At 72.3% G+C, this 55032-nt stretch carries 53 protein-coding genes and 1 pseudogene (1 of these 54 only partly in view); 17 read left to right on the forward strand and 37 right to left on the reverse strand.

The window, feature by feature from the left end; translation table 11 throughout:
• Positions 1-95: 95 nt before the first annotated feature.
• On the reverse strand, positions 96-1394 hold the full coding sequence (locus ACWIF2_RS10530) for a streptophobe family protein (protein WP_454359759.1): 1299 nt from the start codon (positions 1392-1394) through the stop codon (positions 96-98).
• A 179-nt stretch (positions 1395-1573) separates the two neighbouring features.
• Here ACWIF2_RS10530 and ACWIF2_RS10535 point away from each other — a divergent pair, with 179 nt between their 5' ends.
• The gene (locus tag ACWIF2_RS10535; protein ID WP_454359760.1) at positions 1574-2701 is read left to right on the forward strand and encodes a DUF6777 domain-containing protein; all 1128 of its coding nucleotides are present in this window, start codon (positions 1574-1576) and stop codon (positions 2699-2701) included.
• Position 2702: 1 nt separating this feature from the next.
• Here the strand turns inward: ACWIF2_RS10535 and ACWIF2_RS10540 are convergent, their stop codons facing one another.
• Genes ACWIF2_RS10540 through ACWIF2_RS10550 form a run of 3 tightly spaced genes read right to left on the reverse strand, consistent with a single transcriptional unit; the run spans position 2703 to position 3837 of the window.
• A complete protein-coding gene (locus tag ACWIF2_RS10540) occupies positions 2703-3119 on the reverse strand; it encodes a PRC-barrel domain-containing protein (RefSeq protein ID WP_454359761.1) in 417 nt (138 codons plus the stop codon).
• Entirely contained in the window at positions 3116-3700 is a 585-nt protein-coding gene (locus ACWIF2_RS10545; protein ID WP_454359762.1) for a PRC-barrel domain-containing protein, read from the reverse strand. Before ACWIF2_RS10545 ends, ACWIF2_RS10540 begins: the two co-directional genes overlap by 4 nt.
• The gene (locus ACWIF2_RS10550) at positions 3697-3837 is read right to left on the reverse strand and encodes a hypothetical protein (protein ID WP_454359763.1); all 141 of its coding nucleotides are present in this window, start codon (positions 3835-3837) and stop codon (positions 3697-3699) included. Before ACWIF2_RS10550 ends, ACWIF2_RS10545 begins: the two co-directional genes overlap by 4 nt.
• Before the next feature lie 190 nt (positions 3838-4027).
• On the opposite strand from ACWIF2_RS10550, the gene ACWIF2_RS10555 reads away from it, so the two are divergent.
• The gene (locus ACWIF2_RS10555) at positions 4028-4492 is read left to right on the forward strand and encodes an ATP-binding protein (RefSeq protein WP_454359764.1); all 465 of its coding nucleotides are present in this window, start codon (positions 4028-4030) and stop codon (positions 4490-4492) included.
• A 193-nt stretch (positions 4493-4685) separates the two neighbouring features.
• Here ACWIF2_RS10555 and ACWIF2_RS10560 read toward each other — a convergent pair whose 3' ends face one another.
• Positions 4686-5570, reverse strand: a complete 885-nt coding sequence (locus tag ACWIF2_RS10560; protein ID WP_391111546.1) for an RNA polymerase sigma factor SigF — start codon at positions 5568-5570, stop codon at positions 4686-4688.
• Between the two features lie 243 nt (positions 5571-5813).
• Here ACWIF2_RS10560 and ACWIF2_RS10565 point away from each other — a divergent pair, with 243 nt between their 5' ends.
• Entirely contained in the window at positions 5814-6206 is a 393-nt protein-coding gene (locus tag ACWIF2_RS10565) for a helix-turn-helix domain-containing protein (RefSeq protein ID WP_454359765.1), read from the forward strand.
• 21 nt (positions 6207-6227) lie between these two features.
• Here ACWIF2_RS10565 and ACWIF2_RS10570 read toward each other — a convergent pair whose 3' ends face one another.
• The gene (locus ACWIF2_RS10570) at positions 6228-6830 is read right to left on the reverse strand and encodes a ClpP family protease (protein WP_454359766.1); all 603 of its coding nucleotides are present in this window, start codon (positions 6828-6830) and stop codon (positions 6228-6230) included.
• Complete coding sequence (locus ACWIF2_RS10575; RefSeq protein ID WP_454359767.1) at positions 6830-7471, reverse strand: ATP-dependent Clp protease proteolytic subunit; 642 nt, start codon at positions 7469-7471, stop codon at positions 6830-6832. Before ACWIF2_RS10575 ends, ACWIF2_RS10570 begins: the two co-directional genes overlap by 1 nt.
• Positions 7472-7666: 195 nt before the next feature.
• Between ACWIF2_RS10575 and ACWIF2_RS10580 the strand changes: the two genes are divergently transcribed.
• The gene (locus ACWIF2_RS10580) at positions 7667-8149 is read left to right on the forward strand and encodes a VOC family protein (protein WP_454359768.1); all 483 of its coding nucleotides are present in this window, start codon (positions 7667-7669) and stop codon (positions 8147-8149) included.
• A gap of 205 nt (positions 8150-8354) precedes the next feature.
• Here ACWIF2_RS10580 and ACWIF2_RS10585 read toward each other — a convergent pair whose 3' ends face one another.
• The 6 genes from ACWIF2_RS10585 to ACWIF2_RS10610 all read right to left on the reverse strand — a co-directional run bounded on the left by ACWIF2_RS10585 (position 8355) and on the right by ACWIF2_RS10610 (position 15572).
• Positions 8355-9230, reverse strand: coding sequence for an aminoglycoside phosphotransferase family protein (locus ACWIF2_RS10585; protein WP_454359769.1), 876 nt, complete (start codon positions 9228-9230; stop codon positions 8355-8357).
• A gap of 32 nt (positions 9231-9262) precedes the next feature.
• Positions 9263-10165: an SGNH/GDSL hydrolase family protein gene (locus ACWIF2_RS10590; protein WP_454359770.1), complete on the reverse strand. Its 903-nt coding sequence runs from the start codon at positions 10163-10165 to the stop codon at positions 9263-9265.
• A 114-nt stretch (positions 10166-10279) separates the two neighbouring features.
• Positions 10280-11167, reverse strand: a complete 888-nt coding sequence (locus ACWIF2_RS10595; RefSeq protein WP_454359771.1) for a geranyl diphosphate 2-C-methyltransferase — start codon at positions 11165-11167, stop codon at positions 10280-10282.
• Positions 11168-11211: 44 nt separating this feature from the next.
• Positions 11212-12390, reverse strand: coding sequence for a family 2 encapsulin nanocompartment cargo protein terpene cyclase (locus tag ACWIF2_RS10600; RefSeq protein WP_454359824.1), 1179 nt, complete (start codon positions 12388-12390; stop codon positions 11212-11214).
• A 274-nt stretch (positions 12391-12664) separates the two neighbouring features.
• Entirely contained in the window at positions 12665-14122 is a 1458-nt protein-coding gene (locus tag ACWIF2_RS10605) for a family 2B encapsulin nanocompartment shell protein (protein WP_454359772.1), read from the reverse strand.
• A 442-nt stretch (positions 14123-14564) separates the two neighbouring features.
• The gene (locus tag ACWIF2_RS10610) at positions 14565-15572 is read right to left on the reverse strand and encodes a zinc-binding alcohol dehydrogenase family protein (protein WP_454359825.1); all 1008 of its coding nucleotides are present in this window, start codon (positions 15570-15572) and stop codon (positions 14565-14567) included.
• A gap of 144 nt (positions 15573-15716) precedes the next feature.
• Between ACWIF2_RS10610 and ACWIF2_RS10615 the strand changes: the two genes are divergently transcribed.
• Positions 15717-16517, forward strand: a complete 801-nt coding sequence (locus ACWIF2_RS10615; RefSeq protein ID WP_454359773.1) for a VOC family protein — start codon at positions 15717-15719, stop codon at positions 16515-16517.
• Positions 16518-16558: 41 nt separating this feature from the next.
• Positions 16559-17272 (forward strand): ribonuclease H family protein, encoded by a 714-nt coding sequence (locus ACWIF2_RS10620; protein ID WP_454359774.1) that lies wholly within the window; start codon positions 16559-16561, stop codon positions 17270-17272.
• Here the strand turns inward: ACWIF2_RS10620 and melC2 are convergent, their stop codons facing one another.
• Complete coding sequence (gene melC2, locus ACWIF2_RS10625; protein WP_454359775.1) at positions 17273-18094, reverse strand: tyrosinase MelC2; 822 nt, start codon at positions 18092-18094, stop codon at positions 17273-17275.
• Between the two features lie 31 nt (positions 18095-18125).
• On the reverse strand, positions 18126-18494 hold the full coding sequence (gene melC1, locus ACWIF2_RS10630; protein ID WP_454359776.1) for an apotyrosinase chaperone MelC1: 369 nt from the start codon (positions 18492-18494) through the stop codon (positions 18126-18128).
• Between the two features lie 397 nt (positions 18495-18891).
• On the opposite strand from melC1, the gene ACWIF2_RS10635 reads away from it, so the two are divergent.
• Complete coding sequence (locus tag ACWIF2_RS10635; protein ID WP_454359777.1) at positions 18892-20355, forward strand: MFS transporter; 1464 nt, start codon at positions 18892-18894, stop codon at positions 20353-20355.
• On the forward strand, positions 20352-20936 hold the full coding sequence (locus tag ACWIF2_RS10640) for a TetR/AcrR family transcriptional regulator (protein WP_454359778.1): 585 nt from the start codon (positions 20352-20354) through the stop codon (positions 20934-20936). The genes ACWIF2_RS10635 and ACWIF2_RS10640 overlap by 4 nt, the downstream gene beginning before the upstream one ends.
• Here the strand turns inward: ACWIF2_RS10640 and ACWIF2_RS10645 are convergent.
• The gene (locus tag ACWIF2_RS10645; RefSeq protein WP_454359779.1) at positions 20926-22662 is read right to left on the reverse strand and encodes a cholesterol oxidase substrate-binding domain-containing protein; all 1737 of its coding nucleotides are present in this window, start codon (positions 22660-22662) and stop codon (positions 20926-20928) included. The two genes, ACWIF2_RS10640 and ACWIF2_RS10645, sit on opposite strands and share 11 nt — an antisense overlap.
• Before the next feature lie 139 nt (positions 22663-22801).
• On the opposite strand from ACWIF2_RS10645, the gene ACWIF2_RS10650 reads away from it, so the two are divergent.
• Complete coding sequence (locus ACWIF2_RS10650; protein ID WP_454359780.1) at positions 22802-23785, forward strand: aldo/keto reductase; 984 nt, start codon at positions 22802-22804, stop codon at positions 23783-23785.
• A gap of 24 nt (positions 23786-23809) precedes the next feature.
• Here ACWIF2_RS10650 and ACWIF2_RS10655 read toward each other — a convergent pair whose 3' ends face one another.
• Positions 23810-24154, reverse strand: a complete 345-nt coding sequence (locus ACWIF2_RS10655) for a hypothetical protein (protein ID WP_382488531.1) — start codon at positions 24152-24154, stop codon at positions 23810-23812.
• Between the two features lie 149 nt (positions 24155-24303).
• On the opposite strand from ACWIF2_RS10655, the gene ACWIF2_RS10660 reads away from it, so the two are divergent.
• Complete coding sequence (locus ACWIF2_RS10660) at positions 24304-24801, forward strand: DUF6328 family protein (protein WP_454359781.1); 498 nt, start codon at positions 24304-24306, stop codon at positions 24799-24801.
• Positions 24802-24838: 37 nt separating this feature from the next.
• On the opposite strand, the gene ACWIF2_RS10665 is transcribed toward ACWIF2_RS10660, so the two are convergent.
• From ACWIF2_RS10665 to ACWIF2_RS10675, 3 genes are all read right to left on the reverse strand, one after another.
• A complete protein-coding gene (locus ACWIF2_RS10665; RefSeq protein ID WP_454359782.1) occupies positions 24839-25264 on the reverse strand; it encodes an SsgA family sporulation/cell division regulator in 426 nt (141 codons plus the stop codon).
• 62 nt (positions 25265-25326) lie between these two features.
• The gene (locus tag ACWIF2_RS10670) at positions 25327-26349 is read right to left on the reverse strand and encodes a hypothetical protein (RefSeq protein WP_454359783.1); all 1023 of its coding nucleotides are present in this window, start codon (positions 26347-26349) and stop codon (positions 25327-25329) included.
• Positions 26350-26449: 100 nt separating this feature from the next.
• A complete protein-coding gene (locus tag ACWIF2_RS10675; protein WP_454359784.1) occupies positions 26450-27421 on the reverse strand; it encodes an LLM class F420-dependent oxidoreductase in 972 nt (323 codons plus the stop codon).
• 73 nt (positions 27422-27494) lie between these two features.
• Here ACWIF2_RS10675 and ACWIF2_RS10680 point away from each other — a divergent pair, with 73 nt between their 5' ends.
• Entirely contained in the window at positions 27495-28928 is a 1434-nt protein-coding gene (locus tag ACWIF2_RS10680) for a serine hydrolase domain-containing protein (RefSeq protein ID WP_454359785.1), read from the forward strand.
• On the opposite strand, the gene ACWIF2_RS10685 is transcribed toward ACWIF2_RS10680, so the two are convergent.
• The 6 genes and pseudogenes from ACWIF2_RS10685 to ACWIF2_RS10710 all read right to left on the reverse strand — a co-directional run bounded on the left by ACWIF2_RS10685 (position 28920) and on the right by ACWIF2_RS10710 (position 36242).
• Positions 28920-30557 (reverse strand): serine/threonine protein kinase, encoded by a 1638-nt coding sequence (locus ACWIF2_RS10685; protein WP_454359826.1) that lies wholly within the window; start codon positions 30555-30557, stop codon positions 28920-28922. The genes ACWIF2_RS10680 and ACWIF2_RS10685 overlap by 9 nt on opposite strands.
• A 345-nt stretch (positions 30558-30902) precedes the next feature.
• A pseudogene (locus ACWIF2_RS10690) lies at positions 30903-31478 on the reverse strand (pyridoxal-phosphate dependent enzyme); the annotation flags it as partial.
• 152 nt (positions 31479-31630) lie between these two features.
• A complete protein-coding gene (locus ACWIF2_RS10695; RefSeq protein WP_454359827.1) occupies positions 31631-32566 on the reverse strand; it encodes a polyprenyl synthetase family protein in 936 nt (311 codons plus the stop codon).
• Positions 32567-32790: 224 nt separating this feature from the next.
• A complete protein-coding gene (locus ACWIF2_RS10700; RefSeq protein WP_454359786.1) occupies positions 32791-33858 on the reverse strand; it encodes a tetratricopeptide repeat protein in 1068 nt (355 codons plus the stop codon).
• Positions 33859-34041: 183 nt separating this feature from the next.
• Complete coding sequence (locus ACWIF2_RS10705) at positions 34042-34719, reverse strand: AIM24 family protein (protein ID WP_454359787.1); 678 nt, start codon at positions 34717-34719, stop codon at positions 34042-34044.
• 80 nt (positions 34720-34799) lie between these two features.
• On the reverse strand, positions 34800-36242 hold the full coding sequence (locus tag ACWIF2_RS10710) for a CAP domain-containing protein (RefSeq protein WP_454359788.1): 1443 nt from the start codon (positions 36240-36242) through the stop codon (positions 34800-34802).
• Positions 36243-36571: 329 nt separating this feature from the next.
• Between ACWIF2_RS10710 and ACWIF2_RS10715 the strand changes: the two genes are divergently transcribed.
• The gene (locus ACWIF2_RS10715) at positions 36572-37816 is read left to right on the forward strand and encodes an SGNH/GDSL hydrolase family protein (protein ID WP_454359789.1); all 1245 of its coding nucleotides are present in this window, start codon (positions 36572-36574) and stop codon (positions 37814-37816) included.
• Between the two features lie 250 nt (positions 37817-38066).
• On the opposite strand, the gene ACWIF2_RS10720 is transcribed toward ACWIF2_RS10715, so the two are convergent.
• The 4 genes from ACWIF2_RS10720 to ACWIF2_RS10735 all read right to left on the reverse strand — a co-directional run bounded on the left by ACWIF2_RS10720 (position 38067) and on the right by ACWIF2_RS10735 (position 44573).
• Positions 38067-41003, reverse strand: coding sequence for a helix-turn-helix transcriptional regulator (locus ACWIF2_RS10720; RefSeq protein ID WP_454359790.1), 2937 nt, complete (start codon positions 41001-41003; stop codon positions 38067-38069).
• Positions 41004-41095: 92 nt separating this feature from the next.
• The gene (locus ACWIF2_RS10725; RefSeq protein WP_454359791.1) at positions 41096-41458 is read right to left on the reverse strand and encodes a UBP-type zinc finger domain-containing protein; all 363 of its coding nucleotides are present in this window, start codon (positions 41456-41458) and stop codon (positions 41096-41098) included.
• Entirely contained in the window at positions 41455-42900 is a 1446-nt protein-coding gene (locus ACWIF2_RS10730) for an ATP-binding protein (protein ID WP_454359792.1), read from the reverse strand. The genes ACWIF2_RS10725 and ACWIF2_RS10730 overlap by 4 nt, the downstream gene beginning before the upstream one ends.
• A complete protein-coding gene (locus tag ACWIF2_RS10735; protein ID WP_454359793.1) occupies positions 42897-44573 on the reverse strand; it encodes an FAD-dependent oxidoreductase in 1677 nt (558 codons plus the stop codon). Before ACWIF2_RS10735 ends, ACWIF2_RS10730 begins: the two co-directional genes overlap by 4 nt.
• A 187-nt stretch (positions 44574-44760) precedes the next feature.
• On the opposite strand from ACWIF2_RS10735, the gene ACWIF2_RS10740 reads away from it, so the two are divergent.
• Positions 44761-45642: a universal stress protein gene (locus ACWIF2_RS10740; protein WP_454359794.1), complete on the forward strand. Its 882-nt coding sequence runs from the start codon at positions 44761-44763 to the stop codon at positions 45640-45642.
• 13 nt (positions 45643-45655) lie between these two features.
• Here the strand turns inward: ACWIF2_RS10740 and ACWIF2_RS10745 are convergent, their stop codons facing one another.
• From ACWIF2_RS10745 to ACWIF2_RS10755, 3 genes are all read right to left on the reverse strand, one after another.
• Complete coding sequence (locus ACWIF2_RS10745) at positions 45656-46888, reverse strand: DUF4032 domain-containing protein (RefSeq protein WP_454359795.1); 1233 nt, start codon at positions 46886-46888, stop codon at positions 45656-45658.
• Positions 46889-46929: 41 nt separating this feature from the next.
• Positions 46930-47676, reverse strand: a complete 747-nt coding sequence (locus ACWIF2_RS10750) for an MBL fold metallo-hydrolase (RefSeq protein ID WP_454359796.1) — start codon at positions 47674-47676, stop codon at positions 46930-46932.
• A gap of 117 nt (positions 47677-47793) precedes the next feature.
• Entirely contained in the window at positions 47794-48417 is a 624-nt protein-coding gene (locus ACWIF2_RS10755) for an alpha-ketoglutarate-dependent dioxygenase AlkB (RefSeq protein ID WP_454359797.1), read from the reverse strand.
• Positions 48418-48536: 119 nt separating this feature from the next.
• On the opposite strand from ACWIF2_RS10755, the gene ACWIF2_RS10760 reads away from it, so the two are divergent.
• A complete protein-coding gene (locus ACWIF2_RS10760) occupies positions 48537-49169 on the forward strand; it encodes a TetR/AcrR family transcriptional regulator (protein WP_454359798.1) in 633 nt (210 codons plus the stop codon).
• Between the two features lie 17 nt (positions 49170-49186).
• Positions 49187-50860, forward strand: coding sequence for an FAD-binding dehydrogenase (locus ACWIF2_RS10765; RefSeq protein ID WP_454359799.1), 1674 nt, complete (start codon positions 49187-49189; stop codon positions 50858-50860).
• A gap of 19 nt (positions 50861-50879) precedes the next feature.
• Here the strand turns inward: ACWIF2_RS10765 and ACWIF2_RS10770 are convergent, their stop codons facing one another.
• The 3 genes from ACWIF2_RS10770 to ACWIF2_RS10780 form a co-directional block, all read right to left on the reverse strand.
• Entirely contained in the window at positions 50880-51230 is a 351-nt protein-coding gene (locus ACWIF2_RS10770; protein WP_454359800.1) for a DUF488 domain-containing protein, read from the reverse strand.
• Positions 51231-51305: 75 nt separating this feature from the next.
• Positions 51306-51557: a WhiB family transcriptional regulator gene (locus tag ACWIF2_RS10775; RefSeq protein WP_193478998.1), complete on the reverse strand. Its 252-nt coding sequence runs from the start codon at positions 51555-51557 to the stop codon at positions 51306-51308.
• Between the two features lie 102 nt (positions 51558-51659).
• Positions 51660-52877 carry a saccharopine dehydrogenase family protein gene (locus ACWIF2_RS10780; protein WP_454359801.1) on the reverse strand — a complete coding sequence of 406 codons (1218 nt, stop codon included), beginning with the start codon at positions 52875-52877 and terminating at the stop codon, positions 51660-51662.
• Positions 52878-52980: 103 nt separating this feature from the next.
• Between ACWIF2_RS10780 and ACWIF2_RS10785 the strand changes: the two genes are divergently transcribed.
• Complete coding sequence (locus ACWIF2_RS10785) at positions 52981-53688, forward strand: TetR/AcrR family transcriptional regulator (protein ID WP_454359802.1); 708 nt, start codon at positions 52981-52983, stop codon at positions 53686-53688.
• An 11-nt stretch (positions 53689-53699) separates the two neighbouring features.
• On the opposite strand, the gene ACWIF2_RS10790 is transcribed toward ACWIF2_RS10785, so the two are convergent.
• A complete protein-coding gene (locus ACWIF2_RS10790; RefSeq protein WP_454359828.1) occupies positions 53700-54608 on the reverse strand; it encodes a LysR family transcriptional regulator ArgP in 909 nt (302 codons plus the stop codon).
• 69 nt (positions 54609-54677) lie between these two features.
• Between ACWIF2_RS10790 and ACWIF2_RS10795 the strand changes: the two genes are divergently transcribed.
• Positions 54678-55032, forward strand: the 5' portion of a protein-coding gene (locus ACWIF2_RS10795) for a LysE/ArgO family amino acid transporter (protein WP_454359803.1). Its footprint extends 263 nt past the window's final position; 355 of the gene's 618 nt are visible here — the first part of the coding sequence; its start codon is at positions 54678-54680; its stop codon lies beyond the right edge, outside the window.

Genomic DNA, 55032 nt, shown 5'->3' on the forward strand with positions numbered 1-55032 from the left:
GGCCCGGAGGGGCCGGGAGCCGGGGGTGGAGCGGCCGAAGCCGCCGCCGCGCTGGGCCGAACCGGTCTTCCCGCAGCGGACGTAGCGCCCCGGCGTCAGCTCCCGCTCTCGGAGCGGACCTCGCCTCGGCGTCGCACGTGCCGTGCCAGCAGGGCCCCGGCGAATCCGGTCACAAGCCCCCAGGGGACGGCCAGGGCGACGGCACCCCACAGCCGGGGTCTGAGGAAGAGTTCGCCCCCGAGACTCCCGCCCAGGTCGCCGATGCCGAGCACGGACAGGCCGTAGTGCGCGGAGATGCGTCCCACGAGGCAGATCATGAACACCGTGAGCATGAGGGCGACCGCCATGTGCACGGCGTGCTGCCAGGCCCGGACCCGGGCCGGTGACCGGGCCGCCATCACGAACGCGGCGGCCAGCAGCAGCACCACGTCGACGGCCAGCAGCCACCACACCCGGCCGTCGTGCTCGGAGAGCGTGCGCAGGTTCAGCTCCGAGATGTCCGGAGTGCGCAGCACCTCGTCGAGCACCTGCGGCATGGGCAGCCCGAACGGCCCCTCCACGCGGCCCGTCCAGGTCGCGCCGAGGCCGATGGTCAGCGCCAGCCACACCAGGTTGGGCATGCCGAGCAGAATCACGGCGAACGTCTCCGTCGCGTGGCCCCGTGTCGCCGCGACGACCAGCGCGATGACCACACCGATGGCGACGTAGGCGAGCAGCAGCGCGACCATCGCGTACGCGGCCGGACGCACCGACGCCTGGAAGCGCAGCAGCCCGGCCGGCAGCGGGGCGCCGCGCGACACCAGCAGGGCCAGCACCAGCACACCGGCCAGCCAGACCAGGCCGACGAACACGGACAGCGGAACGTCGGTGGTGAAACCGATCTTCGGCGAGGCGCCGAACAGGTCGCCGAGTTCCCCCAGCTGCTCGTCGCCGAGGGAGAGATCGAACGTGTGGCGGGCGGCGAGGGTCACGCCGATCAGCGCGAGCAGCCACAGGACCGCGATCCTGGCGGCCCAGCCGGCCAGTTCCGCGGTGCCGGCGACCGCGCGATGGCGCAGCGGCCGCAGGAAGCCCCAGGCGATCACCAACGCCCCGGTGAGCGTGACGGACAGCGGGATCACGGTCAGTCCCGCCTGGGTGTCGGCGAAGTCACCGGCGCTCCCGGAGAGCTTCACCGTGCCCCCGAAGGCGGTGACCACGGTCGCCATGACGACCGGACCGAACGCGCCGTCCGGAAGGTCTGCGGCCCCGGCGGCCCACAGGCCGAGCGTGGCCACCAGCGCCATGGCGAGCAGCCCGCCGAGCACCGTGACGAGGGCGTGCACCCAGCCGTGGCGGGCGACGGCCCGCGCGCCGGAGGTACGTGCCTGGCCGGAGGAGGTGCGCGAACTCACGCTGCCACGCTAAGCAGCGCCCGCGCCGGGCGCCCGTCGGGAGGTCCGTCCGCGTCGGCTTGCGAGCCGGACGGGGCCGGGGCACACAATGAACTCGTAGTGGAAGAAGCGGTATATACCAGGACTGATCGCCTCGGGTGTGCGAAGGCCGCACAGAACCCACGTGGGAAGAAGAGCTCGTGAGCGTCGAACCGCCGTCGTCCGGTCGCCCCACAGGACCTCCCTCGGGCCCGCTGTCGGGTCCCTCCCAGCCGCCCTCGGGGGGCGGCGCGCCGCCCCCCGAGCCACCGAGCGGGGGTGGTGGTGAACCGCCGGAGCCCCGCCGCCCGTGGTGGGGCTCCGTCCCTCGTGTCGCGCTCATCGCCGGCGCGGTCGTGGCCGCCGTGGTCCTGGCCGTGGTGTTCACCCGCCCCGACGGCGGCACGGGCGCGTCAGACGGAGGTACCAGTACCTCCGACAGCGATGTCCTGCTGCAGCCCGCGGCCGACACCGGCCCTGACCCGTTCACCGACTCGACGGCCAAGGAGGGTTCCGCCCCGTCGGTCACGCCGACGCCCGCCGGATCGGCCTCCCCGAACGCCGTCCGGGCCGTACGGGGCGGGGCGCCCGGCCTGTACGGCGGCACCCGCAACGTCGCCAGCTGCGATGTGGAGAAGCAGATCACGTACCTCAAGCAGGCCCCGGACAAGCAGCGCGCGTTCGCCTCCGTCCAGCGCATCGAGCCGTCCGAGGTCCCGGCCTACCTGCGCTCGCTCACCCCCGTGCAACTGCGTATGGACACCTGGGTCACCAACCACGGCTACAAGAACGGCCGCCCCACGCAGTACCAGGCCGTCCTCCAGGCCGGCACGGCCGTGCTCGTCGACGACCGCGGCGTGCCCCGGGTGCGCTGCGCGTGCGGCAACCCGCTGACCCCGCCGGTCTCCCAGCAGGGCAAGACGACCGGGGACAAGTGGGCGGGGTACAAGGCGTCGGACGTCGTCGCGGTCAAGCCCGCCGAGGAGCCGATCGACGTCTTCGTGATGTGCGAGCCCGACGGCGAGTGGTTCAAGCGCGACAAGGGCGACACGGGCGAGAACGACCGCAGGACGGCTCCGCCGAGCAAGCCCACCCCGTCGGCGACCGTCACCACGCCGACCGGCTCGACCTCGTCAGAGCCGACCACGAGCGAACCGCCGACCACGGAGACGACTTCCGGACCGACGACGGACGAATCGCCGCCTGCGGACGACTCACCGCCCCCGCCCGCGAACGACACAGGCCAGGACACCGGGGGCGGCGCGACGGACCAGGCCCCGGCTTCCTGAGTCATCCGGCGCGGACCACCAGGGCGTAGTCCCCGAGCCCGAGCAGCCGGTCGGCAGGCACATCGCCCTGGGCGGTGACGACCGCCTCGATGCGGCCGGTGTCCGGTTCGAACGCGACGTCCTGGACCGTGCCGAGCCAGTCGCCCGTCTCGGTGAGGATCCTGAGGCCCGGCAGCTCGTGGTGCGAGGGCACCTCGGCCGGGGCGGCGGCGGAGCGGACGAGCACGGCGTCGGGGCCGAGCGCGTGCAGGGCACCCCAGGCCAGCACGGTCTCCTTGCGGGAGTGCCGGCCCCGCACCCGGACATGCGTGACCACACCGGCCGCCGCGTCGACCGTCAGCGACCGCACGACGCCGAGCTCCTCCGCCTCGGCCAGGGTCAGCACCGGCAGTCCGCGCGCCTGCGAGAACAGCATCATGACGGCGTCCCCTCGTGCCCCTCCTGGAAGGCGCCCACCCGGGCGACGAAGGCAGGCAGGTCGTCGGCGACGTAGCGGGTGGCGTCCGCCGGGATGACCAGGGCGCGGCCGGACACCGCGAGCGTCTCGCCGCGCGGTACGTACACCCGGTGCCGACGCCGCCGGGAGGCCCGCACCAGTTCCTTGGCCGCGGCGATCCGGAAGCCCACGACCCGGCCGCTGGTACCGCCCTCGACGACCACGTCGAGCACCGTGCCCACCTCTGCGCCCTCGTCGGTCAGCACCTTGGCGTGCAGGACCCGGCCCTGCTGGGCCTCACGGCGTGCCACCACGACGGGCGTGTCCGCCAGGGCACCGGCATCGACGATCATGACCGCGTACGGGCCCAGCGCGTGCACCGCCGGCCAGGGCAGGCTCTGCTTCATCGGCCCCGACAGCAGGCCGCGGCCGCTGAGCGTGAAGCCGGTGATACGCCCGGCCGCGGCGTCGAAGACGGTGTCCTTGATCTGCGCGACGGCGTCGCCGCCCAGGGTGACCACCGGCAGGGTCGTCAGGCTCCGTGCCGCCATCAGCTGGTTCATCGCAGACCCTTCCCGCCGGGCCGGCGCCGCACCGCGATGACCGTGCCCGACCGCCGGCCGGCCTGCACGGCGAGCGTCACCACGGCGATGCCCGCGAGCGCCGCGACCACCACGACCAGCCATATCCACCAGGCCACCGCACACCTCCGGCGATCCGGCCCGGCCGCCCTCGACCGGTCCTGATTCCTTCCGAGTGCCCCGCGCGCGGGGGACAATGCCCAGGGCACGGGACGGGCCGAAACGTGTCAGGACTGCGAAGCCCGGCTCGGGGTACGAGCACTGGTGCAGAGCGTCCGGCCAGTCCGGCTTCTTCCCAGAAAGAAACAAATGATCGACCACCTGGACGGGGCAGTGATACCGACTGGTTTCGACGTGCCCGTTGAACCGCTGAGGCGGGCGGCACACTACTCGGGCGAGCAGGGATGCATCGCCGAGGCGCGGTCCTTCGCCGCGCTCTTCCTCGACCAGCTCCGGACCGAGTGGTGCGCGAGCATCGACGACCGGGCCGACGGGGCGGTGCAGCTCGTGGTCAGTGAGCTGGTTACCAACGCCGACCGGCACAGCAACGGGCCGTACATCCTGGAACTCGTCGGCACGGACACCGCTGTGACCGTTGCGGTCTACGACAGCAGCTCGGCCCTGCCCCGCATCTTCCCGCGCAACCCGGAGCGCGTCGGCCGGCACGGCCTGGAGATCGTCCACGCGCTCGCGGAGCAGGTCAGCGTGGAGCGGGTCCCGGTGGGCAAGCGCGTGCGCGCCGTGCTGCCGCTCGCCGAAGCCACCGGTGCCTGAGCCCTCCGTCTTGGCCGCCCGTCTGAGCCGTCTGTTTGAACGTGCGGATGAGGCGTCCGGATGAGGCGTCCCTCCCCGGGGGTTGCTCCTGCTGCTGTGCCGTGTGAGCCGACACGGTCGCGGGTGCCGTCCCCTCCCGCATGGGGGACAGCACCCGCTGGTCGCCGTATGCCCGGACCGCCCGGCGTCTGCGTCAGGCGCAGCCGAGCTCGCCCAGCATGCCCTCGCGCAGCCGGGTGATGATCCGCTTGATCAGGCGCGAGACGTGCATCTGCGAGCAGCCGAGCTCCTCGCCGATCTCAGCCTGGGTGGCCTCCTCCACGAACCGCATGTGGATGATCTGCCGGTCGCGCTCGCTGAGCTCCGCCATGAGCGGCGCGAGCGAGTGGAAGTCCTCGACGAGCCGCAGCCCGTCCTCCTCGACGCCGATGAAGTCGGCCAGGACCGCCTCGCCGCCCTCCGGCCCGTCGCCGGTGAGCGCGGCGTCCAGCGACGACGAGTTGTACCCGTTCGCTGCGATCTGTCCCTCGACGACCTCGTTCTCGGAGATGTTCATCAGCGTGGCCAGCTCGGCGACGGTCGGCTCGCGGTCCAGCCGGCTGGCGAGTTCCTCGCGGGCCTTGGCCAGTTCCACGCGCAGCTCCTGCAGCCGGCGCGGCACATGCACCGCCCAGGTCGTGTCCCGGAAGAACCGCTTGATCTCACCGACGATGTACGGCAGCGCGAAGGAGGTGAACTCGACCTCGCGCGACAGCTCGAACCGGTCGATGGCCTTGATCAGGCCGATCATGCCGGTCTGGACGATGTCCTCCATGTCGTCGCCGCGGCCACGGAAACGGCCGGCCGCGAACCGCACGAGCGACATGTTCATCTCGATCAGCGTGTTGCGCGCGTACTGGTATTCGTGCGTGCCCTCTTCGAGTTCCGTCAGACGCTGGAAGAACTGGCGGGACAGCGCCCTGGCGTCCCGCGGGGCAACGGACCGCGGGTCCACGACCGGCAGTGCTCCGTCACCCGTCCCGGCCTCGGCGTTCTCCCCGGCGACCTCTGCCTTCGACCGGATCACGGCGGTCTCCATTACCTCTCCCCACGAAGTCACGGCTGCATCTGCCTAGGTCCTTCCGGGTTGCGGGTACCCGGGGAGGCGCCACACATGCCCGCGAATACCGTGCGGCGGAAAATCGATGGAGCACGGCATTCCGGTCCGTCCATGCTCACCCATTCGGCCGACAGCGGGCAAGAGTCGTGCCCCGCCCGTGATTCCACCCAGGGCGCAACGCCGATCCCTTCCCTCCGCGTCCGGTGCTCCTAGGCTGGACAGGTGACCAACCACGTGCCGAACGAAGCCCGCGTCATCCCGCTGCGCCCGCACGGCGCGAGCCCCCCGGCCCCCGCCGTGAAGGAGCCGCTCTGGCGCGACCTGGTCGGCGACGTCCTGCGCCGTGAACGCCTCGCCCAGGAGCGCACGTTGAAGGACGTCGCCGACGAGGCACGGATCTCCATGCCGTATCTGTCGGAGGTCGAGCGCGGCCGCAAGGAGGCCTCCTCGGAGGTCCTCGCGGCCGCCGCCCGCGCCCTCGGGCTGGGCCTCGGCGACCTGTTGTCGAGGACGCAGGGCGAACTGACCCGCGTCACCTCGCGGTACACGGGCAGTGCGAGCCGCCGCGGGGCGGCGTCCCCGTCGTCGTACGACGGAATGTGCCTGGCCGCCTGAGTCCGTCTGCCGGCCGGCGCCTCAGACCCGCACGAGGCGCCGGCTGAGCACCTCGTCGGCCAGCCCGTAGCCCACCGCCTCCTGCGCGGTGAACACCTTGTCGCGGTCCATGTCGGCCCGCAGGGTCGCCACCTCGTGGTGGGTGTGCCGCGCCAGCACCTCCTCGACCTGGGCGCGGATCCGCACCATCTCCCTGGCCTGGAGGGCCAGGTCGGAGACCATGCCGCGCTGTCCTCCGCTCGCCGGCTGGCCGAGCAGCACGCGCGCGTGCTCCAGCACGAACCGCCGTCCGGGGTCCCCGCCGGCCAGCAGCACGGCCGCCGTGGAGGCCGCCTGTCCGACACAGAACGTCGAGATCGGCGCCCGCACGTACGACATCGTGTCGTAGATGGCCATGAGCGAAGTGAACGAGCCCCCGGGCGAGTTGAGGTAGATCGCGATCTCGCTCTCCGGGGACGAGGACTCCAAGTGGAGGAGCTGCGCGATGACGACGTTGGCGACGCCGTCGTCGATCTCCGTGCCGAGGAAGATGATCCGCTCGGACAGCAACCGGCTGAACACGTCGTAGGACCGCTCGCCCTGCGGGGTGCGCTCGACGACGTTCGGAATCGTGTAGCTCCCCATCACTGCAGCCCCATCCTGCGCCGGCCGGCCGTCGGGCGGACGTCCGCGAGGGACTCCACGACCCGGTCGACCATGCCGTACTCCCTGGCCTCCTCGGCCGTGAACCAGCGGTCCCGGTCGCCGTCCCGGGAGATCGTCTCCTCGCTCTGTCCGGTGTGCTCCGCCGTGATCCGTTCGATGGTCCGCTTGGTGAACTCCAGGTTCTCCGCCTGGATCTCGATGTCGGCGGTGGTGCCGCCGATCCCCGCCGACGGCTGGTGCATCATGATCCGCGCGTTGGGCAGGGCGTAGCGTTTGCCGGGTGCGCCGACGCTGAGCAGGAACTGGCCCATGCTCGCGGCGAAGCCCATGGCCAGCGTGGAGACGTCGTTGGGGACGAGCCGCATGGTGTCGTAGATGGCGAGTCCCGCGTGCACGGCCCCGCCGGGGCTGTTGATGTACAGGCTGATGTCGGTGCGCGGGTCCTCGGCGGACAGGATCAGCAGCTGAGCGCAGACCCGGTTCGCGGAGACCTCGTCGACCTGGGTGCCCAGCAGCACGATGCGCTGCGCGAGCAACTGGGCGGCCAGTTGGTCGTCGAACCGGGTCGGAGGGGTGTCGCCCTCCTCCGCCCGTGGGGCGAGATTCGTGAGTGGAGTCATCGGTTCTCCTCGTGGTCGGGGATGCCCTCGACTCCACTCTTGACCTCGGATGATGCCGTTGTACGGATTCTCTGCCCGCGGCAGATTCGCCACGGGCAGAGCGGGCGTCTGAACTTGCCGGCCGGCCGACCGATGAGTTCCGGGGCGGAAGCCGGTCGACAGTGGTGACAGCGTTCCACGCGCCCAGGAGGACTCATGACCACCGACGGTTTCACCACGTGTCTCTGGTTCGACGGCCAGGCCGAAGAGGCCGCCCACCTCTACGTCTCCATCTTCAAGAACTCCAGCATCGGCAAGGTCGCCCGCTACCCCGAGGGTGCGCTCCAGCCCGCCGGCGGCGTCATGACCGTCGAGTTCACCGCTAACGGCCACAAGTTCCTCGCGCTCAACGGCGGCCCCCAGTTCAAGTTCACCGAGGCGGTCTCCTTCATGATCTTCTGCGCGGACCAGGAGGAGATCGACTACTACTGGACGAAGCTCACCGAGAACGGCGGCGAGCCCGGTCCCTGCGGCTGGCTCAAGGACAAGTACGGCGTGTCCTGGCAGGTGGTCCCCGACCGGCTCCAGGACATGATCACCGACCCGGACCCGGCGAAGGTGGCCCGTGTGACCACGGCGTTCATGGCCATGAGCAAGTTCGACATCGCGACCCTGGACAAGGCCTACGCAGGCGAGTGAGGTGCCCCCCTCCGGTCGAGGGGCAGGACCCTGCCTGCCCCTAAGGGGTCCTTTCACTATGCCCGTCCGGGTCGCGCGGCCTGGCACCGCACCTCGCCGCGTTGCCGAAACGCCCGCGTGGCTCCGCCACGAGGGCGCTCCGGCGCCTTGCGATGCACGGCACCAGACCACGCGCCCTGATCGGACGCTCATAGTGAAAGGACCCCTAAGCCCTCTCGGCCAGAATCTCCCGGATCACATGCCGGGAGTTCTCCGCGACCGGGGGGTTCGTGTCCCAGTAGTACGGCAGCGCGATCACCGCGATCGACAGCGCCCAGCCCCGGCCCCTTGCCCACTCGGCCTCACCGGCGCCCGCGGCCTCGCGGAAGACGCCACGGACCTCGGCGGGCAGCACGCACCAGGCGCTGATGAGGTCGACGGCGGGATCTCCCACCCCCACCGTGCCGAAGTCGATCACGGCGCTCAGCCGTCCGCCCGTGACCAGCAGGTTCCCGGCCATCAGATCACCGTGCGCCCAGACCGGCGGCCCGGCGTACTCCGGGGCGCGCAGGGCCTGTTCCCACACCTCCGACACCGCTGCGGTGTCGACCCGCCCCGCCAGCTGTTCGAGGGCCTCGCGCATGAAGCGGTCCCGGGCGGCCAGGGGCACTCCCCGGTAACCGGTCGGGCCCTCCGCCGGGTCGATCCGCCGCAGGGCCGCGACGTAGGCGCCCAGGTCCTCGGCGAGCGGCCCCGGCTCATCGAGGGCGCCGGGCACCGGGTTGCGCCCGTCCAGCCACCCGTACACGGACCAGGGCCACGGGAACCCGGCGCCGGGCCCGCCCCGTCCGAGGGGTTCGGGCGAGGCGGCGGGCAGGCCCGGGCCCAGCCGGGGCAGCCAGCGCAGCTCGTGCGTGATGGCATCGACGGCGCGGGGATGCCGGGGGAGCCGCACGACCTTGTCCGCGCCGAGGCGGAACATGGCGTTCTCGGTCCCGGACGACTCCAGACGCCGCAGGGGCAGCCCCGCCCACCGCGGGAACTGTTCCGCGACCAGCCGGGCGACGAGCGGCACATCGACGTCCCGCTCGTCCTCATGCATTCGCACAGCGCACATGACGCCCATTCGAGCGGTCAGTCCACCGACTGTCGAATGGTTTTGGTGATTTCCCGGGCGATGCGCAGGATGCCGGGCGAACGCACCGGGCAGGGCTTCGGCGTGGACGTCGTGGGGGCCAGGCAGAAGTGCAGGTAGTCGTCGTCCCGGTGCAGGGCCGTCCGGTCGCGGCCGGGCTGGGTGCAGTAGTCGGGGTGGGCCCGCTCGTAGGCCGTGCAGGGCAGGTGCTGCGTCCATGTGTAGCGGTCCGAGCCGGGGCTCACCGCCCCACCGGCGTCGGCGACGATGCCGTCCGAGCCGGCGGCCAGCCGCTCGTACAGCCCGTTGACGCGCCGCACCCGGTCGGGAGTGATCGGGTCCGGGCCCTGGAGCACCCACACGATCCGCGGCCGGCGCGCCCCGCCGGCCGTCGCGATCTGCTCGACGAGCCGGCGCGCGTCGGCCTCGTACCGCTCGAAGTACCGCTCCCGCGAACCGTCGTACGTGATCTTGTCCATGCACCAGGTGAAGTCCCAGGCGTTGCCCCAGAACTGCAGCACCACGAAGTCCGGCCGCAGCGACCGCACCAGGGCGGCCGCCTTGTCGCGTGCCGGTACGAGCGATCGCTCCGCCGTGCCCTCCAGGTAGTCGCACAGGGTGGTGCCCGAGTAGGGGGCGCTCGTGTACGTCGCCCGCAGGTCCCGGCGCAGCTCCTGGCCGAGGACCTTCTGGTTCTCCATGGCCAGCGAGTCGCCCAGGTACAGCACGCGGGGCGCCTTGGCGGGGGCGCGGGGGCTGGGTGAGGCCGGGGCCCGCTGGTGCTGCGTCGTGGACACCTCCGGCGCGGACGGCGGGGACCCGCCAGGTCCGGACGACGGATCCCCGCACGCCCCGAGCAGCAGCCCGGCCAGCAGGACACCCACGATCCACGGTCCGCGCATACGGCAACTCCCGCCCCGGCCGGTGAAACGGGTCCCCAGGCAAGCACAACCGGACCCGGGGCGGAAGACGCGCGTCGGCCACGAGGTGCCCGTGGCCGACGATATGACGACCGGTCAGACGCGGTCGGCCGCGATCATCAGGTACTGGAAGCTGCCGTTCTTGTACGCGGTCAGGAACGTGTCCTCGATGCCCGTGACGAGATGGTCGGCCCGCTTGCGGAGCTCCCAGTAGGGGATGGCCGTGTCGGTGAGGTCCTGCACATGGACGGGGACCAGCCGGTTGCGGGCCATCGCCCTGAAGTACTCCGACCGCGGATGGATGTCGCAGATGTAGTGGGCGTTGATCAGGGACACCTCGCGGGAGGCCCGCCCGTAGGTGTCGTTGTAGCAGCCGGTGATCACCACGTAGCGTCCGCCGCGGCGCAGCAGCCGGGCGTGCTCGGCGAACAGCAGGTCCAGCTCCACGTACATGGTCGACTCGTTGTTCCACGACGCCGCGAACGCGCCCGACGGGAAGCCCGTGTCGAGCATGTTCCGGCAGTGGTAGCGGACCTTGCCGTCGATGCCGCGCTGCCGGGCCTGCTCGTTCGCGAAGTCCGCCTGCTTGGCCGAGAGCGTCACGCCGTCGGCGCGGCAGCCGTACCGCAGGTTCGCCACGACGCTGCCGCCGCCGCGTCCGCAGCCGGCGTCGAAGACGCGATCGGCCGGGGAGAGGGGGCCGAGGTAGGTGGCGAGCAGTTCCGCCTGGGCGTGCTCCAGGCGGTGCAGTTCGGAGGTGACCCGCTCGCGGAGCAGCGCCGGGTCGGGCTCGTCGAGGACGGACCAGTCGGCGTCTCCGACGCCGTAGTGATGGTGGTACAGGTCGTCGATCTTCCCCAGTTCGAGGTTGACCGGGTTCTCCTCGGCGTTCCAGTAGTCGGCCACGCGGGTCTGGTACGTCGACTGGGCGGCGGACGGGGACGGCAGTGCTGCTGCGGTGGTGGCGTCGGCGGTGGTGGTCAAGGACGGCTCCTCGTGCTTCTCGCGTGACGTCAGGGGATCGTGCTCTACCAGTAGTCGGGCAGGTGGTAGCGGTGGGTATTGGTGGCGTGCCACTCGTGGTTGCCGGACACCCAGGCGGCAAGGCTCCGGGCGTAGCGCGCGACGAGCGGCGAGGCGGCGGACAGGACCGCGGACTCCTCCTCGAAGGCGTCCATGATCTGGTTGTGGATCTCGACGGCCTTCAGATAGGCGGCCTTGAGTCCGCACTGTTCGTCGGCGGCGATGACGAGCGGCAGGTTGAAGTGGTCCGGTTCGGCCGCCAGCTCCTTGGTGAAGGAGTACAGGTCGTTGACGATCGTGGTGGCGTTGCACGCGAGCGCCGTGATCCGCTGGATCTCCGGCCGGGCGTAGACCGCCTCGGGCAGTTCGTAGCCGTCCACGGCGTCGACGATCGACAGGCAGGGGCGGAAGTTGTTGAACTGCCGCATCACCAGGTACTCCCAGACGCGCGGCACGTACCGCGTCTCCGCCCAGGCGGCCTCGGCGACGTACCCGAGGTGCAGCCGGGCGATGTCGTGCACGAACCGGTCGGTCTGGCTGGGCGTGGCGAACCCGGCGTAGTCCCGCAGCGCACGGTGGTACGAACGCAACGGCCCGTCGGCGGTCAGCCCTCGGCGCCACTCCTCCTCCGCCTCCGGTGGGCCGTGGAAGGGGTCGAGTGCCGACTGGGCGATGACCAGCCGTCCGCCGAGCCCCCGGGAGGACCCGCCCCGGTCCTCGTCCTCGGAGCAGTAGCAGCTGTCGACGAGGTTCTCCGCCAGCAGCAGCTCGCCTGCGACGGTGAGGCGGTCCAGATCGGCGGCGCCGGGATGCTGGAGCACCACGGCCCGGCCGAACTGGAACCCCGCGAAGTCCCCCGTCCAGGACGGCGGAAACAGATCGAGCCCGTGCGCCCAGGCCTCCAGCCTCCGGTCGACCTCCTCGACCTTCTCGGGATCGGCGGGCACGGCGGCCCGATACCGAAGCCCGGGCACGGGACCACCACGCCGGGCCCGTCCGTTGCGGGGGAGGCTCGGGGGGCCGGGTGGGGTGCGGCGGGGGACGGGTCGGGCCGTAGCACTCGGAGGTGCGGGGGGCGCGGAGCTCGAAGGGCTCGGGGTCGGGAAGCTGAGTGTCGGTGGGGCGGGAGGGCGGAAGGCCGGGCGGGCTGCGGAGCCCGGGGTGATCGCGGAGCCCTGGGGCAGTGGCGCCGGCGCAGGAGACCTCGGGGCCGGTCGGGCTGAGAATCCGAAGTCCGGCGGGGACGGAGGCCGGAAGACCGCCCGGTGTGCGGAACTCGGTGGGGTCGGAGACCCTGCATCCGGCAGGCCGGGTTGGGGCGCGGAGTTCGAGGGCGGTGGGGCCGGAAGGCCGGGCGTCGGGTGGGGATCCGGTGCGGAGGACCGGTCGGTGTCGGCGGCGGGGGGCTGCGAGCCCGGGGACGAAGGAATGTTCATCGGCGTACTCGAGTCCACCCCGTCAGCCGGCCGTCCGGCCGATCTGGACGTTCTCCAGGACGCCCGCGGCGTCGGGCACCAGGATGGCCATCGAGTAGTACGCGGTGACCAGGTAGCGGATGATCGCCATCTCGTCGACGCCCATGAACCGTACGTTCAGGCCGGGCTGGTACTCCTCCGGGATACCGGTCTGGAACAGCCCGACGACCCCCTGGTCGGCCTCGCCGGTGCGCAGCGCGATGATGCTGCTGGTGTGGTGGTCGTTGACCGGGATCTTGCCGCACGGGAAGAACGGCACACCCCGCCAGGCGGGTACCTCGTGCCCGTCGACGTTCGCCGTGCCGGGCACCAGCCCGCGCTTGTTGCACTGCCGGAAGAACGCCGCGATCGCCTTGGGATGAGCCAGGAACATCCGGGTCTTGCGCCGCATCGACAACAGCTCGTCCATGTCGTCCGGGGTCGGCGGCCCCGAGAAGGTGCTGATGCGCTGGCTGTAGTCGATGTTGTGCAGCAGCCCGAACTCGCGGTTGTTGACCAGCTCCCACTCCTGCCGCTCACGGATCTCCTCGATGGTCAGCCGGAGCTGCTGCTCGGTCTGGTCCATCGGGTCGTTGTAGAGGTCGGCGACCCGGGAGTGGACCCGCAATACGGTCTGCGTCAGCGACAACTCGTACTCGCGCGGGGTGAGTTCGTAGTCGACGAAGCCGCCGGACAGCACCGGCTCGCCCACGTGCCCGGCCTGCACCGGCACATCCGCCTCGCCCTTGCGGTTCATGGGCTTGCTCTGCTGCTCCGCATAGGCCTGCAGATGGGCCGCGAGGGAGGGAACACGGTCCGTGTACTCCCGGAGGGCGTCCCAGGACAGCACCAGCACGACGCCCGAGGTCTCCGCCCGTACGGACGTCAGCCACAGCGGATCGGCCCGTCCCACGGCCTCGTCACCGAGCCCCTCGCCGTCCGTGACGACCCCGATGACCTCCTCCTCGCCGTACTTGCCGGCGGCGTACCGGGTGAAACGGCCGTGCACGATCAGATAGGCCTCGGTGACGGGCTGGCCGGCCTCGAAGAGCACCTCGCCGACGCGCACCTCACGGACCTCGAAGCGCGACGCGATCTGCTTCAGCACCTCGCCGTCGCAGTAGCCGCGCAGCACGGGCAGTTCGGTGAGCGTCTGGGGGATGACCCTGATGTCGTCCGCGCCGTTCTGCTCGAACTGCACCCGGCCCCGGCCGAGACGCAAGGTCAGACGCCGGTTGACCCGGTAGGCACCGCCCCTGATGTCGACCCACGGCAGCATCTTGAGCAGCCAGCGCGACGTGATGGCCTGCATCTGCGGCACGGACTTGGTGGTGGTGGCGAGCTGGCGCGCCGCCTGCGTGCTGAGACTGGTGAGCCGATCCTCGGCCGCGCCGGGGCCTGCGGCGGGGTCGGGGGCGGGGTCTTCGGTGGCGGGGCCGGTGGTGCTTTCGGGGGCGGACACATTCCCTCCCTGGGATCGAACGGGGTGTTCGCTGAGTGAGCGGGGCGGAGTCCCTGCTGAGCAGGGGGGCATGGGACACGGGTGCGCCCTGTTCCGCCCCGGGCCTGAGCGGAGTGGTCGGCTGGGACGGATGGAGTGGTGGCAGGGACGGTGGGGGTGGCCGGCGAAGGCGGCGGTCTCGTGGCGCCGGTGAGCCGGACGAGCCGCGAGGCATAGCCAAACAGCGGCAGAGGCGGCCGGATAACCGCGTGAAGGGGGCGGCTTCTCGCGCCGGAGGTGGCAAACCCACGATGGGGGCGGAGGACGAGCGGGCGTGTGCCCTCACGCCGCTCGCCGACCCGGCCGCGCCCCGCGCACAGGGTGCACGGACGCCGCGAATCGCCCCAGTCACCGCCCGTACCGCTCCGGCGCACACCCCTTGGTGACTCGCGCGCCGATACCCTCACACCCAGTCGTTCACCAGCACCGCCGCCCCGTCGAACCGCCCCGCCTTCAGGTCCCCGAGCGCCTCCGCGGCCCGCGACAGCGGGTAGGGACGCGTGGTCGCGCGGACGCCGTAGCGGGCCGCCAGTGCCAGGAACTCCCGGCCGTCCGCGCGCGTGTTGGACGCGACGCTGCGCACCTGCTTCTCGTAGAACAGCTCGGTCTCGTAGTGCAGGGGAGGCGTGTCGGTGAGATGGATGCCGGCGATGGCGAGGACGCCGCCCCGGTCGAGGGCGCGCAGGGCGACCGGGACCAGTTCGCCGGCCGGGGCGAAGAGGATCGCGCTGTCCAGCGGCTCCGGCGGCCTCGCGTAGGCGTCCTGTGCGGAGGCCGCGCCCAGCTCCAGCGCCAGCCGCCGCGCGGCCGCACCACGCGTCATGACGTGCACCACGGCGCCCTCGGCCAGGGCCACCTGCGCGCACAGATGGGCACTGCCCCCGAAGCCGTACAGCCCCAGCCTCCCGCCGGGCGGCAGCGCGGCCCGCCGCAGCGCGCGGTGGCCGATGATGCCCGCGCACAGGAAGGGCGCCAGCGCCACGTCCGGCACCCCGACCGGCACCCGATAGGCGAACGCGGCCGGTACGGTCGTGTACTCCGCGTAGCCGCCGTCGGCGTACCAGCCCGTGTACTCGGACGCGGGACAGAGGTTCTCCGCGCCGCGAGCGCAGTACGCGCAGTCGCCGTCCGTGCGGCGCAGCCAGGCCACACCGACCCGGTCACCCACCGCGAAGCCGCGCACCGCCGCACCCGCCCCGGCCACCGCCCCGACGACCTCGTGACCGGGCGTGACTCCCACCCGGCGCACGGACAGATCGCCCTCGGCGACATGCAGATCGGTACGGCACACTCCGCAGGCGCGCACCCGCACCAGCAACTCGTCGTCCGCGGGCACCGGCACCGGTTTCTCCACCAGCCGGAGCGACCCCTCCTCGACCGGCCCGGGCCGCTCCACCGACCACGCGCGCATCGTCCCGTCCGCCATACCGCTCCCCGTCCTGCCGAGGGCTCCCGCCCAGTGTGCGGCGGAACCGACTGTTCGGCGCGCGGGCCGCCCCGAGGGTGACTAGCGTGAGGAAACGGACCATCCACCCATCCGGAGAGGGTCGCAGCCATGGCCGTGCAACCTGAAGGAGCCCCTTGCTGGGCCGACGCGACGTTCAGTGACCTCGAAGGGGCCAAGAACTTCTACGGAGACGTCCTCGGCTGGACCTTCGCCGAGGCGTCGGCGGAGTACGGCGACTACACCCAGGCCTACGCGAACGGCAAGGCGGTCGCCGCCGTCGTCCCGCCCATGCCCGGCCAGCCGGAGGCCCCCTCGCAGTGGTGCCTGTACCTCGCCGCCCGGGACACCGCCGCCACCGCCGCCCGGATCCGCGACAACGGCGGCGAGGTGCTGATGGAGCCGATGCAGGTCGGCGACTTCGGCACCATGTGCCTGGCCCGGGACCCGGGCGGTGTCGTCTTCGGCGTCTGGCAGGCCGGCACCCACGAGGGCTTCGAGGTGATGGCCGAACCGGGCGCCTACGCCTGGGCGGAGGTCTTCACCCGCGAGCCGGAGAAGTCCGACGCGTTCTTCCCCGCCGTCTTCTCCTACCGGCAGCGGGACATGGAGGACGGTGAGATGGACTTCCGCATCTACGACCTCGGCGAACGCAGTGTGCTGGGCCGGATGAAGATGACGGAGGAATTCCCGCCCGAGGTGCCGCCGTACATCAACGTCTACTTCACCGTCGAGGACTGCGACGAAGCCGTGGCGAAGGCGACCAAGCTCGGCGGCGTCCTGCGGTTCGGTCCGATGAACACGCCGTTCGGCCGGTTCGCGGCCATCAGCGATCCGCAGGGCGCGAACTTCTCGGTGATCGACGTCACGACGACCGAGGGGGACATGCCGAAGCTGACCGACGTGTCGTAGCCACCCGGCCCTCCCGGCCGGGCGGACCGCGCGGCCATGGCATGATCGAGCCCATGCGTGAACGTGTTGTGGCCGCGTGCGACGGGGCTTCGAAGGGAAACCCGGGGCCCGCGGGCTGGGCCTGGGTCGTCGCCGACGCTTCCGAGAGCCCGGTGAGCTGGGAGGCCGGGCCGCTCGGCAAGGCCACCAACAACGTCGCGGAACTGACCGCGCTGGAGCGCCTGCTGAGCGCGACCGACCCGGGCGTACCGCTCGAGATCCGGATGGACTCGCAGTACGCGATGAAGGCCGTCACCACCTGGCTGCCCGGCTGGAAGCGCAACGGCTGGAAGACATCCGCCGGCAAGCCGGTCGCCAACCAGGACCTCGTCGTGCGCATCGACGAACTCCTGGACGGCCGTTCGGTGGAGTTCCGCTACGTGCCCGCCCACCAGGTCGACGGCGACCGGCTCAACGACTTCGCCGACCGAGCCGCCAGCCAGGCCGCCACCGTCCAGGAGTCCGCGGGCAGCGAACTCGGTTCCCCCGAGCCGCCGCCCGCCCCGGACACCCCGGCCAAGCCCCCGCGCTCCCGGCCCCGCGGCGGCTCGGCGCGCACCGCGAAGGGTTCCGCGTCGAAGGGCTCCTCGCGCACCATCAAGGCGAAGTTCCCCGGCCGCTGCCAGTGCGGCCGCTCCTACGCGGCGGGCGAGTCCATCGCCAAGAACGACAGCGGCTGGGGACACCCGGAGTGCCGCACGGCCGCCACCGCCTGATCAGACGTCGAACGTGTAGTGCGGTGTGTGGTCCAGCAGATCCGCCGGGCTCGTGTCGTGCCAGGGCCGCATCGTCTCGTTGAGGTCGATCACGTTCGGCGTGCCCGCGGTGGGCAGATAGCCGGAGCCGGGGTGCCGCCGCTGCCACTCGGCCCACAGCTTGTCGATGTACGCGTGGTGCAGCCAGAACACCGGGTCGTTGGGCGAGGCGCCGGTGGCCATGTGCCCGCCCACCCAGACATGGACGCGGTTGTGCAGATTGACTCCGCGCCAGCCTTCGAGGTGGTTGCGGAAACCGTCCGAGGCGCTGTTCCAGGGCGCCATGTCGTACGTCGGCATCGACAGCACTGACTCGACCTCGGCCGCCGTCGGCAGCTGGCGTCCCCCGGAACCGAGGGAGCGGCGCAGGAACGTACGCCCGTCGACCCGCACGTTGATCGCCCAGTTGCCGGCGGACGCGGCGAACGGCCCGTCCGGCACCCGGCCGTCCCGCTCGCGCCCGGTACCCCCGAGGAAGTCGGGCGCCCACAGCGAGGCACGCGGCGTACGGTCGACGGTCCAGTCCCAGTACGGCAGGGCCACCGACGCGTCCACCGACTGGAGCGCCCGCTCGAACTCCAGGAGGAATCTTCGGTGCCAGGGCAGGAAGGACGGTGAGCGGTGGCCCGTCCGCTCGCCATTGTCGGTGTCGGAGACGATGAAGTCGTTGTGCGTCGTGACGAATTCGTCGTAGCGGCCGTTGCGCTTCAGCTCCATGAGGGCGGCGACGAAACGCCGCTTCTCGTCGGCGGTCAGGGCGGACTGGTTCTTGCGGACGGTCATGTGCGGGTGCTCCAGAGCCTTTCGGGGCGGGTCAGTTGGCGGGGAAGGGCAGCAGCGGCGCGCCCTGCAGCTCGTCCACCGCGGCGCGGGCGGCGGCGCGCGGGGTGGCCACCGGGTCGTAGTGGCTGACGACGCTGATCCAGGTGCCGTCGGCGTTGCGCATCACATGCAGTTCCACTCCGTCGACGAGCACGGTGTACCCGGCGCCGTGGTGGTGGTGACCGGTCCCGGTGGCCGGGCGGCCCTGTATCCGGCGGCCCTTGTAGACCTCGTCGAAGGTCCCGGGGGAGTCGTGGTGCCCGGTGGCGGCCGTGGCGGGTACGACGGCGGGCAGGACACCGGCCGTCCCGGCGACGACGGCCGCGGCGGTGAGGGCGCGGCGACGGGTGAGTTCCGGCATGCGGACCTCCTGGGTCGGTTCGGGTGTTGACCTGGGCATGCCTACCGGTCCGTCCGGTACCGGGAGAAATCCGCGCGAGCCGGTTGGCTGTGATCCGGGCAATTCCCCTCATGTCGTGCAAGGTTGAACGAAGGTGATCTTGCTCCCAGGGGTGGGGGAGCGGGTTCGGAAGGGGAAGTTCCGCCCGCGAGGGGGGCCGGGGCGGTTGTTCCTCCCCGTGCGGTCCGCTGCCCGTGGCGCACGTCACGCCGCGAAGTGGCGCGATCCGGCGGTCCGGTCACGCGGCGTGACCTCAGGGCCGGGCTCGACCTCACGGCTTGGGTGAATTGCAATTCACCAGTAAGGTGAATTGTCATTCACCCGCTGTCTCGCCCGGGCGCCGCCCACTGGAGTGCCGATGGACCGGACCGCCGCGATACGCAACAGGCTCACCGTCCCGGTGCTCGCCTTCGGTGGCATCCTCATGGCCGTCATGCAGACCGTGGTCGTGCCCCTGCTGCCCGATCTGCCCCGGCTGACCGGCGCCTCGGCGGGCACGGTCTCCTGGATGGTCACGGCCACCCTGCTGTCCGGGGCCGTCCTCACCCCGGTCCTGGGCCGGGCCGGCGACATGTACGGCAAGCGACGGGTGCTCATGGCGGCCCTGGCACTGATGACCCTGGGCTCGGTCCTGTGCGCCCTGACCTCCGACATCGGCGTGCTGATCGCCGCCCGCACCCTGTCCGGCGCCGCCGCAGCGGTCGTCCCGCTGTCCATCAGCATCCTGCGGGACGAGCTGCCGCCGGAGCGCCGGGGCTCGGCCGTGGCGCTGATGAGCTCCACCGTCGGCATCGGCGCCGCGCTCGGCCTGCCGCTGGCCGCGGTGATCGTGCAGTACGCGGACTGGCACACCATGTTCTGGGTGACCAGCGCCCTCGGGGCCGCGGGCGTGACGCTGGTGTGGTGGGCGGTGCGGGAGTCGCCGGTGCGCGAACCGGGCCGGTTCGACGTGCCGGGCGCGCTGGGACTGGCCGTCGGGCTGGTGTGCCTGCTGCTCGGGGTCTCCCAGGGCGGGCAGTGGGGCTGGGGCAGCCCGCGCGTCGTCGGCCTGTTCCTGGCCGCCGCCGTCGTGCTCGCGCTGTGGTGGTGGCAGCAGCTGAGGGCCGAACAGCCGCTGGTGGACCTGCGGTTGGTGGCCCGGCCCCGGGTCGGACTGTCCCATGTGGCCGCACTGCTCGCCGGATTCGCGTTCTACGCCAACACCCTGGTCACCGCCCAGCTCGTGCAGGCGCCCGAGGCGACCGGGTACGGGCTCGGTCTGTCCATCGTCGCCACCGGCCTGTGCCTGCTGCCCAGCGGTGTGGTCATGCTGCTGCTGTCGCCCGTCTCCGCCCGGATCTCCGCCGCGCGCGGGCCGCGCGTCACGCTCGCTCTCGGGGCGGCGGTCATCGCCGCCGGGTACGCGGTCCGTATCGCCGACAGCCGCGATCTCTGGATGATCATCGCGGGGGCCACGGTCGTCGCGACCGGGACCACCCTGGCCTACTCGGCGCTGCCCACACTGATCCTGCGTGCCGTGCCGGCCGGACAGACCGCCTCCGCCAACGGCGTCAACGTCCTGATGCGGACGATCGGCCAGGCCTGCTCCAGTGCCGCCGTGGCCGCCCTCCTCGTGCACCACACCAGCCTCGTCGGCGGGGCTCCGGTCCCCACCCTGCACGGATACCTGCTGGCCTTCGCGATGGCCGGTGCGGTCGCGCTCCTGGCCGTCGTGGCGGCACTGTGCATCCCGGGCGACTCCGCGTCCGACGAACCGGACGGTCCTGAAACGGCCGGGGACCGTCCCCGGGGCGCGCACGACCGGGCGATGGAGGGAGCATGAGTGCCGTGAGCACTCCTTCCGTCACGCCCACGCCGGCCCGCAGGGACGCCGAGGCGACCAAGGCGGCCATCCTGAAGGCGGCCCGTCATCTGCTGGCCCGGCACGCGCACGCCGACATCACGCTCAAGGCGGTCGCCGAGCGCGCCGGTGTGAGCCCGCCGCTGATCCTCAAGTACTTCGGCAACAAGGACACGCTGTTCGCCCGGGTCATGTCCTTCGAGAGCGACGCCGCCGCCCTGCTGTCCGCGCCGCTCGGGGAACTCGGACCGCACATGGTCCGGCACGTCCTGGTCAGCCAGTCCGAGCAGGGCGCCGACCCGCTGCTGCGGATCGTGTTCGCGCCCCTGCACGGCGAGCAGGGCGACATCCTGCGCGCCAACTTCCGCACCCAGGTGACCGACCGCCTCACCGACCGCCTCACCGGCCCCGACGCCGGGCTGCGCGCCGAACTGGCCGTCGCCACCCTGCTCGGCCTGGGCGTGATGTACGGCATCGCCCGCGGCACCGAGGTGCGGGCGAGCACGGTCGACGCCCTGGTGGACCGCTACGCGCCCGCGGTGCAGGCGCACCTCACCCCGTAGCGCCCTGGCCGAACAGGCGGTCCAGGAAGGCGTTGCCGTAGACGCGGTGCGGATCGAGCCGGTCCAGCGCCGCGTCCGCCTCGGCCCACTCGGCCGTACCGACCGCGGCCGGCACCACCGAACCGAGCACCTCCTGATCGCTCCACACCCCGTCGTCCGTGTACGCCCACCCCTTGGACCACTCCACCCGGGTGAGGGCGAAACCGCCGTCGAAGGTGCGCAGCAGGAACCGCTCGATCTCGCGCAGGAACGCCTCCGCGTCCGGCGTGCCCGGCAGCGTCAGGACGTCCAGCCACACGGCCGTGTCCCACTCCGGGTGGTCCTCGCGCGGCCGGAGCGCGGACAGCAGCGGCGGGCGGGCTCCGGCCACCCCGGCGTCGCCCGGCTCGTCCAGGCCGGTCACCCGGATCTCCACCGAGCCGTTGACCGGGAAGCTGCCCCGGGCCGCGTACGCCGCCAGCCGCTCCCGGTAGAAGGCGGCGAACTCGGAGACCACCCGCTGCACCTGTTCCCGCGAGGTCAGGACCGCGTAGCCGTCGGCGTGCACCCGCAGGGTGCTCGGCTTCAGGTACAGCAGGGTGTTCTTGGACGGCCCCCACAGGTCGGCGGACAGCGTCGTCACCAGCCCGAGCGCGGCCGCGTCGTACTGCGCGGTGCCCAGCACCGGCGCCAGATACCAGGCCGCGTCCGACGTCATCCGCCCCACCAGCTCCGCCACCGGTGCCGGGATGTTGTCGGAGAACGGGTAGTTGTACGGCCGTGTCACGCGCCGCGAGGTCAGCGGCCGGGTGGGGGAGACGCTCCACACCTTCAGCCAGGGATGCTCGGTGAACGCGAACCAGATCGCCTCGACCCGCCCGGCCTCGTCCAGGAAGCGTGAGAAGGTACGCCCGTCGGAGCCCGGAGCGGCGAACAGCTCGCCCGCCGGGATGTCCGTACGGCTCACGCACCGCAGGTTCGTGTTGGCGCCCACCCGCAGCACCACCTCGGTCACCAGGGACCGTCCGAGATGGGTCAGCAGCGCGGCGCAGTCCGCCTCGTCACGGCGGAACGTGCGCACCACGTACGCGCCGGCCCGGGAGTCCCAGACGACCGCCGTCAGGGACAGGATCAGGTTGCTGAGCGAGCCGTACGTGTGCCCGGGCCGCCGGCTTTCGCCCCGCGCGGGGACGGCCGTGCCGTGCGCGTCGATCGCCAGGGCGCCGCCCAGGGTGAGGACACCGGGAGCGGGAGCGGCCGTGACGCCCAGGCCGTGTTCCTCCAGGAAGGTCAGCAGCGCTTCCATGGTCACGCCGGTTCCGGCACGCACGGCCGTGGGCGAGTCCAGCGCGAGGCCGGTCAGACGGGGCGTGGTGTCGACGAGGAGGACGGGCGCGCCGGACGGCGTCCCCTCCGTCACGGTCAGGGGCGACCAGCCGTGCGAGGCGCCCCGGGCGCGCACCCGCCACCCGTGCCGCCACGCCCAGTTGACGACGTCGGCCACCTGTTCCGCGCTGTCCGGCGCGCAGGCCCACAGACCGTCGGCGGTGATCTCGCCGACCCAGTTCCGGTATGCCGAGCGGTACAGGGCGACGTCCGCCGGGAAGTCCGGCAACTCCGCCGCGGCGGCCGCCGGATCCGCCGGCAATCCCGGCACGGCGGCCAGGGCGGCCGCCGTGAGGAGGAAGCCCCGGCGCGTCCAACGCGGGTCCTGCGAAGGGACGTTGCTCACTGAACCAGTAGTCACGTCGAGCCACGCTAGGCGCCGGTTGACACGTGACACATTCTTGTCGCGCCTATTCACTCGTGTGAGTGAATTTGGAGGGTTCGGCAGGCCGGAGTGAGACCTTCCGCGTGAACCCGTGACGGATGACAGACTGACGCCCATGGACGAGCGCACATTCGACAGGTCGGGTCAGCACGCTTCGGTCGTAGGCCTGGGCACATGGCAGCTGGGTGCCGACTGGGGAGACGTCGACGACAAGGAAGCCCTCGCGGTACTGGAGACGGCGGCCGAATCCGGGGTGACCTTCTTCGACACCGCCGACGTGTACGGCGACGGACGCAGCGAGCAGACCATCGCCACGTTCCTCAGCGGCAGGCCGGACCTGCACGTCCTGGTCGCCACGAAGATGGGCCGCCGGGTCGACCAGATCCCCGGGAACTACGTGCTCGACAACTTCCGCGCCTGGAACGACCGGTCCCGGCGCAACCTCGGCGTCGACCGGATCGACCTGGTGCAGCTGCACTGCCCGCCGACGCCCGTCTACTCCACGGACGAGGTGTTCGACGCCCTAGACACCCTGGTCGAGGAGGAGCGTGTCGCCGCGTACGGCGTCAGCGTCGAGACCTGCGAGGAAGCGCTGACCGCGATCGCCCGGCCGAACGTGGCGAGCGTGCAGATCATCCTCAACCCGTTCCGTATGAAGCCCCTGCGCGAGGTGCTCCCGGCCGCCCGTGCGGCAGGGGTCGGCATCATCGCCCGTGTCCCGCTCGCCTCCGGCCTGCTGTCGGGCAAGTACACGCGGGAGACGGTCTTCCCCGAGAACGACCACCGTGCCTACAACCGGCACGGCGAGGCCTTCGACGTGGGCGAGACGTTCTCCGGCGTCGACTACACCACCGGTGTCGAGGCGGCCGCCGAGTTCGCGGCGCTCGCCCCCGAGGGATACACCCCGGCCCAGCTGGCCCTGCGCTGGATCGTCGAGCAGCCCGGCGTCACGACCGTGATCCCCGGCGCCCGCTCACCCGAGCAGGCCCGTGCCAACGCGAACGCCGCCCGCCTGCCGGAGCTGTCCGGCGAGACGCTGGCGGCGGTACGCGACCTCTACGAGCGGCGCATCAAGGACCAGGTCGAATCCCGCTGGTAGCGACAGCCTCCCTCACAGCACCTCTCAGGGCACCAGGAGCAGCTGCCGTTCCTGCTCCTGGTCGCCGGAGGCGACACCGTCGTCGCGGGCCGTGAAGGCCCGGGTGAGCGTGTCGCTCGCCCGCCGCACCGCCTCCGGGGTGCCCTGCACGGTGACGGTCACCGGCGCGGACAAGCGCTCGGCGCTCGCCGCGGCGCTTCCGGCGTCACCGGCCTCCGCATCGCCGAAGGTCGCCATGTGCACCGTCGCGTTGTCGTCGGCGGGAAGCTCGTCCGGCGCCCCGAACGTGCCTTCCAGGGCGCGGACGACCGCTCGTGCGTCGTCCGTGCCGCCGCCGCTGAGCGTCACGGTGAGCTGCGTTCCGGACATGCGTCCACGACCTCCTCGGGTTCTGCGTCATTCGCGTCGTCCGTGTAACCGACGCCTGATCGCTCAAACCGCCGCGCGAGCCGGGACGACGGCGTTTTACGGGGAACTCGCGGGACAGAAGGACGCGAGGTCTCACACCGGGAGGAACAGTGTCGGACACGGCAGAGGGCGGGGCCAGGCGCCGAGGGCGCGACGAGACCGAGGAGGAGAGAGCGGACCGGATGTGGCAGGAGCTCATCCAGGAGGTCCGCGTGGCCCAGATGGGCGTGCAGATCCTGTTCGGTTTTCTGCTCACCGTGGTGTTCACCGAGAAGTACGACAATCTGACCAGCACGGACCAGACGATCTACCTCGTGACGGTCGTGCTCGGCGCGTGCGCGACCGGGGCGCTCATAGGGCCGGTATCGCTGCACCGCCTCGTCTCCGGGCGACGCGTCAAGCCGCAGGCGGTTCGGCTGGCCTCCCGGATGACGCTGCTCGGCCTCCTGTTGCTGCTGGCCACGACGACGGCCTCGCTGCTGCTGATCCTGCGCGTGGCCACGCACGACGGCTTCGTGCCCTACCTGGTCGCCGGAGTGGTCTGCTGGTACCTGCTGTGCTGGTTCGTCCTGCCCCTGTGGACCCGGTACCGCCATACCTCGGAGTGACGGCGGTACCCGCCGGGCCGGCCCGTGGCCCCGGGGATCAGCCCCCGGCGATGACGTCCGCCAGGAAATCGTCCACGTGGACCTCCTCGCGGCCCGGCGGCACCATCTCGTGGGTCTCCCGCAGGAACGCCGCGAACCCCGGGGCCCACGCGAACACCAGGGCGTGATGGCGGCCGCCGTCGGGACGGGCGTCACCGAGGAACTCCAGGCGCAATTCCTGCCACATGCCCCGCGACACCGGGCGGATCCGCACGTCGCCCATCCCGACCGGACGCCGCAGCCCCTCGGCGAGCATCTCGCGGTCCAGCTGCCACCGGGCGAGGACCCGTCCGTCGTGACTGAACACAAGGGTGACGGCGAACGGGTCCGCGGCGTCGTAGCTCAGGTGGGCGAGTACCGAGAAACGGTCCGTGTCACCGGCCTGGAGCTGCACCACCAGGGTCTTGTGCACGAAGGAGTTCACGAAAGGGCCTCCGGGATGAACCGACGTAGAGCCCTCTAGTACCCCTCACACGCGCAAGATGCTCAGCCCTCCGGGTGATTCCCGCGGGCACCGCGCAGGGACTCGATGCAGACGGCCACGGCTCGCTGCAACTCCTCGAGGCGTTCCACCATGTCGTCCTCGTAGAACTCCGGGGTGTCGTCGAAGGTCAGCTCCTCGAACACCTTGGTCGCCTTCTGCAGGCTGCTGTAGAACTTCGTGCGGCGCTCCTGCACCCGCAGCCCCGGGTCGGCCTCCACCGTCTCGACGACGAGCGACTTCATGGTGTCGTACGCCTCGGTGGCCCACTCGCCGGAGTCCTCGTTCTCGTCCAGCTCGTCGATGAGCGACAGGTGCCGCTCGGCCTCCTGGCGCAGATCGTCGAGGGTCTGCCCGGCGGGCGTCTTGATCTGCCCCGACTCGGCGATCTGGCGCACGTAGCCGATGCGGTCGGCCGCCCTGCTCTCGCCGGCGACCGCCTTCTTCAGCTCGTCGGTGCGCACGACGTCACGGGCCAGCTCGGCCTGCAGATCGGGGTCCTCCCGGACCCGGTCCAGCAGGGCCTGACGGGCCGCGCGGGCGGTGGAGGGGTCGGCGAGGATCGCGGCACGCAGGGCGGTGGGATTCTCCGCGACCTCCAGCGCCTTCGTGGGCCGGATGCCCTCCGCCTCGGCGGCCTCGGTGATGGCGGTGCCGCGCTCGGAGGTGGCGCTGTTGCGGGAGACGTAGTAGCTCAGCCACACGTCCGCGTCCGGCAGTTCCACCTCCTGGCCCGGTGCCAGCTCCTCGAAGTGCGGGACCAGGCCGTCGTCGGCGGCCCGGTCCCACGCCTTGTAGTAGCGCATGACGCGATCCGGGGAGCACCCGGCGAGCTCCGCGAACTCCTTCGCCGACACCTTCGGCGTCTCGTCCGCTCCCTGCCCGCCGGGCCGCACGCTGCGCGCCACCTTCAGCCCGAAGGCCCACCCTCCGGTCCGGGCGTACGCCCCGAACTCCCGCGCGTCGAGCACGACCAGGTCGGAGACGGGCGCCGGGGAGGTCTCGGGCGGGGTGATGGCTACGGTCACGGACGACTCTCCTGAGGGGGGTTGGCTGCATCGAGTACGTGCAGGCCAGCAGCCTATCTCCAGCGTCGGAGAGCCGTTGCGCCACGGAGCGCCGCCGACCTCAGCCGAACGCGTCGCGCAGTGCGGGCAGCAGGGTCTTCGCCGACCAGTCCAGGTACGCCGGCTGCGACTCGCCGCCGATCTGGACCAGGGCGATCTCGGTGAACCCCGCCTCGGCGTACGGGCGGACGGCCTCGACGAACGCGTCCGGGTCGTCACCGCACGGAATGGCGTCGGCCACATCGTCGGGCGTGACGAACTGGGTCGCCGCCTCGAAGGAATCCGGGTGCGGCAGCTCCGAGTTGACCTTCCAGCCGCTGCCGAACCAGCGGAACTGGGAGTGGGCGCGCTTGACGGCCGTGTCCCGGTCGGGGTCGAAGCAGACCGGCAGCTGGCCGATGCGGGGCTTGCCCGCACCGCCGTGCCGGTCGAACGCCTCCAGCAGCCCCGCCTTGGGCTCCGTGGCGATCACCAGGTCGCCGAGCCGGCCCGCGAGTTCGCACGACCGCTCCCCGGAGACCGCGACGCCGATGGGCGGCGCCTCGTCCGGCAGGTCCCACAGCCGGGCCGACTCCACATCGAAGTGCGTGCCGCGATGGTTGACGTGGCCGCCCTTGAAGAGGGCCCGGATGATCTCCACGGCCTCCTCGAACATCTCGTGCCGTACGTCGACGGACGGCCAGCCGCCGCCCACCACGTGCTCGTTGAGGTTCTCGCCGGATCCGAGTCCCAGCCGGAACCGGCCCTCGGACAGCAACTGCAGCGTCGCCGCCTTCTGCGCCACCACCGCCGGGTGGTAGCGGAACGTCGGGCACGTCACGTACGTCATCAACGGGATACGTGACGTGGCCTGGGCGGCCGCGCCGAGCACGGCCCACGCGTAGGGCGAGTGGCCCTGCGAGCGCAGCCACGGAAAGTAGTGGTCGGAGGTCACCGAGAAGTCGAAGCCCGCCTCCTCGGCCCGCACCACATGGTCGACGAGCTCTCGGGGGCCGGCCTGCTCGGTCATCATCGTGTATCCGATTTGCACCATAACCGGCGAGTCCCCTGACAGCGGGCGTGAAAACGGCTCGATCAAGGTCCTTCGGCAGGGGGAGGATGCCTCCATGAGTGCCTCCGCCCTGCCCACCGGCAGCCCCGCCTCCCAGGGCGTCGACGCCTCCGGTGTCCACGCCTTCCTCGACGCCCTCGAAGCGGCCCCGGAGATCGAGCCGCACAGCCTGATGATCATGCGGCACGGACACCTCGTCGCCTCCGGCTGGTGGGCGCCCTACACACCCGGGCGACCCCACCTGCTGTACTCGCTCAGCAAGAGCTTCACCGGGACCGCCGCGGCCCTGGCCGAGGCCGAGGGACTGATCGACTTCGACGCGCCCGTGATCTCCTACTTCCCGGAGTTCGAGGCCGACATCACCGACCCCCGCAGCCGCGCCATGCTGGTACGGCACGTGGCGTCCATGTCGAGCGGCCACGAGCGGGAGACCGTCGAGGAGACCTACGGGCTGGACCGGGCGGAGCCCGTGCGCGGGTTCCTGCTGCTGCCGCCGGACCGCGACCCCGGCACGGTCTTCGCCTACAACCAGCCCACCACCTACACCCTCGCCGCGATCGTCCAGCGGGTGACCGGGCAGCCGATCACCGAGTATCTGCGCCCCCGGCTGCTGGATCCGCTCGGCATCGGCGAGGTGTTCTGGCAGCGGGACCGCGCCGGCCGCGAGATCGGCTACAGCGGTCTGCACGCCACCACCGACGCCGTCGCCCGGCTCGGCGAGCTGTATCTGCGCGACGGGGTCTGGGAGGGCAAGCGCCTGCTGCCCGAAGGGTGGGCGGCCCGGGCCGCGCGCCCGCACATCCCGACCGCCGGCGCCATGGGAGACATGGACCGGCAGGACTGGGACCGGGGCTACGGCTACCAGTTCTGGACCTCCCGGCACGGCTACCGGGGCGACGGCGCGTACGGCCAGTTCTGCCTGGTGCTGCCCGAGCACGACGCGGTGATCGCGACGACCGCGGCGACCGAGCGGATGCAGGACTTCCTGAATCTCGTCTGGAAGCATCTGCTCCCCGCCTTCGGCCCCGGGCCGCTGACCGGCCGGGAGACCGCCGACGCGGCCCTGCGCGAGCGTCTCGCCGGGCTCGCGCTGCCGCCCGCTCCGGGCAGTTCCGTACCGCCCGGACGTGCCGAGGACTGGGCCGCCGCCGAGTTCGGCTCACCGGAGGAAAACGGCCCGGCCTGGTCGGCTGGGCTCGTACCGGACGCGGACGGCTGGACGCTAGGGCTCACCGAGGGCGAGAGCCGGCTGGACCTGCGGATCGGGAAGGCCGGCTGGACGGTGGCGGAGGAGCCGCTCCCGACCGCGGTGAGCGGCGGCTGGACCGATGCCGGCACGCTGGCCCTGGAGGTGGCGTTCCTGGAGACCCCGCACCGCCTGGCGCTGACGTGCTCCCTCGCGGACCGTACGCTCACCGCGCGCTGGCGCACGCAGCCCCTGCGTCCCGGCCCGCTCACCTCCCTGCGCGCACCGCGCGGCTCAGTCTGAGTCCGGCCGGAAGGTCTTGAGGACGGTGCGCAGCGTCTGCTCGTTGGCGCTGTCCTCCCAGTCGGCGGCCGGTGTCGTCCAGCGCAGCGAGAAGCTCCGGCCGCCGCCCAGCAGGATGCCCCGGCCGAAGGTGCGCACGCGGGTGTCGCCGGCGTCCACCGTCCACTCCATGTCGGCGGCCTCGCGCCCCTGGTACGTCGTCGCGCGGATCGCGCCGATCCGGTCGTAGTCACCGGACTGCTTCAGGTTCGGTTCGACGTCGTCCCGCCACACGGCCACGGGGTCCGGGCCCGCGTCCGCGCTGAAGGTGACGGCCAGCGTGCGGTCGTCACCGTCGGCGCCGAAGACGACCCGGTACGCCAGGCCCTGGCGGTCGGTGTCCAGCCGCTTCCAGTCCTTGGGGAGCGCGACGGAGAAGCCCTCCGGCGCGTGGTAGCGCTGGAAGCCGGGCGGCAGGCCGGTGGCCGGGGCGGACGGCGTGGGCTCGGGGGACGACGGGGTGGGCGTGGGGGAGGAGGGCTTCTCCGTCGGGCTGGGCGTCCGGGACGGCTCGGGAGCGTCGCCGCCGGCGCTCTCGCCCGGCGAGGCGGCGGAGGCGGGGGGCCGGGCCGGTGAGTCGGTCGCCTCGCTGCCGGTGTCACCGCCGGGCAGGCCCTGGGTCGCGGCGAGCACGGCGACCGCGACGGTGACCACGGCCAGTGCCGTCCCGGCCACCATGGTCCGTCTGCTCCAGGCCGGGTTCCCCGGCAGCATGGCGGCGTAGGAGCCGCGCAGCCGCGGGGCCCGCACCGACCCCAGGGCCGATTCGGGGTCCTCGCTGAGCGCGCGGGTCAGCGCCTCACGGACCACCTGGCGGGTCAGACGTTCCCGGGAGTCCTTGCGGAGCAGCCCCTGCACGACCTGGGTGAGCGGCCCGGTGCGCACCGGCGAGCGCAGCGGCAGCCGGTCCACGGCCTTCAGGGTGTTCTCCGGGCGCCCCCGGTCACGGAAGGGCGGGCGTCCCTCGACCATCGTGTAGAGGATCGCGCCCAGCGCCCACAGATCGGCCGCCGGGCCGATGCGCTCGTCCCGGGCCTGTTCCGGAGAGGCGTACGCGGGGGCCGTGAGCCGGGGCGCGAGGGTGGCGCCGGCCAGGCCGTAGCCGGTGACGACGACCGAGTGGTCCTCGCGTACGAACACCTGGCCGGGGCTGAGTTCGCCGTGGGTGATGCCCTCGGCGTGCGCCGCGTCCAGCACGTCGAGCAGCTCCAGGCCGACGCGCGCGGCCCGCACGTAGTTGAACGTGCCCTGCTCCGAGAGGAGTTCGCCCAGCGGTGTGCCGTCGATCCACTCGTTGACGGTCCACAGGGCGCCGGCCTCCTCGACGGTGTCGACGACCGTGGCGATCCGGCCCGGGCAGAGCAGCGCCATGTTCTCGGACGTGCGCAGCAGCCGGGCACAAGCCCGGCGCTCGGGCTCGAGCGGGTCGTCCGGAAGGCCGATCTGGGTGACGAGACACGGCCGCGAGACCTCGCCGGCGCCCGTGTCCTCGGCGTACCAGCAGATGCGGTTGGTCTCGCGCTGGATGATCTCGAGCAGCCGGTACCGGCCGGCGACCAACTGGTGTGTGGAGACGTGCGCCCTGCCCATGGCCATCCCTCGACTGGAAACCTGGCTTTCAACCTTTTCCAGAGGTACGGGGAGTGAGGCGCACTCCGTTCAATCGGAGAGCAACTCCGCGTTCATTCTTGTCTTTTGTTCAAGAGATGCGGGCAAGTGTGCGAGGAAAAACGGTCTTTCACAGGCTCAGGGGCCCCTTACCTCGGCCGCCCGAGCTCCCATGGCGCGGAGAATTCGCCCCGCCACCGCCCCCGGATTCGCAAATTCCGGGCTGGCCTGGTGGTAACCGCCGGTAAATGCGGCGGTGTACAACACCTGAACTCAGAGCCCTCCGATGAATTCCGCGACGGATTCCCCGCGGGGCGGGCCCGATCCTCAGCGCAGACCGAAGCGACGCGACCAGGTGATCATGTCCCCCCGTGGTCGCGTTGCCCCCGCACACCACCAGACCGAGCCGGGCTCCGTCACCGACCCGCTCCAGGACCTGCCGGGCGGCGGGCAGCAGACAGCCGGCGGCCGGTTCGGCCCACACCTTGGCGTGGTCGGCCAGCTCCAGCGACCCCCGCACGGCCTCCCGGTCCGGGACCACGAGCACCTCGGTGAGGTCCCCGGCGTCGGCGGCGAACTCCAGGCCGACCGTGCCCTGCCCGGCGATCACCACCGGGTCGTCGAGGGGTGGACCAGGGTCAGCCCTTCCTGCTGAAGCCGCGTCATGAGCGCGAACGCGCCGTCCATGTCGTCGGTCAGCCGCACCGACGCGCCGGAGGCCTCGGCGATCTCCACGGCACGGGAGGGCGCCGAGCGGGGCATCACCACCGTGGACTTCACATCGAGGGCCGCCGCCATGACCGCGACGGCGATCCCGTGGTTGCCGCCGCTGACCGCCACCACCCCTGCGGCCCGTTCCGGCTCGCCCAGCGACAGCAGCTTCGCCGTCGCTGCAGCGCACCGGCTCGCTCAAGGCGCGGCCGCAAGCTCGCCCCGCTGTGGAGATGCCGATCACGGCTGTCGTCCTTCCGGCGCGGGGTCGTGGAACACGCCTGGTCACAACCCTTGCCCGCCGACCCGGCCGAGTCAGTCACGGCCGGGCGGACGGCACCGGATCAGACGTCGCGCCGTACCAGGAAGCCGAGCAGCGACCGCAGTTCCCCGGCCGCTCCCGCCGCCAACGGCACCCCGGCGAGCGCCGTCTCGACGGCGGCGAGGTGACTTCGGGCCTCGGCCAGGGCGGCCGAACGGCCGCCCGCCTCCTCGATCAGCGCCGCCGCCGCGTCGGGCTCCTCGCCGCTCTCCAGGAGCGCGGCGATCCTGCCGCCGCTCGGGGAGCCGAGCGCGACCAGCACCGGGAACGTCTTCTTGCGCTCCCGCAGATCGCCGTGGACCGGCTTGCCGGTGACCCGGGGGTCACCCCAGATGCCCAGCACGTCGTCGACGATCTGGAAGGCGATCCCGAGGTGCCGGCCCGCCCGGTCGAGCGCGGTGGCCGTCTCCGGCGCGGCACCCCCGAGCACGGCACCCAGCGCGGCGGCGCAGCCCAGCAGGGCGCCCGTCTTGTGCTCCGCCATCGTCCGGTACTCGTCGGGGCGCACCCGCCGCGGCCCCGTCCAGGGCCGCTCGGCGAACAGCAGGTCGTCCGCCTGCCCGCGCACCAGGTCACCCAGCGCCCCGGACAGCGTCCGTACGGCACCGGCGCCGCCCGGCTGCGCGGCGAGCGTCTCGACGGCCAGCGCGAACAGGGCGTCACCCGCCAGCACCGCGGGTCCCGTGCCGTAGGCCTTCCACACGGTCGGGCGGCGTCGCCGGTCAGCGTCGCCGTCCATGATGTCGTCGTGCAGCAGGGAGAAGGTGTGCACCAGCTCCACCGCCACGGCCGCGGCCACCCCGGCCCGGCCGGGCGCACCCGCCGCCTCGGCGCCGAGCACCGCGAGCGCCTGCCGTACGCCCTTGCCGCCGGAGGCGACGGCCGGCGCACCGCCCACCTCGCACCAGCCGAAGGAGTACGCGGCCATCTCGCCGACCCAGGGATGCAGCCGCCCCACGGCCTCGGCCAGGGCGGGGCGCACGAGGGCACGGCAGCGATCGAGGACCGCGTGGGCGTCGCGGGAACGGCCCAAGTCGCCGACGAGACCCTGCGGCTCGCCGGACGTCGCGGTCTCCTGCCGGGTCGCGTGCGCGGTGGCCGGGGACTCCGTCGCCGTGTCCTGCCGCGCTGCCCGTACCGCCGTGTCCCGCCGAGTCGTCTGTATCGCCGTGGGGAGCGCGGTCATCGTGCCGCCTCCGTCGCCCCCGCGAGAGCGAGCCCCGTCTCCGGTATGCCGAGCTCCTCATGGGCGCGGGCCACCATCTTGCGGGCGTGCTGGAGGCCTATCCGCTCGAGCACGCCGGCGAGGTCGGCCAGTTCGGCCGCCGTCTCGCCGGGGTCGCGGCCCAGCCGGGCCAGGGACTTGGCAAGCCCGAGGCGCGAGAGCGCCTCCCCGCGCGGCTCGCTCATCTCGCGGAACTCCGCGAGCGCCTGCTCGTACAGGGCACGCGCCTCGGCGTAACGCCCGGCCCGGTACAGCACGTTGCCGCGCATCTTGTGGTTGTAGGCCAGCGCGCTGGACAGCCGCATCGCGCGGCATGTCGTCTCCGCCTCACTCAGCAGTTCCAGGGCCCGCTCGGTGTCTCCGTCGCGCACCGACACGACGTCGGCCAGACCGCGCAGCGCCCAGGCGTGTCCGCGCCGGTCCTCGGCGCGCGCGGCGATCTCGGCGGACTCCTCGAACAGGGCGTACGCCCTGTCGTAGTCCCCGGTGTTGCGGTGCATCTGCGCGATGCCCTCCAGCGCCCACACCGTGTGCCGGGCCTCGCCGCGCCGCCGGGCCTCGGCGAGCAACTGCTCGTGCAGCCGGCCGACGGCCTCGTAGTCGCCCTGGATGCGGCCGGTCTCGGCCAGGCCCGCCAGCGAGTAGCCGCGGACGACGATGTCCCCGCCCCGTTCGCCCAGCTCGGCGGCGAGCTGGAGGAGACGGCGGGCCAGCGGGAGCGCGCCGCGCTGCCGGGCCAGCGTGCCGCCGCTCCACAGGGCCCAGGCCATCGCCCCGGTGTCCCCGGCCTCGCGGGCGGCGCGGTAACTCGCCTTCCAGGCCCGGTCCGCGTCCGCGACCCGGCCCAGCCGGCGCTGTGCCTCGGCCACCGCGAGTCCGGAACGCGCCACCTCCCCGGGCTCGCCGGCGCGCTCGGCCGCCCTCAACTGCTCGGTGCCGGCGGCCAGAACGTCGGTCAGTGAGGAGTTGACGGACAGAGTGGTGAGCGCGCCCTGGTACTCCGGGGCGAATGCCTTGCCGTACATCGATGCCTTTCGGTCCGTATACGCACCATGTATACACGCTGTGTATACATGGTGCGTATAGAAGGGGGGAAACCGGCCCTGGCCACAAGGGCCAGGGCATCACCTGTTGCCGATCAAGACGACAGGGGAACGGACCGGGTTGCCTGTGAGGCGTAGATCACCCGAGGGGCTTCGGTGCCGGAATCAGTGCTGCCCGGGTTTCTGCGGTGTCGCCTCGCTCGGCCGTACGACGACGTATCCCTCGCCCTGGAGCAGCAGTTGAACGGCCTCGCCGGAGCCGCCGCGCAGCATCGACCCGATGGACTGGGAGCGGTGCAGGGAGGTCTGAAGGCCCGCCGTCCAGCCGACGATGGCGTCGGTGTCGACGTACACCGGGTAGTGCGCGGAGACCGGGATGACGAGCGGGGTGCCCTCGCAGACCAGGCCCAGCTTGCCGTGCCCGGTGAATACGCTGTTGAACAGACCGCCGCCGGTGATGCCGGCGCCCTTCACGGTCGCGATGCGATACGACAACGTGGCGTCGAAGCACAGCACGTTGCGGCCGTTGACGGTGAACTCGTCGCCGGGTTCGACGTCGACGATGAAGCAGTTCTGCGCTTCGTGGGCGAACCAGGCCTCGCCCTGCCCGCGCACCGCCATCAACGGCAGTCCCTCGCCGGTGACCGCGCGCTTGAGCATGCCGCCCACGCCCTGGCCCTTGCGCTCGAACTGGAGATTGCCGCGGTAGGCGATCATCGCGCCCTGCCGGGCGAGCATCTCGCCGTTCACCGTGTACCGGACGCACTTGGCGTTCTCGACGGTCATGCCCGCCGCGACGGCCGGCTGTGCCATGTGCTCGCTGGAAAAGAGGTCACCCTTCATACGGGCATCCTCGCCCGGAGGGTCTCCCTCCGCCAAGATCGCGGGCGGGGTTGACGGTTGCGGAGCGCGGTGGCGCCGTGTCAGGCGCCGAAGAGCTGCGTCCAGTACGTGCCCGCCCGGCCGCCGCCCGCGAAGCCGACGCCGATGTGGGTGAAGCCGGGCTTGAGGATGTTGGCCCGGTGGCCCGGGCTGTTCATCCAGCCCTCCACGACGTCGGCGGGGGAGCGCTGGCCACAGGCTATGTTCTCGCCGATGGAACGCCGGGCGGATCCTGCCGCGGTGGCGCGGTCCCAGGGCTGGCTGCCGTCGGGCGCGGTGTGCGAATAGAAGGCGCGGGCCACCATGTCGGCGCTGTGCGCCTGCGCGGCGGTGGTGAGCAGAGGGTCGACGGCCAGGGGTGGGAGTCCGGCCCGTGCCCGCTCCCGGTTGGTGAGGTCGGTGACCGCCGATGCCGTGGCCCGCAGCCCGTCCGGCGTGAACGGCCCGGCCCACAGGGCCGTCCAGTAGGTGTCACCGGAGGGACCGTCGTGGACGTGGGCCAGTCCGGTGTGGGTGAACGCCGGGTCGAGCAGGGTGCGGCGCGCGGTGTCGGTGCGCAGGCAGTACGCGACGAACTCGGCGGGGGAGCGCGGGCCGGACACGAGGTGCTCGCCGATGGTCAGATACGCGTACCCGGCACCGGTGACGCGCTGGTAGACGGAGACACCGTCCCGGCTCTCGATGCCGAGGCGTCCCGTCATCGCCATGGCGGCCGCGTGCTCCCGGGCCGCGGACGCCAAACGGGCATCGAGGGTGGCCTGCGGTGAACCGGCTTCGGCCCGGGCGGAGTTGACCAGGGCGACGAACCCGTGGGGGTCGGGTGCCGCGGGCGCGTATGCGGGAGGTCCGGGGGAGTGGGCGGCACGGCCGGCGGGTCCGGTAACGGTCCCGTGCCGCGCGGCCGGGACCCGCGCCTGCCCGGCCACGGGCGCGAGGGCCGCTTGCCGCGCCCCGCCGTCGAGCGGTCCGGGCCGCGCGCCGCCCGGTCCGGACGGGGCCGTGTCGTCCGCGACGTCGACGCCGAAGTCCCGGGCGACTCCCGCCAGTCCGTCGGCGTACCCCTGGCCCAGGGCCCGCAGCTTCCAGCGGTCGCCGCGTCGGTAGAGCTCGGCGAGGAGCAGCACCGTCTCCTGGCGGGGACGCGGTGGGGTGAACCGGGTGAGCGGGCGGCCCGCGGCGTCGGTGACGTGCAGCGTCGGGGAGGGCAGGCGGCCGAGGGCGGTTCCTGGCTCGGCGGGGCTGACGGCGACCGTGACCCGGGCGGCACCGGCACGCAACCTCGCCGGGTCCACTGTCAGTGTGCCGCCCCGCAGCACGGCTCCCGGAGCGGCCGGCTGGTTGTAGAAGACGAAGTCGCCGTCGCCTCCGACCTTTCCGCTGTCGTCGGTGATCAGCGCGGACACGTCGAACGGCCCGGGCACCCGGACGGTCACCGCACCGCCCGGCAACGCCAGATTGCCACCGGGGACCAACTCGCTCGTCACGCCCGGACAACGCCCCTGGAGGAACTAGGGTTCCCGCCGTCGGACGCCAGCGGCACCGCCACGAACCGGAGCGACCCGGCCCATGGAGGATCGGGCCCGCCGACTGCCAGGCCTGCTCCGGCGGACCGCAAGGCGGCCGACCTCTACGCGGCGGCGAAGCCGTCCCGACCGGCCCAGGAGAGACCGGGACGGACACGAACCCGGCTCTCCGGCCCCTCCACCCGCACGGCGTCGGAGGCGGCACCGCTACCGTGTCGTACGCCGGGACGACCCGGACGATCCGCCTCGCGCATGAGAACGCCCGCCGACCGGCCGAAGGAGCGCCGACGATGCCCCGCGCCGCACGCCCCCGCCGCCGCACCGCCCTGGCCGCCCTCTCCACCTGCCTGGTGCTGGGCTGCGGAGCCGGTGCGACACCCCAGGGGGCCGGGCCTGCCCGGCCGCCCAGCGCACCGGCGGAGCGGGGGGACGGCGTGGTCACCTGGGCCTCGTCGGCCGACCGCATCGGCGAAGCCGTCGACGGCCGCGGCTACCGGCTGGTGGTGCACACCAGCGTCGGCGGCAGCGGCCTGCGGGTGCGGCTGTCCAATGCCTTCGGCGATCAGCCGGTGACCTTCGGCAACGTCCACGCGGGCCTGCAGCGGGACGGGGCCGCGCTCGTCCCGGGCAGCAACAGACGCCTCACCTTCGACGGAGCGCGCTCCGTCACCGTCCCCGCCGGCGGCATCGTCTACAGCGACCCGCTGCCCGGGCATGTCCCCGCCGCGAGCTCGCTCGTCGTCAGCCTGTACGTCCCCCGGGCGTCAGGCGCGCTCACCGGGCACTGGATGGCGATGCAGACGTCGTACACCGCCGGGGGCGATCACACCGCCGAGGAGAGCGCGGCGCACTGGAAACAGCGGACCGGCTCCTGGTTCTACCTCGACGCCGTCACCGTGCGGCCACGGTCCGCGGCGGGCTCCGTGGTGGCCCTCGGCGACTCCGTCACCGACGGCTGGCAGTCCACCACCGACCTCAACCGGCGCTGGCCCGACTACCTCGCCCGCCGGCTGGCCGAGTCCCCCACGACGACCGTCGAAGGGGTGGCCAACGCGGGGATCGCCGGCAACAGGGTCCTGACCGACGTTCCCGGACAGAGCGCCCTGAACCGCCTCTCGCGGGACGCGCTCTCGCTGCCGGGCGTGCGCACGGTGTTCCTCTTCCAGGGCGTCAACGACATCAAGGCCGAGCCGGGCGCCACGGCCGCCAGGCTCATCGCCGGATACCGCGCCCTGGTCAACCGGGTGCACGCGGCCGGCAAGTGCGTCGTCGGCGCCACGATCGCCCCCTACAAGGGCTGGCGGGAATGGGACCCCGCCGGGGAGGCCGTGCGCCAGGAGGTCAACGCCTTCATCCGTAGCAGCGGCGAGTTCGACGCGGTCGCCGACTTCGACCGCGTCCTGCGCAGCCCCTACGACCCCGAGCGGATCCTGCCCGGCTTCGACGGCGGCGACCATCTGCACCCCAACGACAAGGGGATGCGGGCGATGGCCGACGCCGTCGATCTCGAGAGCCTCGACTGCGGGAGCCGCTAGGCCGTGTCCGCAAAGTCCCGCCTGCCCCGCGACGCCTGGCACGCTCCCCCACTGCCTTAAGGGCGTGGGAGGTGCCCCCACTCGCCGCACCGGGCGAAGCCCCAAGTACATCCAGTACGAGGGTCTCCGCCCGGCACGCCGAGAGCACGCACCAGACGCCGCGGGGCCCGCCCCCCGGGCGGACGACGGGACTTTGCGGACACGACCTAGCCCGGGTCAGGGGTAGGCACCGGCCGGCCGGTCGTGCCGGTCAACCGGACGCCGACGGCTCCGGGGTGATCAGACCCTCCCGGTAGGCGATCGCCACCGCCTCGCCGCGGCTCGAAGCGCCCAGCTTGGCGAGGATGTTGGAGACATGGACGCTCGCCGTCTTGCCGCTGATGAACAGTTCGTCGCCGATCTGCCGGTTGCTGCGGCCGAGGGCGAGCAGCCGCAGCACCTCCTGCTCGCGTGCGGTGAGCGTGCCGGCCCGGTCGCCGGCGCCCGGTGTGTCCGAGAGCCGGCCGCGCCGGACCAGGGCGTCGACCTGCTCCCGCAGCGGCGTGGCGCCGAGGTCGTCGGCGGTCTCCCGGACGGCTCGGGCCTCCGCCACCGCCTCCTCGCGACGCCCGGCCGCCACCAGGGCCTCGGCGTACCGCAACCGGCAGCGCGCCCGCTCGTAGACATCGCCGTACCCGAAGGCCTTCACCGCCTCCGACCAGGCCGCCGCGTCCGGCCCCGACACGGCCCTGAGCCACTCCGCCTCCGCCCGGGCCAGCCATGCCTGTCCCTCGGGACCCTGGGGCGTACCGTTCTCGCCGTGGGTGGCGATGGCCCGCGCCTGTTCCACCAGCTCGGTCGCGGTGTCCGTCCAGCGGCGGGCCGCGGCCTCGTCGCCGGTCAGCCGCAGTCCGGCGGCCGTGTCGGCCACCGGGGACAGCGCCAGGGCGGCGAGCCGGACCGTGACGCCCGGGCGGGGGACCGCCTCGTCGGCCAGGGCCGTGACCGTGGACCGCATCCACCGCACCGCGTCCTCGGGATCGCCGCGCAGCCCCGCGGCGTCGGTGAGCACGATGCCCGCGACCAGGGTGGCCATCCACTCGAAGGGCCCCTCCAGCAGGGCACGTGCCCGGTCGGCGGCCGCCAGATCGCCACGCGCCAGCGCCACGTACAGCGCGGGACCGACCGTGTAACCCCCGACCGCCGGCAGTACCTCGGCGTCGGCCGCCGCCGCGCGCACGCACTCGTCCCAGCGGCCCAGCACGTGCAGCACCAGCAGTCGCAGGTACCGCATCTCCAGCGGGTACGTCGAGGACAGCAGCCCGGCGCGCCGGGCCCGGTCCAGGCCCTCCGTCAGCCAGGGCACGCACTCCGCCAGGGCGCCGGACTCGTAGTAGCCCATCGCCAGGTTGAACAGGGCCCGCAGCTCCACGGGCGCGTTGCCCGAACTCCGGGCCAGCTCACGGGCCTTGAGCAGCCGCTCACGGCCCTCGGGGCCGCGCCGCCCGGCACCGTCGAACACGGCCAGGGAGATCAGCAGGTCCGCCTGAGCGTCGGTGACCCGCAGCCCCTCCGCCACCCCGAGGGCCCGGCGGGCGACCCGCAGCGCGGCCTCGTTCTCCCCGACGTGGCGTGCGGCCAGGACATGGGTGGCCGCCGCCCACACCCAGGTACGCGACGGAGGATCCTCGGGGATCATCGCCAGGGCCTCGCTGCTGTAGGCGAACGCCGCCGTCAGGCTGTCCACGCTCAGCAGGTTCCCGGCGAGGGTGTAGCGGACCCGGGCGGCGAGCTCGGAGCCGGTGTCCTGGCCGAGTTCGGCCAGCGCGGACCGGCTGAGGGAGACCGCGCGGTGCAGCTCCCCGGCGTGCGCGGCCGCCGCCGAGGCGCGCAGCGTCAGCGTCACCCGGTCGACGCCCCCGCCCGAGGGCCGGGCTTCGGGAACCACCGCGGGCCACAGATCAAGGGCCGCTTCCAGGTGCCGCTGCTCCTCGGCGGGCGCACCGACGCGCTGCGCGTGGTCCGCGGCCTCTAGGGAGGCGGCCAGCGCCTCGGCGAGGTCGTGGCTCTCGCGGTAGTGGTGGGCGCGCTCGGCAGCGCTCTCGGCGGTCCGGCCGCGCCCGGCGAGCAGCCGGGCGAACGCGCCGTGCAGTCTCGCCCGTTCCCCGGGGAGCAGATCCGCGTAGACGGCCTCACGGGCGAGGGCGTGCCGGAAGGAGTACGTGTCGTCGTCCCCGGCCACGAGAAGCTGCCGCCCCACCGCCTCCCGCAGCGCGGACTCCAGTTCCTCCTCGGGCAGCCCGACCGCCTTCCGCAGCACCTCGTGCTCCACCCGCCGCCCGGCGACGGCCGCGGTCCGCAGCACCTGCTGCGCGGTCTCGGAGAGCTGCTCGAAGCGGATCAGCAGCACGTCGGCGAGCCCGCCGGGCACCCCGGCGGGCTCCGAGTCGGTGGCCGCGAGCAGTTCCTCCGCGTAGAAGGCGTTCCCCTCGGCGCGCTCCACGATCCGCCGCACGGTGGTGTCCGGCAGCGGCCGGTGCTCCAGGGCACGCACCAGCCGGGCCACATCGGGGTCGGCCAGCGGCCGCAGCTCCAGCCGCTCCACGGCGGGCAGCCGTACCAACTCCGCCAGCAGCGGCCGCAGCGGATGCCGGCGGTGCAGGTCGTCGGCCCGGTACGAGGCGAGGACCGCCAGCCGGTGCCGGAGGACACCTCGGCCGAGCAGGAACCGCAGCAGATCCCGCGACGACTGGTCGGCCCAGTGCAGATCCTCCAGCACGAGCAACAACGGAGCGACATCGGCCACCTCGGCCAGCAGCCCCGCCATCCCCTCGAACAGCCGCAACCGCCCGTCGACGTCCCGCACGCCACCGGTCCCGGCCCCCAGCAACCGCTCGACCACGGGGTGCGCGGCGAGAGCGCCCTCGAACCGCTCCTCGGCGGCCAGCACCCCGAGAATCTCGGTGAACGGCAGATACGGCAGCCCGACGTCCCCGAGATCCACACAATGCCCGGTGACGACGGTCATCCCGGCCTCGGCGGCCCGCCCGGCCATCTCGTCCAGCACCCGCGTCTTACCGACCCCGGCATCCCCGGCGACCAGCACGGCCCGAGCCTCACCGGCACGAGCACGCTCCAGTACGCCGGAAAGCCGGGCGAGTTCGGCATCCCGCCCGACAACGGGCGTGACCGATGAAGCCTGCGGCAACGAAACCAACCCTCTTTTTTCAGGGGCGCGGGGAACTGCGCGATCAACCACACACAACCCGCTGCCGCCACCGAACGACAAGCCCCGAGCTCCTAGGCCCGCAACACCTTCGCCCAATCCACCGGCACCCGCCCCGCGGGCCCCGGCGTCGGCTGATCCGCAGGATGACTCACAGGCGGGGCCAGTTCAGGCCCGGCCTCGTACAACTCGTTCGCCGAGTAGTCCCAGTACCAGTTCTCCCCGGGCTCGAAGCTCTGCACCAAGGGATGCCCGGTGGCCCGGAAATGCCCCGTCGCGTGCTTCGCGGGGGAACTGTCGCAACACCCCACGTGCCCGCACTGCGCACACCGCCGGAGATGGAACCACCACCCCCCGGCCGCATCACAGTCGACGCACCCGTTACCGCTGGGCGGCACGCTCGGGTCGATCCCGTTGTCACGACTGTCGTCGCTCATGAAGGCTCCTCCTCGACCGATGTGAGCGGAAGCAGCACCTGGAACCGTGTGTCCCCCGGCTCCGACTCCACCTGGATGCTCCCGTGGTGCTTGTTGACCACGATCCGCCAGGAGATGTCGAGGCCGAGCCCGGTCCCCTCACCCACCGGCTTCGTCGTGAAGAAGGGGTCGAAGATCCGCCCCCGGTCCGCCGCCGGGATACCGACGCCCGTGTCCCGGAACTCCACCAGCAGCCGGTCGTGGTCCGGAGCCGTCCGCACGGTGAGCGTCCCCTGGCCGCCCGCGCTGTTGATGGCCGACACCGCGTTGTCGATCAGGTTCGTCCACACCTGGTTGAGCTCCGCCGGGTACGCCGGAATCCTCGGCAGCGTCCGGTCGTACTCCTTGACGACCTTGATCTCCTTGCCGATCTTGGCCGACAGCATCAGCAGGGTGGAGTCGAGGAGTTCGTGCACATCGGCGTTCTGGAAGGGCGCCCGGTCGAGCTGCGAGTACTGCTTCGCCGCGTCGACGAGATGCGAGATGCGTGTGGTGGAGTCGTTGATCTCGTCCATGAGCAGCTCGGTCTCGACCGTGTAGTTGAGCCAGCCGATCGCGCTCGGCAGGATCTCCTCGGCCACGGCCGCCGCGACCTGGTCCAGCCAGTCCACGTCGAGACCGGCCTGGACGAAGGTGGGCGCGATCCGCCAGCCGTCCGGGATGCCCTGGTCGTCGAGCCAGTCGCTGAGCGCGTCCTCCCGGTCGGAGGCCTCCAGCGGACTCAGCGTGGGGGCCTTGGCGACCCGCTCGGCGGTGCGCTCCTGGATGTCGATGAGGTTCGCCATGACCTCGGGCGAGTACGAACCCTGCGCGATGATCGCCAGCTTGTGCCGCATCTTGCCGACCCGCTCCCGCAGGGTCGCGGTCGCCCGTACGGCCGCCGCGGCGGGGTTGTTGAGCTCGTGGGTGAGCCCCGCCGACAACGAGCCCAGCGCCAGCAGCCGTTCGCGCTGCCCGATGGCCCGCTGGGTGCTCTTCGAACCGAAGAACAGCCCCTCCAGCAGATGCACCGCCATCGGGAACCACTCCTGCATGATGTCCGCGAACGTGTCGGCGGGCAGCACGAAGAACCGCGTCGGCTCGGTGACGCGCATGGAGTTGTTGTATACCTGCCGCACCCGGTCGCCCAGGTACGCCTGCATGGATCCCGCGTACACCCCGCGCTGGGAGGTCCGGGTCACCTCCACGTCGTCCCCGCCGACGCGGCGGTACAGCACGACCGTGCCCTCGAGCATCACGTAGAAGCAGGTGGCGGGCTCGCCCTCGGTGTACACCGGCCCGGGCTCGAACCGCTCCACCCGTCCCTCGCCGCACAGCCTGCCGAGCTGCTCGGGCGTGAGCTTCTCGAACAGGAACAGCGCCCCGATCTCCTGCGGGTTGCAGGGCATCGACTGCCCGCTCATGACTGCTCCAGATACCGGTGGACGAGCATCACGGCCATGGCTCCCTCTCCGACGGCGGACGCGACGCGCTTGGCGGACTCGGCGCGGGCGTCGCCCGCCACGAACACGCCGGGCACGTTGGTCTCCAGGTGGTACGGCGGCCGGTCCAGCTCCCAGTCCTGCGGCGGGCGGCCGTCGGCCGTCAGGTCGGGTCCCGCGAGGATGAACCCGCGTTCATCCCGCAGCACCGTGCCGTCCAGCCAGTCGGTCAGCGGGGCCGCGCCGATGAACACGAACACCCACTGGGCGTCGACCTGTTCGGTGTGCCCGCTGTCCACGTCCCGCAGGGTCAGTTGTTCCAGGTGGCCGTCGCCGTGCGCGGCCTCGACGACCGTGCGGGAGCGCACCTGGATGTTCGGCGCCTCGTCTATCTGCTGGATGAGGTAGTGCGACATCGAGGCAGACAGCGACGGGCCGCGCACCAGCAGCGTCACCGACTTGGCGCCCCGGGAGAGGTACATCGCCGCCTGCCCGGCCGAGTTGGCGCCGCCCACGATGTACACGTCCTGGCCCTGGCAGGAGGGGGCCTCCGTCAGGGCCGAGCCGTAGAACACACCGCACCCGGTCAGGTCGTCGCAGCCGGGCGCCGCGAGCTGCCGGTAGGACACGCCGGTCGCCAGGATCACGCTGTGCGCGGCGACCGCCGAGCCGTCGGAGAACCGCACGATCCGGGCGGCGCCGTTGACCTCCAGGGCCGTCACCTCGCGCGCGGTGAGGATCTCGGCGCCGAACTTGGACGCCTGCCGCCTGGCCCGGTCGGTGAGCTGTGCCCCCGACACACCGTCGGGGAAGCCCAGGTAGTTCTCGATGCGCGAGCTCTGCCCGGCCTGGCCGCCGGTCGCCGACCGCTCCACCAGCACCGTCCGCAGCCCCTCGGAGGCGCCGTAGACGGCGGCGCCGAGCCCTGCCGGTCCGCCGCCGATCACGACCAGGTCGTAGAAATCGGCCGTCGGGGTCGTCGCCAGCCCCACCCGGGCGGCCAGATCGACGGCCTCCGGTTCGACCAAGGGCGCCCCGTCCGGCGTGATGACCACCGGCAGCCGCATCCCGTCCGTGCCGGCCGCGGCCAGCAGCCGCCGCCCCTCCGGTTCCTCGGCGGAGTACCAGCGGTACGGCACCTGGTTGCGGGCCAGGAACTCCCGTATGTCCGAGGAGCGCGAGGACCAGCGGTGCCCGACCACCTTGGTGCTGGGCACCGGCCGGAAGTCGCTGGTCCGCCACGCCTGGAGCAGATCGTCGAGGACCGGGTAGAGCTTCTCCTCGGGCGGGTCCCACGGCTTGAGGAGGTAGTGGTCGAGGTCGACTACGTTGATCGCGTCGATCGCCGCGTTCGTGTCCGCGTAGGCGGTCAGCAGCACCCGCCGAGCGCCCGGGTACACGTCCAGGGCTTGTTCGAGGAACTCGATGCCGTTCATCTGCGGCATCCGGTAATCGGCCAGGATCACCGCCACGAGATCGCCGCGCAGCTTCAGCTCCCGCAGCGCGTCGAGCGCGGACTCGCCGGACTCCGCGCGCACGATCCGGTACGACGCGCCGTACCGCCGCCTCAGATCCCGGGCCACGGCCCGGGAGACCCCCGGGTCGTCGTCCACGGTCATGATGACGGTCCGTGCCGCGTCGGCGGCCTGTGCCATACGTCCCCCACACCGGGCGGTCGACTACCGGTACGGCGCCCCGGGCACCGCACCGACCTTCGCCCATCGTATGTTCGATCGCCCCGCCGCGCTCCGATACGGAGATCAGCTCCGGCTGCCTCGGCTCACCGACGGGGGGTAGTGAAGACTGAGCAGCACGCAGTGACTTCCCACAGGAGGCAGCCGGATGACACGCCCGATCACCGCAGGGGTCGACGGATCGCAGGAGAGCATCGCCGCCCTGGCCTGGGCGGCGCGCGAGGCGGTGCGGCGCGGGACGGGGCTCAGGGTGGTGCACGCCTGGCGGCCCCAGCCTCAGGAGGCGCCCGAAGCGCGCATCGCGGGGGACGCCGACAGCCAGGCGGAGTGGGTGCACAGCGCCGTGACCGAGGCCGTCGGGACCGTCACCGAACGGCACCCGGACCTCGACGTGACCACCGACGTCGTGGAGGGGCCGGCCGTCGACACGCTGGTCGCCGCCGCTGCCGACGCCGAACTGCTGGTGCTGGGCTCGCGCGGGCACGGACCGATCGTCGGCTTCCTGCTCGGCTCGGTCGGCCAGCAGGTGATCGCGGAGGCCGCCCGGCCAGTCGTGCTCGTCCGCGCGGGCGACGAGGCCTCGGCCGAGGCCGCCGGGCGCGAGATCGTCGTGGGCCAGCAGGGCGACCCGGAGGACAGCGCCGAGGCGCTGCGGTTCGCGTTCGAGACGGCGGCCGCGCGCGGGGCGACCGTGCGGGTCGTACGGGCCTGGACCCTGCCGCCGGTGTTCGCCTACAGCCCGGGCTCGCTGAAGCTCCTCGACGAGGCCGGGGGACTGGAGCCGTACGAGAAGCAGGGCCTGGACGCGGCGGTCCGGCCCTGGCGGGAACGCTTCCCGGACGTGCCGGTGAGGGAGCACGTGGAGATGGGCAGTGCCGGCCAGGTGCTGCTGTCGGTGGCCGGGACGGCCCAGCTGATGGTCGTCGGCCGCCGGGCGCACCGTACGGCCGTCGGCGCCCGGATCGGCTCGGTGGCGCACGGGGTGCTGCACCACGCGGACTGCCCGGTCGCCGTGGTGCCGCACGGCTGACGGCCGCGCCGGCTCAGTCCGCGGTCGGCTGCAGGGTCTTGCGGGCCTTGGGCAGGATGTTGCGGATGTAGTCCTCGACCGCGGTGTCGATGCCGATGTCGTGCTGGGCGCGCTCGGACATGTACCAGCGGTGTTCGAGGAGCTGGTGGTAGATCTCCGCCGGGTCCACGGCGCCGCGCAGCTCGGGCGGCACGGCCCGCACGGTCGGCCGGAACACCTCCCGCACCCAGCGGTGGGCGAGGACTTCCGGGCGGGCGCCCAGGGGGTCGCCCGGGGCGTAGTCGTCCTGGGTCGCCATCCAGCTCTCCAGGTCGTTCAGCAGCCGCCGGGCCTGGTTCTCCTCCGTGTCGAGGCCGGTCAGGCGCAGCAACTGCCGCTGGTGGTGGCCCGCGTCGACGACCTTGGGCACGAAGCTGACCGTGTCACCGTTCGAGGCGTGCTCGATCTGCATCTCGGCGACGTCGAAGCCGAGTTCGTTGAGGCGGCGGATCCGGCGCTCGATGTACTGGTACTGGCCGGCCGGGTAGACGGAGGTGCGGGTCAGCTCGTCCCACAGGCTGCGGTAGCGGGCACAGATCTCCATGCCGAACTCGATGGGATCCACGGACGGGTGCAGGGCCCCGGACGCCTCCAGGTCCAGCAGCTCCCCGCTGATGTTCACCCGGGCGAGGTCCAGGTCGTACTCACGCTGTCCGACGCTGAGCTGCGGATGCAGATCACCGGTCTCGGCGTCCACCAGATAGGCGGCGTAGGCACCCGCGTCCCGCCGGAAGAGCGTGTTGGACAGCGAGCAGTCGCCCCAGGCGAACCCGGCCAGGTGCAGCCGCACCAGCAGCACTGCGAGCGCGTCCATCAGCCGGTGCATGGTGGCCGGGCGCATGGTCGTCTCGAACATCGAGCGATACGGCATCGAGCCGCCCAGATGCCGGGTGATCAGGACGCTCTCCAGCGGGGAGCCGTCCGCGGCGGTGCGGCCGGTCACCACGGCGAGGGGGTCCACCGACGGGATGCCGAGCCGGTCCAGGTCGCGCAGCATGTCGTACTCGCGCTGCGCGGGCCGCTGGGCCAGTTCCTTGACGGCGATCACCTCGTCGCCGGCCCGGGAGTAGCGCACCACGTGCCGGGAGATACCGCGCGGCAGCGGCACGAGGTACTCCTCCGGCCACTCCTCGAGGGGCACGTCCCAGGGCAGTTCCAGCAAGAGCGCGGGATGCTCCGGGTTGGTCGCGCTGATCTGCAGTGCCATGGGCCGGGTGTCCTTGTCTCGCCGCCGATCGTCACATCAGATTAAAGGGCGAGTTCGCGGGCCCGGAGCGCGGCGTCCCGCACCGGACCCCGGTGGACCGGCCCGTGCCCGGGCAGCAGCAGCTCGCCCTCCAGCTTCGCGAGCAGATCCAGGGAGGCCACGGCACGCGGGCGCTCGTGGTGGAACATGTCCGGCAGCAGCTGCGGCCCCTCGATCCGCGAGGTGGCGTGGCCGCTGACCAGGGCGTCGCCGGAGATCAGCACGCCGGTGCCCGGCACGTGGTAGGCGCAGTGGCCATCGGTGTGGCCCGGTGTGTGCACCGGCACGGGCCGGCCGGGCAGGTCGAGGGCACCCGCAGTCGGGAACGACTCGGGGGCCGTGACCGGGTTGTGCGTCGTGCCGCCGGAGCGCAGCGCGTGCACCACCCACGGCAGGACACCGGGCCGCCAGGCGTTCTTCAGCACCGTCCCGACGGACACCTGGTGCAGGAATTCCCGGCGCGCGTGCGGCACTTCGGCCTCGTGCAGATAGACGGGCGTGCCGTAGGTGGCGCGCAGGTACTCGGCGGAACCCAGGTGGTCGTTGTGCGCGTGCGTGATCAGCACGGCCGCGACCGCCTCCGGGGAGCTGCCCACCTCCGCGAGCGAGGCGAGGACCTGCTCCCGGTCGCCGGGGTAGCCGGTGTCGACCAGCGTGACGGCGTCCCCCTCCGTGAGGATCACCCAGTTGGTGTTGGAGCCGTGCACCAGGTAGGTGCCGTCCGCGACTTGCCGTACGTCTGCCCGCATGATCGCCCCGCGTTCCGTGGTCCCAGCCCGACGGGAGAAGGAAAGCAGACCCCACGGCAGGCGGAATCACCGGGTCCGCAGTCAACGTGCCCGCGCGACAGGGCGGTCAGGGCCGTCTCACTGCACGCCGTGCGGGCGGAACTGGACGCTGATGCGCGGCCCGGTCGCCCGCGTGCTCTTGGGGACGGAGTGTTCCCAGGTGCGCTGGCAGGAACCGCCCATCACAACGAGGTCCCCGTGGCCCAGGGGCCGGCGCACGGTCTCGCGACCGCCCCGCATCGGGCGCAGCAGCAGATCCCGGGGTGCTCCCACCGACAGGATGGCGACCATCGTGTTCTCGCGTGCGCCGCGTCCGATCCGGTCGCCGTGCCAGGCCACGCTGTCCCGGCCGTCTCGGTAGTAGCAGAGCCCTGCCGTGGTGAACGGCTCGCCCAGTTCGCCGGAGTAGTGGGCGGTAAGGGCGTCCCGCGCCTCGTCCAGCACCGGGTGCGGCAGCGGGTCGTCCGCGCCGTAGAACGCGAGCAGCCGGGGGACGTCGACGACGTGGTCGTACATCGTGCGCCGCTCCGCACGCCACGGCACCTCGGCGGCCAGCTGTTCGAACAGGTCGTCGGAACCGCTGAGCCACGCCGGGAGGACGTCGAGCCAGGCGCCGAATCCGAGGTCGGTGCGGCTGATCCCGTCGAGAGGACCGAGGCGCAGCTCGTCGGTCTGGTCGAAGAGGGAGCCCTGGAGGTGCATGAGCCCAGCGTACTCCGTAATCGAAAATATGTTCCATCGAATTGGGGAGGGCTCCATGACGCGAGGCTTTCGATACATCGGTGTATCGAATACAGTCCTGTATCGAAAGGGGGCCGGAGATGGCCGTGGAGGGAACGACGGGGCGTGTGACCAGGCGCCGGGTGCGCACGCGGGCCAACCTCCTGGACGCCGCGTTCTCCGTGTTCGCGGCCAAGGGCTTCGGGCACGTCTCCATCGAGGAGGTCTGCGAGGCCGCCGGCTACAGCCGAGGCGCCTTCTACTCCAACTTCTCCAGCCTCGACGAGCTGTTCTTCGCCCTCTACCGAGAGCGGGCCGACCTGATCGCCGAGCAGGTGTCGGGGGCCCTCGCCCTCGACGGCCCCGGCCTGGACGTGCCGGCCGCGGTGGACCGCGTCACCGAGGTGCTGCTCCTCGACCGGGACTGGCTCCTGGTGAAGACGGACTTCCTCGTGCACGCGGCCCGCGACCCGGACGTGGCGCGCAGCCTGCTGGAGCACCGTGCGCGGCTGCGGCAGGCGATCGCCGACCGGCTCGGCCGGGCCCGCGGGCACACCGCGCTGCCCGCCGTCCTGGGCGACACGGACGGCGCCGCCCGCGCCGTGGTCGCGGCGTACGACGGCGTCACCACGCAACTGCTGCTGGACCGGGACGTCGAACACGCCCGCGTCTGGCTGAAGCAACTGCTCACGGCCCTGCTGACCGACGGCAGCGGCACCCCCGATCAGAACTGAGGAAGGGAACGGTCGCCATGGATGCCGACGTCATCGTCGTAGGAGCGGGCCTCGCCGGCCTGGTCGCCGCACACGAGCTGACCAGCAAGGGCCGCAGGGTCGCCCTCGTCGACCAGGAGAACGCCGCCAACCTCGGGGGACAGGCCTTCTGGTCCTTCGGCGGGCTGTTCCTCGTCGACTCGCCGCAGCAGCGGCGCCTGGGCATCAAGGACTCCTTCGACCTCGCCTGGAGCGACTGGCGCGGCAGCGCCGGCTTCGACCGGCTGGAGGACGAGGACTCCTGGGCCGTGCGCTGGGCGCGCGCCTACGTCGAGTTCGCCGCCGGGGAGAAGCGGTCCTGGCTGGACGGGCACGGCATCACGTTCCTGCCCACCGTCGGCTGGGCCGAGCGCGGCGACCTCACGGCGCACGGGCACGGCAACACCGTGCCCCGCTTCCACATCGCCTGGGGCACCGGCACCGGCGTGGTCGAACCGTTCGTGCGCTACGCCAAGCAGGCCGCCCGCGACGGCCTGCTCACCTTCCACCACCGCCACCGCGTCGACGAACTGGTCGTCGAAGGCGGCACCGCCCGGGGCGTACGCGGCACGGTCCTGGCCGACGACTCCGCACCCCGCGGCGTCGCCTCCAACCGCGACCCGGCCGGCGAGTTCGAACTCACCGCCCAGGCCGTCATCGTCACCAGCGGCGGCATCGGCGCGAACCACGACATCGTCCGCCGCCACTGGCCCGAACGCCTCGGCACCCCGCCGCAGGAGATGGTCACCGGCGTACCCGCCTACGTCGACGGGCGGATGCTCGACATCAGCGCCCGGGCGGGCGTACGGCTGGTCAACCGCGACCGCATGTGGCACTACACCGAGGGTCTGCGGAACTGGGACCCGATCTGGCCCGGCCACGGCATCCGCATCCTGCCCGGGCCGTCCTCGATGTGGTTCGACGCCCTCGGCCGCCGTCTGCCCGGGCCCTGCCTGCCCGGCTACGACACCCTCGGCACCCTGAAGCACCTGCGCACCACCGAGGACATCGCCGGGTACGACCACTCCTGGTTCATCCTCAGCCAGAAGATCATCGAGAAGGAATTCGCGCTGTCGGGCTCCGAGCAGAACCCCGACATCACCGCCAAGGACCGCGCCGGGTTCCTCAAGGAACGCATCCTCGGCAAGGGCGCGCCCGGACCGGTCGACGCGTTCCTGCGCAAGGGCGCCGACTTCGTGACCGCGACCGGCGTCGAACAGCTCGTCGCGAAGATGAACGACCTCACCGACAAGCCGCTCCTCGACGCGGCCGGGATCAAGCGCCAGATCGAGGCCCGCGACCTGCAGATCGCCAACCCCTACGCCAAGGACGCCCAGGTGCAGGGCATCCGCAACGCCCGCCGCTACATCGGCGACCGCCTCGGCCGGGTCGCCACCCCGCACCGCATCCTCGACCCGGCGGCCGGCCCTCTGATCGGCGTCAAGCTGAACATCCTCACCCGCAAGACCCTCGGCGGCATCCAGACCGACCTGGACTCCCGCGCCCTCGGGGCGGACGGCAAGCCGGTGGAGGGGCTGTACGCGGCCGGCGAGGTCGCCGGTTTCGGCGGCGGCGGTGTCCACGGCTACAACGCCCTGGAGGGCACCTTCCTCGGCGGCTGCCTCTTCTCGGGCCGGGCGGCGGGCCGAGCGGCGGCGAAGCAGACCGCCTGACGGGACCGGGCCCGTCTCCTCAGTCTTCGAGGAGGCGGGCCAGTACCGTCGCGTGGCTCTGCTCCGGCGTCTTGGACGCGGTCAGCAGTGTCACGTCACCCTTGCGGACCAGGTCCCGCACCCGGCCGAGGAGTTCGGCGGCCTCGTCGCCGGTGAGCTCCGCCTCGTACCGCGCGGCGAACTCCTCGTAGGAGGCATCGCCCGCGTGGTACCAGCGGCGCAGTTCCGTCGACGGGGTGACCGCCTTCGGCCACTCGTCCACCCGGGCCGCGGCCTTCGACAGGCCGCGCGGCCACAGCCGGTCGACCAGGACACGTGTCCCGTCCTCCGGCTCGGGCGGATCGTAGACACGGCGGACGCGCACGCTCATGGCCGGCCCCTTTCACGGCGGACGGGTCTGCCGGGAGCGTAACCCCGGCCGCGCAGAACGGCCGGTGGAGGGACGTCAGCCGGAGCGGCGCCGGGCTGCCGCGCGCCGCTTCAGCGCACGCCGTTCCGTCTCGCTCGTGCCGCCCCACACCCCGATGGACTGCCCCGTGTCCATGGCCCATTGCAGGCACTCGTCCTGGACGGGGCAGCGCCGGCACACCGACTTGGCCTGCTCCGTCTGCAGCAAGGCCGGTCCCGTGGTGCCGATCGGGAAGAAGAGCTCGGGGTCCTCGTGCCGGCAGGCAGCGTGGTCTCGCCAGTTGTCCATCGAAGTCACCTGCATCACAGTAGAAACGTGCCCGTTCGGATGCTTACTCCTTTTCGGGTCACCTGTCGATGCCTCGTGAAACAACGCCTCCCGGCCAACCGGTCACTGCTCGCGCATGCCCCAGGGCGAGCCATAGGCCGTCAGCAGGTCCAGGAACGGGCGGGCCGGGAACGCCTCCGGGCCGAGCACGCCCGTGCCGGACCAGGCGCCGGTGGCGAGGAGTTCGAGCGCGACGACCGGGTTGACGGCGGTCTGCCACACCACGGCCTGGCTGCCGTACTCCTTCATCGACCACTGGTTGTCGACCACGTGGTACAGGTACACCTCGCGCGGCTTCCCGTCCTTCACACCCCGCACCCAGGTGCCCGCGCACGTCTTGCCGTGCATCCGCTCGCCCAGGGTCGCCGGGTCGGGCAGGCACGCGGCGACCACGTCCCGGGGTGAGACCGCCACCGGGCCGTCGGGACCCGGCACCGTCACCGGGTCGGTGCGGTCCAGACCCAGCCGGTGCAGCGTCTTCAGCGTCTCGACGAACTCCCGGCCCAGGCCGTACTTGAAGGTGACGCGGCGCGCGTCGACCCAGCGGGGGACCAGCAGCACCTCCTCGTGCTCCACGTTGACGCACTCGACCGGGCCGATGCCCTCGGGGAAGTCGAAGACCTCGGGCTCGCTGAAGGGCTCGGTGGTGAACCAGCCGCGGTCGGCCTCGTAGACGACCGGCGGGTTGAGGCATTCCTCGATGGTGGTCCAGATGCTGAACGAGGGCGCGAAGTCGTAGCCGTCGACGGTCAGGTTCGCGCCGTCGCGGATGCCGATCTCCTCGATCTCGTCGAAGAGTTCGTCGGCGGCATGGCGGGCGAAGACGTCCGACAGGCCCGGCTCCACCCCCATGCCGACGAGGGCCAGGACCCCCTCCTTCTCCCAGTCGGCCGCCTCGGCGAACTGCTCGTCGCCGAGCTTCACCCCGCACTCCGCGTACGGCCGTTCCCCGTGCGGGCGGGACAGCGACATCGCCATGTCGAGATAGGTGGCGCCCGCGGCGCGGGCCGCGCGGAACAGGGGCATCACAAAGCGCGGGTCGGTGGCGTTGAGCAGGACGTCGCAGCGGTGCCGTGCCAGCAGACGGGCCACCGCCGCCTCGTCGCCCGCGTCCACCCGCTCGGCGGTGAACCGCGCGTCGCCGCCGAGTGCCGCGACCGCCGCCTCGGCCCGGGCCGGGTCGTAGTCGGCCACCACCATCGCCTCGAAGAACGGTCGCCGGGCCGCGATCCGGGTGATCGCGCCGCCCACACCGCCGGCGCCCACGAGCAGTACACGCATGACAGAAACTCCCTTTTTGCGAAGAACGTGGAGGGCCCTTGAGGAGATGAAACGCCGCCCTCTGTCTTAAGGTCAATGGCGTTGGCATAAGGAGGGAGCCGTCGTGCCGAAGCCCGTGGTGCCGGAGGAGAAACGCCGCCGGCGCAGGCCCACCAAGAGCGGCACCGTGCTGTCCGAAGAGCTGATCGTCGAGACGGCGCTGCGCATGCTGCACGAACACGGCAGCGCCGGACTGACCGCCCGCAGGCTCGGCCTGGCCCTGGACGCCGACCCGAGCACGCTCTACCGGTACTTCCGGGGCATGGACGACCTGACGCTCGCCATCGGCGACGCGCTGATCGGGCAGGCGCTCGGCGGCTGGGCGCCGACGGGGGAGTGGCGGGCGGACCTGCGGGCCGTCGGGCTGCGCATCCACGCCGCGTACGTGGCGCATCCGCAGGCGGCCGTGCTCACCGCCAGCCGGGTCTCGGGCCGGGCCCACGAACTCGCCGCCGACGAGGCGGTCCTGGACCTCCTGCGCACGGCGGGCTTCCCGCTGCCGGACGCGGTGCGGATCTACCACGCCTTCGTCGACACCACGCTGGCCTTCGCCGCACTCGACGCCGCCTCGCTGGCACTGCCCCGTGCCTCACTGCACGCCGACGAGGAGATGTGGCGTTCGACGTACGCCCACCTGCCCGCCACCACCCATCCCCGCATCGCGGAAGCGGCACCCCTGCTCGCCACCCGCATGCTGACCAGCGCCTATCCGACGGCCCTGGAGATGCTGCTGGACAGCGCGGCGACGCAGTTGGACGGCATCGAGGCGTAGGGCGGCACGCCTCAGTTGCGCAGTGCCTCCGCTGCGGTCGCCGTCACCGTCTCCGCCACCTGCGCCAGCGCCGGGGAGTCGAGCTTCCACTGCTGCCAGTACAGAGGCACGTCGACCGGCCGGCCCGAGGCGAGTCCCACGAGCCGGCCAGTGCGCAGCAGCGGGTCCGCCTGGGCCTCGGGTACCAGGCCCCAGCCCAGCCCGGCGGCCACGGCATCGACGAACCCCTCCGAGGTCGGCACGTAGTGCCGCAGCGCGCTCGCCCCGCTCCGTCCCCGGGTGAGCCGGCGGACGAAGCCGTCCTGGAAGTCGTCCCTGCGGTCGAAGGTCACGACGGGCACGTCGAGCAGCACCTGCTCCAGGGGGCCGCCGAGGTGGCGGGCGGCGAAGTCCGGCGCGGCCACCGGGACGTAGCGCATCCGGCCGAGGGAGCGCACCGAGCAGCCCGGCACGGCGTCCGGCGACGAGGTCACCGCGGCCATCACCACCCCCTCCCGCAGCAGCGCCGCCGTATGGTCCTCGTCCTCGCGGCGCAATTCGAAGTAGAGCCGCAGTTCCTCCGGTACGCGGGTGAGCACCCCGAGGAACCAGGTGGCCAGCGAGTCCGCGTTCACCGCGACCGAGACCCGGGTCGGCTCGCCGGTACCGCTCAGGCCCAGCTCCGCGTACGCATCGCGCTCCAGCCGAGCCACCTGGCGGGCCAGCCGCACCAGCACCTCGCCCGACTCGGTGGGCCGCACCGGCTTGGTCCGCAGCAGCAGGACCCGCCCCGTGCGCTGCTCCAGCGCCTTCACGCGCTGGCTGATCGCCGACGGCGTCACATGCAGCGCGGCCGCCGCCGCGTCGAACGTGCCCTCGTCCACGACCGCGAGCAGGGTCCGCACCTGGTCCAGAGGCAGGTCCGGCATCACCGATGTCATCACGTGCGCTAATGATACGTAAGAATCTTTAGCTGTACCCGGACCGGGTCCGTCCGTAGCGTCAAGGTCATGACCAGCACCTTCACCGCCGCGGCCGCGGGTTTCGGCACCGGACTGTCCCTCATCGTCGCCATCGGTGCCCAGAACGCCTTCGTCCTGCGCCAGGGGGTCCGCCGCGAGGCGGTCCTCGCCGTCGTCGGCATCTGCGCCCTGTCCGACGCAGCCCTCATCACGCTCGGGGTCGGCGGGGTCGGAGCGGTGGTGGTGACATGGCCGGGCGTGCTGACGGCGGTCGGCTGGATCGGCGGCGCGTTCCTGCTCTGCTACGGCGCCCTGGCCGCCCGCCGGGTGTTCCGGCCGGGCGGCGGCGGCCTCCGGGCGGAGGGTGAGGCGGCCGGATCACGCCGCCGGGCCGTGCTCACCT

The sequence above is a fragment of the Streptomyces sp. NPDC055506 genome, assembly GCF_053643595.1.

Excerpts from the sequence above, each read along its gene's own strand:
- ACWIF2_RS10650 (WP_454359780.1), top strand. The coding sequence starts at position 22,802 with ATGGACGAGCGCACATTCGACAGGTCGGGTCAGCACGCTTCGGTCGTA.
- ACWIF2_RS10610 (WP_454359825.1), bottom strand. The coding sequence starts at position 15,572 with ATGCGCGCGTGGTCGGTGGAGCGGCCCGGGCCGGTCGAGGAGGGGTCG.
- ACWIF2_RS10700 (WP_454359786.1), bottom strand. The coding sequence starts at position 33,858 with ATGTACGGCAAGGCATTCGCCCCGGAGTACCAGGGCGCGCTCACCACT.
- ACWIF2_RS10640 (WP_454359778.1), top strand. The coding sequence starts at position 20,352 with ATGAGTGCCGTGAGCACTCCTTCCGTCACGCCCACGCCGGCCCGCAGG.
- ACWIF2_RS10780 (WP_454359801.1), bottom strand. The coding sequence starts at position 52,877 with ATGCGTGTACTGCTCGTGGGCGCCGGCGGTGTGGGCGGCGCGATCACC.
- ACWIF2_RS10685 (WP_454359826.1), bottom strand. The coding sequence starts at position 30,557 with ATGGGCAGGGCGCACGTCTCCACACACCAGTTGGTCGCCGGCCGGTAC.
- ACWIF2_RS10540 (WP_454359761.1), bottom strand. The coding sequence starts at position 3,119 with ATGATGCTGTTCTCGCAGGCGCGCGGACTGCCGGTGCTGACCCTGGCC.
- ACWIF2_RS10770 (WP_454359800.1), bottom strand. The coding sequence starts at position 51,230 with ATGAGCGTGCGCGTCCGCCGTGTCTACGATCCGCCCGAGCCGGAGGAC.
- ACWIF2_RS10635 (WP_454359777.1), top strand. The coding sequence starts at position 18,892 with ATGGACCGGACCGCCGCGATACGCAACAGGCTCACCGTCCCGGTGCTC.
- ACWIF2_RS10705 (WP_454359787.1), bottom strand. The coding sequence starts at position 34,719 with ATGAAGGGTGACCTCTTTTCCAGCGAGCACATGGCACAGCCGGCCGTC.
- ACWIF2_RS10760 (WP_454359798.1), top strand. The coding sequence starts at position 48,537 with ATGGCCGTGGAGGGAACGACGGGGCGTGTGACCAGGCGCCGGGTGCGC.
- ACWIF2_RS10715 (WP_454359789.1), top strand. The coding sequence starts at position 36,572 with ATGCCCCGCGCCGCACGCCCCCGCCGCCGCACCGCCCTGGCCGCCCTC.
- ACWIF2_RS10585 (WP_454359769.1), bottom strand. The coding sequence starts at position 9,230 with ATGCATGAGGACGAGCGGGACGTCGATGTGCCGCTCGTCGCCCGGCTG.
- melC1 (WP_454359776.1), bottom strand. The coding sequence starts at position 18,494 with ATGCCGGAACTCACCCGTCGCCGCGCCCTCACCGCCGCGGCCGTCGTC.
- ACWIF2_RS10675 (WP_454359784.1), bottom strand. The coding sequence starts at position 27,421 with ATGGTGCAAATCGGATACACGATGATGACCGAGCAGGCCGGCCCCCGA.
- ACWIF2_RS10725 (WP_454359791.1), bottom strand. The coding sequence starts at position 41,458 with ATGAGCGACGACAGTCGTGACAACGGGATCGACCCGAGCGTGCCGCCC.
- ACWIF2_RS10765 (WP_454359799.1), top strand. The coding sequence starts at position 49,187 with ATGGATGCCGACGTCATCGTCGTAGGAGCGGGCCTCGCCGGCCTGGTC.
- ACWIF2_RS10615 (WP_454359773.1), top strand. The coding sequence starts at position 15,717 with ATGGCCGTGCAACCTGAAGGAGCCCCTTGCTGGGCCGACGCGACGTTC.
- ACWIF2_RS10755 (WP_454359797.1), bottom strand. The coding sequence starts at position 48,417 with ATGCACCTCCAGGGCTCCCTCTTCGACCAGACCGACGAGCTGCGCCTC.
- ACWIF2_RS10655 (WP_382488531.1), bottom strand. The coding sequence starts at position 24,154 with ATGTCCGGAACGCAGCTCACCGTGACGCTCAGCGGCGGCGGCACGGAC.
- ACWIF2_RS10750 (WP_454359796.1), bottom strand. The coding sequence starts at position 47,676 with ATGCGGGCAGACGTACGGCAAGTCGCGGACGGCACCTACCTGGTGCAC.
- ACWIF2_RS10590 (WP_454359770.1), bottom strand. The coding sequence starts at position 10,165 with ATGCGCGGACCGTGGATCGTGGGTGTCCTGCTGGCCGGGCTGCTGCTC.
- ACWIF2_RS10570 (WP_454359766.1), bottom strand. The coding sequence starts at position 6,830 with ATGGGGAGCTACACGATTCCGAACGTCGTCGAGCGCACCCCGCAGGGC.
- ACWIF2_RS10560 (WP_391111546.1), bottom strand. The coding sequence starts at position 5,570 with ATGGAGACCGCCGTGATCCGGTCGAAGGCAGAGGTCGCCGGGGAGAAC.
- ACWIF2_RS10555 (WP_454359764.1), top strand. The coding sequence starts at position 4,028 with ATGATCGACCACCTGGACGGGGCAGTGATACCGACTGGTTTCGACGTG.
- ACWIF2_RS10740 (WP_454359794.1), top strand. The coding sequence starts at position 44,761 with ATGACACGCCCGATCACCGCAGGGGTCGACGGATCGCAGGAGAGCATC.
- ACWIF2_RS10545 (WP_454359762.1), bottom strand. The coding sequence starts at position 3,700 with ATGAACCAGCTGATGGCGGCACGGAGCCTGACGACCCTGCCGGTGGTC.
- ACWIF2_RS10620 (WP_454359774.1), top strand. The coding sequence starts at position 16,559 with ATGATCGAGCCCATGCGTGAACGTGTTGTGGCCGCGTGCGACGGGGCT.
- ACWIF2_RS10580 (WP_454359768.1), top strand. The coding sequence starts at position 7,667 with ATGACCACCGACGGTTTCACCACGTGTCTCTGGTTCGACGGCCAGGCC.
- ACWIF2_RS10735 (WP_454359793.1), bottom strand. The coding sequence starts at position 44,573 with ATGGCACAGGCCGCCGACGCGGCACGGACCGTCATCATGACCGTGGAC.
- ACWIF2_RS10745 (WP_454359795.1), bottom strand. The coding sequence starts at position 46,888 with ATGGCACTGCAGATCAGCGCGACCAACCCGGAGCATCCCGCGCTCTTG.
- ACWIF2_RS10775 (WP_193478998.1), bottom strand. The coding sequence starts at position 51,557 with ATGGACAACTGGCGAGACCACGCTGCCTGCCGGCACGAGGACCCCGAG.
- ACWIF2_RS10730 (WP_454359792.1), bottom strand. The coding sequence starts at position 42,900 with ATGAGCGGGCAGTCGATGCCCTGCAACCCGCAGGAGATCGGGGCGCTG.
- ACWIF2_RS10790 (WP_454359828.1), bottom strand. The coding sequence starts at position 54,608 with ATGACATCGGTGATGCCGGACCTGCCTCTGGACCAGGTGCGGACCCTG.
- ACWIF2_RS10680 (WP_454359785.1), top strand. The coding sequence starts at position 27,495 with ATGAGTGCCTCCGCCCTGCCCACCGGCAGCCCCGCCTCCCAGGGCGTC.
- ACWIF2_RS10575 (WP_454359767.1), bottom strand. The coding sequence starts at position 7,471 with ATGACTCCACTCACGAATCTCGCCCCACGGGCGGAGGAGGGCGACACC.
- melC2 (WP_454359775.1), bottom strand. The coding sequence starts at position 18,094 with ATGACCGTCCGCAAGAACCAGTCCGCCCTGACCGCCGACGAGAAGCGG.